Genomic DNA, 57,671 nt, shown 5'->3' with positions numbered 1-57,671 from the left:
GAGATAAAATTGAGCAAATGACCTAATATAGTGATGAACGTTGATGTCGTGTAAGGCTTATTGATATGTTCTATTTCTTTATTAATCCCTTTCATTACATAACTGATCATGGTGGTCAATTGTGCTCGACTAAGCTTAATTTGGTGGCTGTTTTTATTATTTATCTCACGAAGAGCCTGAGCGATATATTTTAATACCTGTCGTTTTAAACGATCAGGATTGAGTGTCTCGTCTTCATTCTTGTTTGCATAAATCCAGGCAATTATCTTTTGACTGACATTATCTCCCAAAATCTGGATATATTGTTTATTGAATTGTTTTTGAGCTTTGAATAACTCAGGATAATAATCATCACTTTTCAAGTGTTCCAGATCAAATAGTCCTTTTTGTTTTCGTCCCAAGCTATGAATGTAAGCTGGTACAATAGTATCATCCAGACCACGATTTCGGCCTATTCCCTGAATTTGTGTCTCCGGACTATTAGTAGGACTTAGTTTATGTTCTGCGATGTTAATTACCGTATGTAAGTTTCTATCGCTAAATCCTTCTGTTTTTTTGTTACTGACATATGCTCCAACAAAACCTAATCTAACATAACCGTCGGCAATGTCTTCTGAAATATTTAAGTACTTGGGAGTAAAAGCAGTTTCAAAAGCAGTGTCATTCAAAATTTCCAAGGAAGTGCGCTTTCGTTTTTTGGCATGGTTAACCAGTAGCCCATTATGGTCATATAACATATATGTATTTTTCGCCAATCCGGAAAATGGACGTGAGTCTTCTACTGGAGTTTCTGCATCAGTCATACCAGTCATCAACCCTATTATTAAATGGGAATTGGCATAATCTTCAAATTTTTGGGACAGGTTCCCATTTCTCCATTTTATTTTATTTACCAATTCATCGTATAAGGGCCAGTTATCAATAAAATCTCCTAAATCCCTATCATTTTCATCCCGAGAATTTTCAAAATTTCCGTTTATCATACTTTGCATGACATTAGATAAATCAGCGAGTAATTCACCTAGAGCATGAGCACCTTCTGCATCAATGTCCTTTGCTAATTTTTGTTGATAATAATCTGCAGTTCTTAATGCAAATTTGCTAATCACCATTTGCTTAAAGGTATTCATATCCTTCTTACGTAAACGGTTATGCTCTATTTCATCAAGGCCAGTAATATCAGTCAGAACATATTCAATCAGATTATGAAATATGTTATCCCGCATTTGTTCAGCTAGGCTTTTACGGGCGAGTCTATCGCCAATTTTTTGCTCATCTTCTTTTAATGAGTTCAAATAATTTGTTCTTTTGTTTTGCTTATCCTGGTGGATCACATCTACTTCAGCGTCTGGTATTCCAAAAAATCGAGCGACATCACCTCTATCAATCACATTTCCATTACGATACACATCACTTCTATATGAGGGGGCATGTTCTAAGGCATAACAAAAGTTAACCAGGTCTTCATTATTATCAATGATACAAAGCATTTTCCTGGCCGAAGGAACCTGTAAACGCCAACGTACGCTCTTTTCACCCTCTTTGCGATAATAATAAAAGGGTAAATTTTCAACCAAAGAAACAGCAGAAGAACTATGCTCTTCCTGAATAGAATTGGTTAAACTCAGTAAAAAACCATTGAATAAAGTTGTCCAAAACTCAATTGTCCAAAAACGGAAATCCTTCAATTTATTTCTATCAGAAACATTTCGGGCATTATGAGTCAACAATCGCGGAAATTGCCCTTGGCCGGCTTGTTGCTTTTGACCACTGGACATAATAGCTACTGGTTTATTTCCAGCTAATTTATAAGTTTCTTCATTAGGTGTGGCCGTTAAAAACATCGATAATTTTTGTTTAGCCAATTCGATTAAGCGAACCCGTCGGCGTTCCTCTTTCATAATCAAATGCTGTTCATCAAATACCAAAAATGTCTGATCAGAATTGGCATTCATCAAATCTTTATAATGTTTATCCAGAAGACGCTCAGAAGAACCTATAATAATATTCTTTTTACTCTCAGGTCGCGCGAAAGATTTAATGGCTTCTTCGATTTGAGGATTGTCCCCTTTTTCCCGCAAGACTAACATTCTGTTGACAAAATCATCGGGTAATAAACGTTTTAAATCTTTGACAAATTGACTGAGCAATTTATCAGGAATTGCAAACACCCCATTATTATCTGAGAGAGATATAATCAACATCCAAAGCGCTTGAACAAAGGTTTTCCCAGTACCAGTGGCTAAAGCAACCAGTAAATTACTGATATCCTCTCCTGACTGAATTTTTTCAATGATATTATGCAGAGTGACGAGGTGAGTACGATACAAATCTACTTTTCCTATCCCACCAATCACATAATGTTCATTAATTCTGTTTGTTACGGCAGGTTTACCACCTACATCGGGAATTTCCAAAGTAAATTCTTGATTGGCTAGCAAATTAAGAGCTTCTTCGTCTTCATAGAGAGCAATTTTTTTAACTACTGGATCGGTAGATCCCCCTATAGGACGAGAGAATTGAACCTTAAAAGTATTATTGTTCCCAGGGGTTAAAACTAATCGATAATGAACATTATTAATTAGTACAATTTGATCATACGTTTTGTTAGTCAGTGCCAGGTTACACAGCTCATAAAGACTCATCTCGCCGGAAGCAGTGTTAAATACTCTTGCTTTGAAAAAATCGAGTGCAGTATAAGCTAAATAAACCGTCTGAGCAGAGGATAATAATTTCTTTCGGCTGTTGTCTGTTAATTTCATAGTGCCTGATAAGTTATTTAAAATAATGCGCCAAATTATAACAGATTAACCTTAATAAAATCTTAAAGTTCATTAAATGATGCCTTAACGCGTATTCCCTCAAATTACCTCAATCTATCTCGCTAGTATCTCGCCTTTTGGCGCCGATTCGACTTCTCATATTTTTATCGCCTACTCTAACAAGAACCAATATTAGCGATCGGAAATATTTTCGATTGTGTTTAAAAATATCAAGGGTCTTAATCTCAAGGTACAAGTATTCTTAATTTACCCTATTGTTTCACTGACGATATTGGTCCAACGGACATAGGTAAGGGCAAGCTTTATTGTTCAAATATTGATCAATATCTGGGTAAATGCTATAATGTGTACAAATTATCACGCGGTTCCAATATGCCTTCAAAAGAAAATCCGACGCAACTTCCAGTGACACAGACAACACAGATGAGAAACCCATCTCTCTCATTCCAACCATCGGTTGATTTAATAACCTGGGGTAGTGTTGAAAATCCTGAACTCTTTGAAAAAGGCACTGTCAAAACAAAATACAGCCACTATATTGCACAACAAATGAAAAACGAGCCTGTTGGCCACACCTCACTTCGGTTTACAATACCGGCCGATCCTCAAGTCATTAAGAGATTAGAATTCTATAAAGATAAAGGGTTAACCTATAGGGAGTCAAAAGCATTTGTTGGCGTTCAAAATCCTGATGGTACTCTGTCCAGGCATACAATCCCTGTGCTAGAAATTTACTTCAGCTGGTGGCCAAAAAAATTCAAAAACAGAACACCAGAATTTGACATGTACAGTGAATTAAGTAATCAACTTAGTGAAAAAGATAAAGATAAGAAAGGGTCTTCGCTAGTCAACTATCAATCACTAATTACTCCCGAACATAAAGAAGTGATTGATGATAAGAATAAATTTGAGAAAAATCTTAGTTTAATTAATGAGTTGCGTAATAAATTGCAATTACGAAAATTTACTCCTTTTGATATTAATAAAATAGAATTCGTTATCCAGTTAATCGACCTATGTGAAGACTATAATCGTGTGGTGAATAGGGCAATAGACCTAAATGGGCTTTTTAAAGAGCTTCATTTTGAATTACCTAATGCCGCTAAAACACCTATGAATCCAAATTTGAGCTATGAAAATGGTGAGTTTGAAAAGGCAATAAAAATACTTGATAAGCTATATGAGCGATATAAAGATACGTATAACGAACAATTAATTAGAGAATTAGATGCTCATCAGCAAGCATTACAGGATAATTATGAATATATGGGACAGCGACCCAGTCATGTCTTAACTTTACCCCTTACATTTGATAGTCATGATGTGACTAAACTCAACGCTATGAAGATGCTCGACACGATTGAAAAGCTTTATACCAACCACGATTATCGTTTCCTCACCACAAATTGTGCAAGAACTGCACGCATGGTATTAGTTTCAGGGGTGAGTGACGAAATGAAAGATGAAATGTGTCGGTCAAACATTACTGGAAGAATGCTAAAAAAACCTAAAATTGAGACGCCAACATCCATTAAGGACTTTGGATTATTACTACAAAAAACTATCGCGAGTTTAAGTGGTGGTGCACCTCTTGAAGGGGCAGGGTATTATCTTAAGTTATTAGGCAATAAAAAAATGACGCCAGAGCATCAAGTATTGATAGCAAAATCCCTTCAATTTCTTAAATTACTTGATGAATTAGCTGCAAATAATCGAATTGCAAAAAAGCAAGCCACGAAACTGGCAAAATTAGCTTACGACCTGACCACAAATCCTGACTACCACATCCAGGCATTTACAAAAGAATGGTCGGCAATTAAATTGACTTATGGTACGCCAAAAGATCAGAGAATCGCGATAAAGTCATTGGGTAAGCAGTTGATATCGTCGGGGGAAGTGTTTGTTAAAGGTAAAACCAGCAGGAAAAATGAAAATTTAGGGACTATTTCCAGATACAGTTTATTTGGATCAAATACCACCAAGCCAAAGGATGTTGGCGATGTACCAGACAAAGTCATCAAGCCATGATTGCATTGACTAGAGAGTTACTTGTTGGACCAAGGCACAATCCCAGGAATGTTATCTGGCTAGGTTAGGAACGAATTATCTTTTCACATTCTATAGCAGTATAGTGACATAATAATGCAATGCGAAAAAATTAATTAATGATGTGCAGAAACAACTTAAAGTGAAGCAGAGACATAACTCTCAACGCCCTCTTTAATATCGATCAGTTCTTGTGATAAACCCTGGCGCTGCCCGGACTTGAGTGTATCAGGACCTGCAAAAAAGGTTAATCCAATCCCTGAAGCAGCAGCTACAGTAGAAGCAACCCCAAAAGCAACCTGAGTTTGGAGTAAACTTAACCCCAAGGCCATACTACAAGCACTTAATACAGAACCTGAACCCAGTGTAGCCACAAAACCAGCGACACTTGCTCCAATAAGTATTACTCCTAAAGCAATCAATAAACCACCCAAAACTTGTTTGCCTATAGAAGCATTTCCCGAAGCATGTTCAGCAATATCTCCTAAACGCTTTGCAGTGTGCATATCGGCAGGATTCGCTAAAGCTTCACCTAAGATACGAACTGTTCTACCATAGAAATGATAATCAATGGGTTCGTCTTTTTGTTTTTTCATGGCCACTTCTGAGTCAATTAAATTGGCCGCATGTACGATATGTCTTTGTAAGCTATTTGGTTGTAAAATGTTAATTTGCTTAAGTGAACTCAATCCATTATTAAAAATTTGTTCTTCTATACTTGGTAATTGAGCCGTTTGAATCTCAAAATATTGTGGATACGTTTGTTTGGATGTCTTAAACAAGACTTCTGCACTAAATCCTGTTCTCCATTGATCAGGCAAGTCCCCATGCTGAAGAACATGAGTACTGTCAATAAGCTCTGCTAAAATTTTTTCAAATGTTCTGTCTTGGTTTTCCAGTTTCACCCTGGAATGCATATCCCATATAAAGCCGCATAAACGTAAATAATTAGCTTTGTGTGTTGGGTGCAATACTTCAGGATTATATCCCCCGTTATAACGAGTTAACTCATTTAATCCGTAACGTGCAGCAATCAAGCTAATACGCACTTGTGGGGAAAGACCTGTAAGATGAGTATCCTCATAATCAGTAAATGTTTTTTGCAGCTTATGAGCTAAGGCATTCACTAATTCTAATGGATTTTCATCTAAAACGCGTAAAAATGATTCAGCAGCAGGTATATGTTGTTTTAAAAAGGACTCTCGAAAACGAAATTGATTCAGTTCGGCGCTAGCTTCATTAATTACTCGTTCATAGGGTTGCATTTGATTTTGGAGTGAAATACGTTCTGCCTGTAAACGCCCTAATTCAATTTGTAATTGACTTCGGTTCCATTCTCTTGCGAAATCATTTATATAATGCAGTACTCCATCTCTATGATGATGGTGGTGGTGGCCATGATAGTGATGATGGTCATGCATATGATGGATCATATCTTGCGTGGCGCTGATATTTGCATTACTCAGCTGACTTTGCGTGATTGAAATGAGTCTGTCTGTACTCTCCAATTGACGCTGGAGGGGACTAAGATGTCGCTTCTGATCTTTAATTAAGAGCACTTTTTCCGATATTTGTAACTGAACTTGGGATAATTCTTGTTGCCAGGATAGAAGATTGGCTTGATTGTAAACTACAGGATTAGGTGAGGGCATAACGATTCTCCAAGTGGATTACATTAGAAGCGCCGAACATTATACACGTTGCAAATAATTAATTCAATAATTGTATTTTATGAGCAAAAGAAGATACTTGGGAGAGTTATGGGACGACACCGCCATAATTTGAGATAAAATCAACTTAAAATTGATACCGCTGGCAAGCAGCGGTACGTCGAATTAAGTCATTTGAAATTCAAATCACTATAACTATGAGCTTTTATAGGATTGCTATTTTTAAATTTCTATCTGTCTTCCTATTTCAAATACTGATTCCGGTGGAAGATGAAAATAGTTACTCATTGGAAGAGCATTGCGATGCATAAAAGCGAAGAACGCTTTTATGTATTTTAACAGAGCATTACTATCATTTCGGATAATTATAGTTTCGTGACCGATATAATATGTAATATCTTTCAGGTTGATGTCATAGCCTTGAGTCTGTAATTTTTTGAACAACTTGGGAATATTGGGATGCTCCATAAAGCCATAATTGGCTACAGCATGCCAAATGCCTGGTGCTACTTCCACAACTTGTAATTGATCACTATGTTTACACCATGGAGTTGACAAGTTATTGATTTTTAAAATAATAATCTTATCTTGCAATACATGATTTTTCTTTACATACCAAACCAGGATTGGCGGAATATCCTGTTCTCTGGATGTAAGAAAAACAGCAGTTTTAGCTACACGTACTACCCCATCTTTTTGAATACTCTCCAGGAAGGAATCGACAGTCATATTTTTTTCTTTTTGTTTGATAGCGATGGCTTGATGGCCTTTATGCCAAATAAACATAATGGAATAGATTATGACTGCCAATGTAATTGGTATATATCCACCATTGGTAAATTTAGTGAGATTGGCCACAAAAAAGGATGCATCCACAACCATGAATAATCCGGCAACAAGCCCTGATTTGATAATATTCCATTTCCATATTTTATGTAGAGCAATAAACAAAAGAACAGTCGTGCAGAGCATAGTGGCTGAAACAGCAATGCCATAGGCAGCAGCTAATTTTTCAGAACTACCAAATCCAATAGTAAGTCCAAGTGTAATCAACATTAAAAGCCAGTTAACAGTTCCAATATAAATCTGTCCATAACCTTCCGAGGAAGTTTGTGTTACTCGTAGCCTGGGTAACCAACCCAATTGCATTGCTTGTCTCGTCATAGAAAATGCTCCGGTAATAATTGATTGGCTGGCAATAATTGTTGCGACAGTGGAAAGAATTATTAACGGTAATAACAAATTACCTGGGCACAGCATATAAAAAATATTATGTTCTGTGGAAGCGCCTTCCAAAACCAAAGCAGCCTGTCCCAGATAATTGAAAATAAGGCTTGGAAAAACCAAGCCAAACCAGGCACAGCGAATTGGAGCAGTGCCGAAATGCCCCAGGTCGGCATATAAAGCTTCTGCACCAGTGACACAAAGAAAGACCCCACATAGAATAAAGAATCCTGTTGCACCATTTGAAAATAAAAAATTTAGACCATAGATTGGGTTAATCGCCACTACTATAGAAGGGTGTTGTATAATTCCTCTTGCCCCTAATACACCAATGGTTAAAAACCAAAATGCCATCACAGGACCAAATGCATTCCCAATTGTGGTCGTACCTTTGGGTTGTATGGCAAAAAGAATAATTAGAATTATTATTGCAGTAGGTAAAACATAATGCTCAAGTGATGGGGAGAGGATCTCTAATCCTTCTATAGCAGATAGCACGGATATGGCTGGTGTAATTGTACCATCTCCATAGATAAGAGCAGCTCCCATAAGTCCAACTGCAATAATGAAGGGTCTTTCTTTTAGCTTTAAATTTAAAAGGGACATCAAAGCGAGAATACCCCCTTCTCCATCGTTGTCAATCCGTAATGCGAAGGAAATGTATTTAACAGAAGCAATTATTATCAAAGTCCATATAATCAATGATACTGAACCTATAATGGTATTTACGTCTGGTGTTCCTCCCCCAGCTAGCAATATCACTGTTTTAAAAGTATAAAGAGGGCTTGTTCCTATATCTCCGTAAACTATGCCTAAGGCTGATAGACTCAATGCTCGCAATGTAGGATTTGAGTCTTTATGATTTTCAATTTTATTTGTTGAGGGCATTTGGCGGACTCTTTATCTTAGCTTGGATGGTTGACAATTATTTAGGTTTGTAATCTTGTTATTTTCATTTGATTTTGAGATTTGTCATTGAGCGTTAGCCTTGCTAATAAAGTTGAATTGAACAAACTAAATTCATATAAATCATAGATAAAAAGACAAATTTCATAGTCATAAATAAATTCGAAGCTGTCAAGTCTTTCTTTAAGAGTTGGTGTAAAAGGTGTAATTATAACGGTGCTTGAGTCCAAACTTTTGGCTAACTTGTCAGGGACTCAACCACAGTTTCAGTTCAATTGATATTAAGGGAAGGAGGATTGCTTTCTTCATTTTTTAAATCATGTAGATTTTCCACTCGTTCGTCATGTTTTTCTTGAACGACATGGTTTCTGGGTTCCCAAAGTACCCAATTCCCAATTTTTAATCTAGTTGGAATTTGTCTGACTAATGAATTGGCATTAAAGACCCTTTCAGGGCCTTTAATGAAATCTTTACCCAGGGTGATACCGCCAAATTTAATTTTGGCATTTTCTATTATGGGCTTTGGCATAGGCCTTAAGTCAGACCCCTTTATTTGATAGACAATCGCTTTTTCAATTTTATCACTTGCAAAACCAAATACTCGAGGAACATAATGCGTCGATGAAAAAAAAGGGAAGCCTGTATTTAAATCTTTATAGGCTGCATGGGAGCCTTTAGCCAGAAAGATAACTGGATGCTTGTTCTCATATTTTAACTGGTCCCCTCGGAACCATTGGCCTTCGATTTCGCCGTGTGCGCCGTAATAAGCCTTGTAAATAGAATCTTCATACCCATTTTCATTATTAGATTTGCGAATATATAAATGAATGTGTTCAAGATCTCCTCGATGATCTCCAGCATTAAAGGCAAAATCAGGATCGTTATCGCGGTATAGAAAAACATAAGTTAAACGATAAAACTCTTCATCGACACCTTCGCTGTTTTTTAATGTAACGTCAGAAACCAGGGCGTGTACCGGAAGTGATTTTATGTTTTTCTTTTCATCAAAGTCCCCTTGCATTTCAGCAGCATCCTGATTGGGCATCAAAATAAGTTGACCGTTTGCAAAGGTTGCACGATTTTCTTCATTAGATTTTAACCAGTCTTCAATTATCTCCTGGGGGGAAGACGTATCGAGTTTTGATATATATTCTTTGGGTAATGTTTCTTGTTTTCCATCGGCACTGATGAGTAACTCACTATTATTTTTAATTGTTTCCCAAGCAATTGGGATAGATGTTTCATCACGATGAAACGCACAATAAGGCGCAAATTGCTCTAATAATTTAACATAATCCATGTTATTCCCCATTTAATAATGTCAATTCATCCCAATTTACTAATTATGAAAAGGAGTTATTTACTCTACTCGAGAATCAGTCGCATTTTTGTCAATGCCAACAACTATTTTAAATATAAAATTTGAATAATAACAAGCATATGGGTTTTGTGGAGAACCCTGAAAGTGCCTAATCCGGGTTAGCTTGACCCCGAGTATTTTTATTTAAAAGAGTCGTGTCGTACATTCCAGATTTTGATCAAGAGAGATCTCTATTTTTATTGGCAATGTGACTTGCTCAGCAAAAGGGTATTGTTGCAAAAGGTCAACTTTTACGAGCTGGAGAGAATTGGTCAGAGCACCATCGATGGCTTTATTATTATTTCCATATTCAAATCCTGCCATAGTGCCTGAACGGGGCATTACCATTGAAAATTTAGAATCTTTAAGGTCATTTCTAAAAAATATCTCTTCATGATTAAAATCTCCTAAAGCAATGACGGGAATATTTGTATCCAAGATCTTAACTTTCTCTAAAATGGATGATAATTCACTTACCCTACCCCCTGGATGATGAATAGAGCCAACAATAAAAGAATTTTGATTATTTAATGAGTGAAATTTAGCCAGGATACAAGGTTTTGTATATTGTTGTGTGGCTGAGTTAAAGGATAAACCAAAATATTCATAATCCTCTAAGAGATACTTATTCTGATCGTAAATGATCACGCAATTATCTTTGCTGTTATTTTCAACGGCATAGGAAATCATCGAAAATTTTTTGTCTAATTGATTTTTTTCAGACCAGTATTGCAATAAGTTCAGCATATCTTTGGGGTTAGTGCATTCTTGAAAACACAATATCTCGTGTGATACTAAGTTAGTAAGTAAACGTTTATTTTCTCTAATTTTATTTAATCTATTTTCCCATCGCACAAAACCATAATGAATAGAATAAGATAGTTCAATAATATGAATGAGTGAGTTTTTGAAATCATCATGTTGTGTATGCTTTGTATCGGTAAGCAATGCAACTAATTCCTCCGCATCCTTTATATTATTAATGGCTTTTTCTATTTTACTTAATGCTTGTTTGATATTATTTTCCCCAGAAATACTGTTTAGATGGTTTTGAAGTTTTTGAGTTCTTTGTCTCTGCGCTTCAACAAACTTGTTCAATAATTCGGATGTTATTTGTATTTGGTAAATATTTTCTTTATCTTTAAAACTATTTTCCAGAATGAAAAGTCCTAATTTTTCTAGAACTGAACCCCAACTGATTTTTTTTCCATCCGTACGCAGCGGGTGTTCAATAAAATGCTTTTTTCGACCAACATCCAAAAAGAAATTTGATGTATGTTCATCGGAAAGTAAATTCCAGCTTGCTAGAGAAGTCCCATCAAAATTTACAGTTATAGGAACATGGTCTGATGGGGCAAGTTTCATAATGCCCTGTATCGCGGGACTTATGCCTTTTCGGAAAGCAGATTGTTCTAATTTTTCTTTTAAAACAGCTTTGTTCTTAAGGAAATACAAACGTCTATCTTTACGACTATCCATATTAAAAATCCATTTTTATTGATTTATGCGAGTCTATTAATCATTGTCAAATAATACAGCAGAATGGGTCAAGTTTTTTGATAACAGTGTTTAATACGAATAACTGATTAAAATCCAATTAGAACCCAAAATAGATAATTATTTGTCTATTTGCTATTATTGAAATCATACATGATCAATTAAAGAAGGTTAACCCTATGGAGTCCAAGGGCTTTTTATATGAGAAAATTGTAGAGGATGAACTCGTCACCCTTCTGGATGTTGATGAAACGTTAATAGATACAGAAGCCAAGTATATTAATCTGGCATTAATTGAAGTTCTTCAGGAAGCCGATATTAAAAACCTGTATTTATTTACCAGTATGTACAGCTGGCAAGTCATCAGTGATCTTGGTCCAGATCATCCACAATATACCCGTCAGAAATTAATATCTGAACTTGAAAACACATACGGCTTTAAAGTCCAAAAAACTATAACTCCTTCTGACGTATTCCTTAAACGTGCAGGAGCCTATTATGAAGAATGCTGGAAGCCGGTTTTTACACGATGGCAAAAAACGCTGCAAGAAGGAGTCGATGTTTTTCATAGCAGTAATAAAAAAATTCTGGAACAAATGGACTCTGAAGTAAAGGGAATTGATGAGGAAGTGAATGAACAAGAATCCTCACTTCATACAATTTATAACAAACTTATGAATGAAGGAAGTAAAAAAGAAGCGAAACAGTTCATGGAACAACATAGAAAAGATAAAGGCTCCATGTTCCGACTCGTAAAAAAGGATATTCCAGCAAAATCATATCTATATTTTGATGATAAGGTTCGTGAAATTCAAAGTGTCGAAGAAGAAAACAATCAAAATCCTGTAGCGCTAACCACTGTTGAAGTGAGAACCAAAGGTCTTGAGAGTTCAGGAGATCTCCCAAAACCTCAAGAGAGTCAATCTGAATACGCTGTGCGAAAAGAAGAAATTAAACAACGATATCGTGCTAAATTAATTGAGCATTTTAAAAAAATGCCCGAACATGAAAAAACTTTAAAAAAACTGCAAAAAAATTATGAGGAATATGAAAAATTATCTCAACTGGTGAATGATATTAGAGGAATACAGTCTTGTTATGAAAAACTTGAAGGAAAATCATTAAAGCATGGACATTCTGAAGACATTCAACAATTACTGAAACAGGTTGATCAAATCCAACAGGATTTTTTATTGTCTACTGAAGCAAAATCGAGACGAATATCTGAACTTTTAATTGGTGAATATTTAACCACAAGAAAAAAATATGAAAACAAATCCGGTTTTTTAGGCAAAAAAAAACCTTTGTTAGAGCGTTTAAATACAGAACAAAAAGACCATCATTATGCGCGTATAATTGGATTAATCATCAATAGCGAAGCCATATCTGAAAAAATTATAAATAAGCATCTTAATATTAGATTAGAAGTTAGCAAAATTATTATACCTGATAAAGAACCCTATACTTGTTTTTCTTTTGCAAGCAGCAGAAAAGAACTAACCCCGGAAAAAAATTATTAAATACTATTTTAATTAGATTTTTTAGATACTGCGTATGCGGAATTTCTACTCACTTTTACCTAAGCCACTGGTTTGTTCTAATCTATATCTCCAGGTAAATACCACATAGTCTTGTTGTGACAATTATTTACACATCAATTATAATTAGTATACGAATCTAATTTAAGATAAAAATATTATGGCGATTACTCTTCAAGATATTGTTGATCCGAAAGCTTATGAGAATAACAGTTCGGGCAATGCCGATCTTACTGACCATTATTTTGATGTAAAACAGAAAGAATTTAAAATTTTTCGGTTCAATCACCATATTTATGCTGTTCGTTATGATTTGCAAAGTGAGCAACCCATCCATTTTATAGCCTTGTGGACCAGTAATAAAAAAACCGGTGAAAAACAATTGGATAGTAAACAATCAGAATCCAAATTACCCCTATTGGGTAAGGGTAATGAGGGATCAGTGTTTCTCGCTTCGCCCGAAAAGGTGATTAAAATGCTCACTATAGGGCACTTTAACAGGAAGATAAAAAATAAAGAAGGCGCAACTAGCACTACTGCAAATACAAAAATATTAAAGCAACTATTTCTTCTGGATGAATACCATATTGACAAGTATTTCGTGATGGGTTTATGGAGAAATCCAGCGAATAAGAATCATACCTATCAACAGAAATTTAACCTGGTGATGCCTCTGGTAAAACAAGTAGATTATGGCTATGAAGATCCAGTTCAAATGGAGAAATATAATAATGATCTTGAAGAATTTATTATGGCTTTAAAAATAATTAATGATCTTGATTATTGTCACCCGGATTATGGAACGCTTGAGTTGGGTTCTTATTATAACGAGATTTATACTCAGGAAGGAATTAAGCTGATCGATTTAGATACAGGATTGCGTGATTTAAAGGAGGCTAATCAGGATTCAAGAGTTGCTGGAAAGGATCAATGGTTATACGTATACAATTATAAAACGCATAATCCAAAGGATAAAGCATGGATAGAAGCGATACAAAATTGGTATAGTGATAATGTCGGGAAATCCTTGTCCGAAAACCTTGAGGCGCTGAAAGAATTGCAAGCCAATGGAAAAATACATCTACCTAAAAAATTAGTAGAGGAATTTCAACTGCAATCAACTAATCCAAATAATCCTGAAGTGTCTTCAGAGGTTACACTGACCGAAGTGTCAGATAGCAAAAAAGAGAGCGACCTGGTATTGTTTAAATAACTGCGTCATCTCTTATAACAAGTTGCTAACCTCTTGTTTCAACATATGATGGAAACAGTCGAGCTAACTTAATTAAAAAAACCTAATCGCTCACAACGTTCATTTAACAATTGGAGATATTTATCTTGCATTTGTTGAGACAAATAGCTGAAACCAATCAGTTGGCGCCATCCAGGTATTACTTGCTGGAATTCTTGCATGATTCCATCAATAACTTTCTGGTTTAATACGAGTTGTTCAACTGCGAAATATGTAAAAAAATCACGTTTCGTTAAAGTATTTTTTTTGCCTCTTAAAGGCAAAGCCATTTCTTCTTTGGTATTTTTTAAAACGATGGTCGAGTTAAGTAAATCATATGCAGGTGATAGAGAAATTTTTTTATCCTTTGTAATTAGGGAAAAATTTTTTAAATGCATATCTTCATTGCCGATTAGGAAGTTAAATAGTGTCAACTTGAATAATTTAACGAATTCAATTTTGGGGAATGTACAAAATTTTTCTATAACAGCGATCACTTTTTCCATAGAGCTCTGATATTTTCTATGGCGATCCTCACCAGATAACTGGGCAAAATCTTCTACTGCTAATTTTTTATTATGCCCTATTCGGTCAAATCGTTTAATGAAGTACGTCATGCTGTTGTCTTTAGAATACACTAAACCATGGACTGGTACTTCAAGGCCATATGAATTCATATATTTAAATTACCTAAAAAAATCAAAAATTACTGCCATGACAGTAATTTTATAATTTAATTCAGAGATTATTGATAAATGTTCCTGTGATATTGATGGTTGTATTCATTAGGGACGACACTAATTATAATTCTTATAAACAAAATTAGAGATCCAGAATGAGGTCAAGCCACTGTTTAGATAGCACAGCTGTTGTGAAGTTATGAAGTATTATTAAGGTGAGGTGTTTATGAAAAATTTTGAAATAAAACCCATTGAGGAAAGTCAACTGGAAGAATTTAATTCTTTAGTAGGTGTTGTTGCCAGAGAGAAAAAATACCTGGCTTTTTTGGATGCTCCACCAATGGAAATGACAAGAGAATTTGTTCAAGAAATTATAGAAGGAGATTGGCCATTGTTTGTTGCAGTGGCCAATAGCCGTTTGATAGGGTGGTGCGACATATCGTCTTTTCACCGAGATGCACTGGCTCATGGAGGATCATTAGGTATAGGGGTCCTATCTGATTGGCGCGGAAAAGGCGTGGGGCAAAGTTTAATGAAAGCTGCATTACAGAAAGCCAGGAAAATGGGGTTAACTCGAGTTCAATTGAATGTGAGGGAGAATAATCATCCGGCAATTTCTTTATATGAAAAACTGGGGTTTAAAATAGAAGGCCTGCATATTAATGCTATTAGGATTGATGGGATTTATGAAAATGAATACACCATGGCTCTTTTATTAGAATGAAAAGTCCGTCTAATTCTACAGATGCTCTATGGGATGTACGAAAATCTACAGCATCTCTTATGGCTTTTATACTAATATCGCCATTAGCGGGCTTACTATTCGGTATGTTTATTGCGTATCTCAATGACATACCAAACATTATTTTTACTCCCAATTTAGTTGCTATTGCATTAGGCATACCTTTGGCAATGCTGATAGGAGCCAGGATACAAGAGATTTCATCTCATTTATTACTAATGAATCGATCTTTGTCCTATTATAACCACTGATTGTCCGTCATTCACCTGTAATATAAAAGACAATAATGCATAATTATTGATCCATATGGTTTTAAACAAGTCTAGGTGATTTGATATGACAAGAAATGTATCCATGCCAATTATTCCTGTGCCAGAACAAGCTCAAAGAGATGCTTTGCCTGAAAAAAGTTCTATTCCTTCGGTGCTTCGTAATGGAGTAACTGGATGGCCTTTATTACAAATTTCTTTATTTGAAAATGCAATAACCCAAAATTTTGAAGTATTAGAAGAGTATTTTGTGCAATCGGTAGCAGGAGGAAAATGTCATGACATTAATTATCCTGTATTTTTTCTTGCCTGTTTGCTGGATAAAATTCCAGGAAAAAAATACGCCGAGACATTTGGGCGAGGTCGTAGGCTCGGCACCATCATGGACGCAACCTGTATCTCTAGTTTTTTTGGTGGATATATATTTTCCCATCAGAAATATGGCATTGATATTAAATTTGAAAAAACTGGATACGGATACAAACATGAGCTGCAAATAGCAGATTACTCCCGCTCAGAAATGGAAAATTTATTATACAGTATAGAGGAAATTGGCCGAGAAGTCACAAAGCCCTCCTCGACCATACTCGATCAGGGATGGAGTACTGAAAGTGCGTTGTACTCAAGCAATGAAATTATTGACAATCTAGCAGAGGGAAAAGCAATTTTTTATGAAGGTCAGATTTTTATTGATTTATTAACCGTTTTTTCTAAATGGGAAAAAGACCACCCGGAAAACAAAACAGTTATCGATTCGATTAAAGAGGTGTTTACAGGGATATTTAAAGTCAATGAATTTCTCGCTCTCCAAACGAATCATCCCGAATTAAAACCGATGGAAACCATCCCGGAAATACTCCTCTTATCAACTAGAAGAAGTGGACTTCCCCCCTCTTTTTTTACTTCCGCTCGTGAAGAAGATATGGATATAGATAATCCAAGAGCGACATGCCGTTAAATTGTTTTTAATACAGATAAAATTTTGGTCAGACCCCTATCACCAATTAAGACTACAGGTCTCAAATGCACAAAACTCTATTAATCAGTGATACCCACAGAAATTTGGATATCATCAATCAAATGGTAACTCAAACTAATACTGATATGGTGTTCATGCCGGAGACTTTGGGTTTTATGATGAGCAAAGCATTTATCGACTAAGCCCAAGAGATATTATCTTGCTGAAGACTTCTGGAACCTTTGAAATAATTTGTCAGCACGTTGCAAAATGATGCTGGTAAATGGGCTAGACGTTATGTTTTTTTGAATTTTGCTAATTAGATTCAAGACTTCTTTACATACTAGGGCACCAGATAAAAGAGCATCCTCTGCCATTTGTATAAAGTGACGTGGAAATAGATCATCAAAATCATATTTACTTCCAACTTTCATCGCCATTTTACTAGCAAGATTAGGATAATATACGGTTGAAATCATATCGTAGAAAGGTGCTAAACGAGTTTTTGATCCATGATAGAGCAAAGAGAAGTTTTTGCTATGTGCATCATTGTTGCCAATAATCACATTAAACAGAATCCCTTGTAATAATTCTTTTATGTCAAAGACAGGGAGACTTGATATCTCTCTTATCAAACTAAAGCACTCACTAATTTGGGGGCCACCTTCTCGCTGATATTTCATCTCAGGGTTAATGCCCATTGCCTGACAAAAATCTTCTTGATGAAGGCGTTGGATTCCTTGCTCTGTCTCAACCCGATCATAACGTTTAACTAACAGATAAGGAATATCATCAGCATAATGGATTGATGCGTCCACAGCATTTAATCCAATTTTTTGTGCCAGATTAAGGCAGAAGCACTCATTTTCAATTAAGGAAGGAAAGTCGCGATTGATTGGTTTTAAAATGTGAGTACTGGGTGCACCGTTCATTGGTATTGCGAGATTTCCTTCAATAAGAGCAACAGGGAGTTTATCCTGAGCTCCTGCAAGGGATAAACGGATTCCATCTTCACCAACTATCATTGGTCTTTGATGCATGGTTTGCAGGATTTCTAATATGTCCTGTTGTTTGATAATTTTATAGTCTGGTTTTAACTGAGCTATGGATATATTTTGAGGTAATATCATCACAGATCCGGCACACTCACCACCAATAGCAGCTAATAAGGCAAAATCATTTTTTTCACTAATACCCAATTGACGAGCAATAGCAGTGCGCATATGAGCTTCAGGCAAAAGTCCACTAAAAAAGGGACGGCATTGCTTCGTTGAGTAGGGGGCTTTTTGAACAGGAAGGGAGTGTGACAGGGGGAGATTTTTTTTGTTTTCCGAGTAGTCGTCATCATACACAAAAGACATATCGCCATGTGTGTCAATACTTAATTGCCCTGCTAGTATTTGGTTAAGATAGACATCCAGTTTATGATTTTTCATTTTCGAAATCAGTATGAGATAAGTTGAGTTGAATCCCAAGTACTTGTAGTACTTGCAGTGTTTTTCCAATTTGGCAAGTAGGCTTTCCATTTTCCAAATCAATAATAAAACGCAATCCTGTGCCAGCAGTTAAAGCCAAATCTCTTTGGGTAACGTCAAGTTCTTTACGAATTTTGCGAATATAACGTCCTATATTTTCTGGAGATTGAATCATAATTTTTATTTATGTGTTCCCGTACGGTAATTTTATACCTTATTTGAAGAAAATTCCATAAAATATTCCCGTTCGGTAATAAATTGATGTTTTTTGCATATTAAACAGAAATATTACCGAGCGGGAACATCGAGTTATGCCCTAAAGCGGCTGCTTAAACACTAAAATGGATAATGGCGTAACAGCAGGAATATAAGTCATGAAAGATGTTGAACGCTTGAGGAAACTCAAGCAACAAGTAACTAATTTTATACTTGAGTATATGATGGAGACGGCTGAGTTATGAAACTCAAAGTGTAATTATATATCAAATGATATTAACTTAAACATGATATCATTTGATATTAACATGGTGTGATATTTTGGTAATGATTTAATTATTAAGGTATTCATTATCATAGTAACGAAGCTTATCATCCAGAACTTTTTGTTCACTATCCAAGTTCGCGAATTGCGAACTTAGATAGTATAAGGGGGATATTTTCCGGTATCAATCAAAGAGTTCCAATGTTACGCTGCGCTAAGACGGGCTTGCTGTTCTTCCCTCTAAAGTAGGGCCACAATTGGGCTTAAGAATACAATCTTCACTCAACCTCGTATCAAAAAATCTTAGCCCAGCTTCCCTGATTTTAGAATTACCAGGTTTGGGAGATTTTTCTGATGTTGGTAATAGAGTATTATTTTGAAGTGCATCTGGAGTATGGTTTTGGCTCATTTTTTCTATCAAGGGCTTCTCCATCTGTGAAGGATCTTGAGTCGATTTTTTGCTATGAAAAACGGTAGGCCAAGTAAAAGCTATTGAGACGAATACTAAAATGACTGGAGACAATATTGCCATGGTAATGGTTAATGCAAGTTTTGCCCCTATTGCTTCTCCCAGCGTTTCACCAACATGAATTCCGCTTCGGATTCCACCGGCAACAGAATAGGCAAGAGAATCACCTATCAAAGCACATAATTTGAGCATATTGATGGCTCCATACTTTATCTTTTGTGCTTTTGTTTGGTGTTCTTCCGGTGGTTGATATATTGATTCAAATTTTTCTTTTAGATCGACATACGTTTTCGGGTTAAAGACTTTATATACTTGTGAAAAAGTATTAACAACCATGGTTGTCGAAGTACATATCATAGCAATAACATGTGCTAGAAGGGTATCAGGAGTCGCACCTAAAGCATTAAAAAGCTTATTAACCCCGGATACAGTAGTAAACCAGGTTAACGTCGCATAAACAGCTAAAAAAACCGTACTTACGATTCCTAATAAGACACATCGCAAAAGACCATAGGGTTTTTTATAATCTTCAATAAAAAGATTTTTAAATTTTGTATAATTTTCACGTATGCCTACGGCTTGAAACGAATAAAAAGAGATAGCTGCAACCAAAGATAACCCAATCGTAACTGCCAAAACCAGAGGGTTAGAGGCGAGCAGACCTGCCCCCAAAAAAGTGAGAAGTCCTACGAGACCAGCATACCCGGAAATACCCGCAGAAATACATGCCAACAATGTCACGATACCAAAAAATAATTTCTCACCTCTATCGAATATCGTTTTTTGTTTTATATTTTCTTCAAGGGTCTGAAATGTTTTTTGTTTTTTAGGATGAAAGCCAGCACTATCAAGCATGGCTTGCCCCCGACTTAATAAACAAACTATTCCGTTACATAAGGAAAGTACTATCGCTAAGCCGAGGCTAACGCCAAAGGGAGCTCCGAAAGTACTTAATAATCCAAGGCAAAATACCATACAAAGCGCCATGGAGGTAACGACTTTGCCAATGACTAATGGCACTCCTTTTATCAGCCTGTTTCTATTTTGAATGGGGGTTCTTGCAAATTCTTGGCCATTGCTAGAGTAGGTAGCAATTTGTAAGACCTCTTGCTTGGATAATCTTTTTCCACCCGAAAGTATCTCTCCCCACTTAAAGGTAAGGAAACTCCAAAAATAGTGGGAAAGCGGACGTTTTAGAAGATCTGTTATTCGAAGATCCCCATTTAGAATGGCTTGTTGGACTTTTTGCGATTCTTCTTCAGTAAATTGATATTGGTTGAAAGAAGCAATAATCCAATCTTTTTGAGTACGAAATTTTCTTCTTAAAACCATTATGATTTCAGGACGTTTATGAATAGCAAAATCAATTTGATCTTGTTCTAATAAACCAACTATTTCTTTCATTCCGATGAATCCTTTTTTAATACAAACTGTGTAGCTTATTTATAATTTCACAAGAATTCCATTTAAATTTTTAATTAATTATCAATAGGTATGATACCGCTATTATTTCATTAGAAAGATTTGACATACTTTGCGAGTTACATTCTAATCTTATTTTTTTATCATGGTGTGGATAATCATGACATTTTTGAGTTTTTTAAAACCTGCTCCTTATCTTGATGAAATTCAGGATAAAACCATTGTTAAACAGCAATATCGTTATTGGCGAATTCGCACTTTTTATGCAATGTATATAGGATATGCTTTGTTTTATTTTACGCGGAAAAGTTTTACCTTCGCGATGCCTGCATTACAAAGCACCTTGGGGATGACTAAAACTGAACTGGGAATGATTGCCAGCATTTTGAGCTTAAGTTATGGCATCAGCAAATTTTTGAGTGGAATTCTTGGCGATAAATCTAATCCTCGTTATTTAATGGCGATTGGGCTAATTTTGACAGGTGTTTTTAATATTTTGTTTGGATTGTCTTCCACCTGGTGGTTATTTGCTATTTTTTGGGGATTGAATGGTTGGTTTCAAGGGTGGGGATGGCCAGGATGTACTAAATTATTAACACATTGGTATTCCCAATCCGAACGTGGTCGTTGGTGGAGTCTTTGGAATACATCACATAACGTTGGTGGCGCATTAATTCCATTGATTGTTGCTGTGTGCGCGCAGTATTTCGGCTGGCGTTCAGCCATGTTTGTGCCTGGGATCATCTGCATTTTAGGAGGTGTTTTTTTAATCAATCGTTTAAGAGATACTCCACAATCGCTTGGTTTACCTGCGATAGAGCAATATCATGAAGATTTTTCCGGTTCAGCAAATCACCACCAAGAAAAAACACAGTTCTCAGTCAAAGAAATTCTTTGGAATTATGTGTTATGTAACCAATATATTTGGATACTGTCCATTTCTTATTTGTTTATTTACATTGTCCGAACGGCTATTAATGATTGGAGCATGCTGTACTTAACGGAAGTGAAGGATTACTCCTTAATCACAGCAGGTAGTTGTGTCATATGGTTTGAGGTTGGTGGTTTTTTTGGAAATCTGGTTGCCGGCTGGTCTTCTGATAAAATATTTCAAGGTAAACGCAACCCAATCAATGTTCTCTTTACTGCAGGTGTTTTTGCCACTTTGTTGCTATTTATGTTGACCAAGGCATATACACCATTCCTCGATTCTTTGTTTCTTTTTTTCTTTGGTTTTTTTATCTTTGGGCCACAAATGATGATTGGTATGGCGTGTGCGGAATTAGCACATAAAAAAGCAGCGGCGACTGCAACTGGCTTTGCCGGTTTTTTTGCTTATTGTTTAGGTGCTGTTCTGGCTGGCGCTCCTTTGGGTGCAATTATCAAAAATTACGGCTGGGATAATTTCTTCCTCACATTGTTTATTTGCTGCCTGATTCCATTATTTTTGATGCTGCCACTCTGGCATGTGAAAGTCAATCCAAAGTATCGTCAATCAGAATTTTCAGGCAAATCTGAGTTTGCTTAGTGATTGACTTCCCTGGGTGATCCAGTACAAATAAAGGGTTGTGCAATTAATGAAGTCGCCAGAATGTGGCGATTTAGCAAGCGTAGGTCGGGTCTTGGCCCGACATTTGTTATTGCTATTCACCCCAATTACTAGATTCAAATGGGTAACTCCAAGTCCAATCTTCAGATATTACTTCCTTTAGAATATAGCTATGGATGCTAGAATATTTCCAGTTAGAGGGTTATTGACATAACCATGTTTCACTGGATTGAAATGTATATAATTGACATGATGCTCGTAATCTTTTTCATCGCGATTATACCAGCGAATTCAAGAGGTGTCGGGCCAAGCCCCGACCTACGCTTGCTGGTAAAGTTAGTTAATAATTACTGTAATTTCAAATAAGGGAGGTGCACCCTTTTTATGCTTTGATTCGAGATCGCTCTCATCCTGCCCGCTGGCCTCGCTGTTCATGTGGGAAACAAAAAATCGATGGATGTTTTCATAATGTGTAGCCGACATGCTTTTTTCCAATTGATTCCCAAAATATGCGCACGAAGGGACGCCTATCAAAACGGGCGTAAAACTCATGGCCAGCATTGTGAGTGGGTTTGGAAAGAAAATTAAGAATGACGCCAGCCCCACAAACAGCCCCAAAGTAACGATAACTGAAACGGCTATCCCTATCTGGTAATAGAGTTGGGCTTTGGTCCGGTCACCTTTTGCCTTGTCTGCCAGTCTGGCAATTTCCTTCAGGTTGGCCTGTTGATTCTCCATGTCTTTCGCAGTAACAGCAGAGGGGGTGCTGATTATTTTGTGCGCCAGGGACAGGGTTTCTTTCAGTAACTTCAATTGTTCGTCTGCCAGGGGCTCGCCTGATAGCTTCTGATAAGAGGCTGTGAGGGTTCGAGCGGCCAGCGAATAGGGGGGATCACGTAACGATTTAATGTCATGATCAAGGACTTCAAGGAGATGATTAATTTCGGACGATAATTCTGGATTATTGGACATCTTTCACTTCCAAAAAAGCTAATTATATATAGGGCTGTCAAAATGAGCCAGAATAACTCAACAATTAAGATAAGAGCACAGAATCTAAATAAATTTGTTAATTGACGCCTATAGCCATATAATGCACTTCGAGTTTCATTTAATTATAAAGGAATAGATAGAATAACGCTATTAACAAAAAAACAAAGAGGTTTTGGATAAAGCAAGAGAAGAATACAAAAAAGGACTTCTGGAGTGGCCAAAAAATCATGCAAACTTTGATAATGTCATGTCATGTCATGTCATATTTATATCAATTGGAAAAAGTAAGCAAGCGTAGCCCGGATGAAGTGGAACGAAATCCGGGATGTTCGAAGCCCAATATCCTGGATTACGACTGCGCCTGAATCCGGACTATGCTAGCTATTCACTGTCAACATATAAAGTCGAACATCGAGTTATAGGTAATCGATATGCAAGACTGTTAAAGTTTTCTTAAGGTAGACTTTATATAATGAAGATTGTTTATATTTATTTCAGACCAGCCAAATGAGCACAGAAACCAAGAGGAACCTACAGAAGAATAATGCAGCCTTTGTCTACTTGCGCAGCATGGGGCTCGCCACAAACTCGCTGTCGAGCATTCTGTATTACATGACACGCATCATTGTACTTACGGAAAGCGCGGGCTTTGCCCTGGGCATCCTGGGAGTGCTTTTTTCAGTCATTGGCTTTGTGAGCAGTACCATTGCAAGAATATTTGATCCAACGGCCTCAAAGTTCAGTCGCGTGATGTCGGCTGGTATTCTCATTGCAGCTGCAGCAGGGGCTATACCACTGATCTATCTGGGAACGTTATTCCCTGCGATGTGGGTATATCTTGGTATCGGCATGATGGGGTATGGCGTACTCGATGCGGCCTACTACCTTTATTCGGACGTGCGTAAGGAAAATACACTCATAAATCAGTATAAAGATAACCCTGAACAATATGTGGAAAGCATTAAAGAAAAGCGACAAGCCAAGTACGAAAAGCTCCTCAACACACCGATCGACGATAAGCAAGCACGTGTGCTGCTGGTTTTTAAGCTTTACCAACTTGACAAGAAATTAGCTTTTGCTAAACAAGAGGGAGCAAGTAGACTTTACCACATCGCATGCGATAGCAAGCGCATCCGCAGTCTGGGGAGTTTTATTGACCTTGGCACTTCTCTTACCAGCCTCATTGTTGGTGCGGGAGGTCTATTTTTGGGAATCGCTGCCTGGCCAATTGGTCCCATATTGATTGGTATATCCTTGGCTGCATTTGCCATAAGCCTATCAAAGTCGGCGATACAGTTTTATAGAAAAGTTAATAAAAACAACGCGCTTTTAAAAGAAGCTCTCTCAGATGATAGATACATATCACTTATTGATGCGAATCTGGATAACCATTATGACATCCAAGAGACGGACACTGTGGAAAAAACACAAGAGAAGGTTTGTGTGCATGAGCTTTCACAAGAGTCTTCGCTCTCGAAAGACCACGAACATAAAGAACATTATACAAAACTCTTTCAACCTGTGAATGAAACCACTCTCAGGCCAAACAACGAAGAGACACAGGAACTATCCTGTAAGTCGCTAAATCATATTCAAGCAGGAATAGGCAGCTGAAATAAACAGGCTCTACCCCAAATGTAGGTATTAAGTAGGTTGATGATATTTGGTTAGTTAGCTTTATGAGATATGATCTCGGTTATTTTGATGAAAAGACATGTAAATTGGAGCCTTTACCCAATCCTTTTGGGGCTAAAGTGTTACCTATGTCTCCTATAATTTGTAACTAATGTCTCCGGAATAGACCCTACAAATGTCGTACAATGTATAACAGTGTCGTACTCAAGTACGCAAATCTCACACAGAATCTTTTAATTATTAAAGAGCAGCATGCGTAGCCTGGTTGCTTGCAGCCAGGATTTCCTGGAGCAATACTTTTTACATTTTTTAAAAAATGTTATGTTAATCTCAGCAAGATTCTATGGAAAAGGACCTCATGGTAAATTACAGGCGAGATAAAACGCGGGGCGGTACTTATTTTTTTACATTGACCTTAAAAGATAGAGCATCAAATTTAATCACGAAGCATATAGCAGCGCTATGGCATTCTTTTCGACAAGCTCAAAAGAACAATCCTTTTACTATACATGCAGTTGTGGTATTACCCGACCATTTACACTTGATAATGGAGTTACCTGAAAAGGATGCAGATTATTCAACCCGATTACGTCAAATAAAGACCTATTTTTTACAAGAAATAAAATCATCTGGAGAGTCATTATTAAAAAATCTACGAGGTGAATACAACTTATGGCAACGTCGATTTTGGGAGCATCGTATTCGAGATGAATCAGATTTTTATTCTCATGTTAACTACATTCATTTCAACCCTGTGAAACATGGGTTGGTAAAAGAAGCTATAGAGTGGCCTTATTCAAGCTTCCATCGATATGTTCGTGAGGGGCGATTGCCAAGAAATTGGGGAGGGCGTTTTTGAGGGGGCGTTTGGGGAATAATGAATCCTGGTTGCAAGCAACCAGGCTACGCTTGCTGGATGAGGTATAAATACAAATTAATTTTTATAACCTACAGCTAATATATGGGCGCTTGCTCCTAATAAGCTCATGTCTTTTTCTATTTTTTCGACAGTCCAATGTAAAAATGCTCTTTTCTTTGAATCATTATAAAGTTGTTCAAAATTGGGCAAGTTCCAAAAAGGACCTTCAACAGCAAGCATTTCTATCTTGTCAAACTTTGCTTCAATTAATTCTTGTTTAAGATCTTCTGGGTGATGAAAATAAGCTTCCGTAAAATATTCAATGTTTGATGGGGAATAGTGTTTACCTGTAGCGATATCCTTTTTAACCATTTCTTGAATTTGAGTATTTTCTATCAAGTTGCTTGCAAAACAATCTAAAGCAGTAGAAAGTCTTGAAATAGCCGCTGCTATAATTAATCCGCCAGCTTTCAATATGCGCCACGCTTCTGTCAGTGCTTTGATACGTTCGTTTCTTTTTGGTAAATGATAAAGTGGTCCCATCAATAATACAACATCAGCAAATTCATTTGGATAAGATAAGTTTCTTGCATCTCCTATGTGTAATCCTGCAAGTTGAATTGATTGTTGTTTAGCTTGCTCAATATGTAGTTTTATTGGATCAATTAAATAAACATTATGTCCTTGCTCAGCTAATGGAAAAGCGTATGCGCCAGCACCTCCTCCAACATCTAAAATAGTGCATGAAACATTGGGAATATATTTTTTTAAAATAATTAAAGAACGTTCTCTTTCAAAATTGCCAAGAGCATTGGAAAATAGTCGAGTATTTTCTTGTCCTTGAGTGTAAAAATTTTCAATATTTTCATTGAACATATTTAATCCTTAGAGGTTAAGTCTTATCCTCGAGATGTAAATTGATACACCAGTAGCCCCTCATGACCTTCGTAAGTTATTTTAGTTGGAATAATTGGTGCGTTTACAAACTTTTGAATGCTCTTATCCCAAAATGCATGGGCAATTTTATTATTATCCCAAACTCTTACTTGCCAAGTTCCTTTTTGTTGCTTCCATAAGTGATGAGCGATTACTTGCCCAATTCCTTTTTTACGAATTTTTCGCATCACGAAAAATTCCGCGACATCCCAAATGTCAGACTCTTTATTTATCGGTGAGCAAAATCGGCTAGATCGGTCATTTCATAGGTATATAATTCGTAAAGCTGAGCAATAATAGAGGATTGCTCTAAATTAGCCGCCATTATTTCAATATTCAGTCCTATCATAATGTGATAACTCTAGTAATCAATTTATTTAAGGCATCTAAATTATCAGTATAGGTCAGAGCTTCATCAAATAATCTGAATGTGTTTTGATCGTGCATTTTTAAATATTGGAATGCTTTTTTAGGTCCCTGATAGCGTAATTCTCTAAAAACAAAATAATCCTCCAAAAGTGTATAGAGTGACCAGATATGACGATATTTTCCTTCCAAATCTCTGATGGATGCTCTGGCTAACATTTTTTGATACCATACTTTACGTACTGTAATTTCATCAGGAGGAATGGATTCAGGGAGTGTTAGGACTGCGTTAAGCTTTTTTAATAACTGAGTACCAAAATGAGCCTCTTCAATAACAATGACCCCATCTGCCATGCATAAATGTTCCTCTGAAATTATCTTAAAAGCATTTTCTGGATAGATAAAAATATCATGATAAACTCGGTGTTTTTTATCAAAACGTGCGATACGCTGTTTTTCTCCTGTTTTAACAATCCCTGCTACATCATAATCACTCGTTGAAGTGAAATCTCCACGAGCACGTGAACCATATAGAATAATCGTATGGCAATGATATTGAGAAATTAATTCATCAGCAATTAATTGAAGAACTGAATCATTTTCTAATAATATGCTTTTTTCACTCATTTGTTCCGCATTATTTTGGGTATTAGGCTTCATTAAGAAATTTTATTATATCAAAAACAGAATGAACAATTACCTCATTGTAAAGTTAATTAATTATATAGGAAAACTAAACTACTTGGACGGAGTTGTCTTAAAATTAAAAACAATCATTGCATAGGGATTGGGTTTTTCTTCTGTTGCAAGTTCTGCGGGTGTTTTAAATACCTCTGTAAATTGACTATTTGAGACTTCGTTAATTATTTGTCGCCAAAATTTAATAGCAGCACTATTTTCTGACATCGCTGTAACTGTCCATCCTCCTAGCAAGCGTAGCCCGGATGAAGTGAAACGAAATCCGGGATGTTCGAAGCCCAATATCCCGGATTACGGCTGCGCCTGCATCCGGGCTACGCTAGCTGGAATTTGATATGTGATTTAAAGATCATTGTGTGCTTAATATTCTAAAACTACTTTATTGTTTTCATTCTTGAAAAATAAAAGATAAAACATCCTTGAACTTATGTGGGCAGTTAAAAGTGGAGGATTATCATATAAGTTACAAATTAAAAAAACGAGCAATTATTAAAAATATGAAGATTGCAAAAAACGGTATAAAAAAACAACCGTTCACAATTTTAAAAAACCAGCTAACTTTTACATCATTATCTGATTTTTCAAGTTTTGCGTTCCAATTTAAAAAAATAATTAACAGTGATAGGGTGATTACAACAAAACAAAGCCATAACTTATAAATATATTCGGGTGGGTTTTGCCATAAATTTGCAAAAGTATAAGTGCTTTTATCGCCTCCATCATAGGAGAAAAATGATGTTAAAAGATAAAAAAACTGGAGCGTGTATATTTGCCATAGTTGATTTGTTCTCATATTCTTAACGAGAATAAATGTTCCTAACAAATAATAACTACTTCTAAAAATATATTCCGGGATACCAAAAATAATCATTCCCCAGCCAAATACAAGAAGGCGAAATAAATATCCTATGAAAAAGGTCACGTCAAAAATTAGAAATAACCAATGTTCTTTTTTAGTCATTATTACAAAACCTTACTTAATACGATTTAAGGAGCCTTATAATTAGTATGCCTATTATTCGACAGGCTCACAATATTAGGCGTATAAGCACCCATGGGGTCAGGCCCTGAACGATCCCGTCAAATATTTGTGCAATCATAATTTTCCCAATCTAAGACATAATTACTGATATAAGAAAAAGCTTGAATCAGTTGTTTTTTGTTCGTTTTATAAGAAATTAAATTTCTTAAAATATGAAGGCCAATGAACATAATACTTAATACTGGAATATTACGAACCGTATTAGCCTGAATTTGATAATGCCATTTATTTGTTATCGCGATCTGGCCTGCTAACCATGCAACTACTGTAGCAATAAGCGTAATGAGGATTAAATTTTCTAACCGTTTGATACTTTTTGTACCCGATTCAGGAAGACGAAATCCATAGCGTTTATTTTTTATATCTTTAAAAGAGCCTTCAATTTGCATGCGTAATTTATATATTTTGATTATCTTTTTAGACGTATTTATGCCTTCTGAAAGAGATGTGATAATGGCCCATGGCTCATTAGCTCCTTTAGCATATTGCTTACTGTTGCTTGATTGGCATTTTTCTCCTTGAATCGTCTTTTTTATACGGCCTTTGCTAGGTTCTTTATAAATATAAAGAGAGGCATCTAATGGATTCCTTCTGGCAATGGTAGCTCCACTTAGATATTTGGGTGTTTTTGTCGCCTTTGGATATAAGCTCTTTACATGGACCCAGTCGTCATCACCAATTTTTATTAAGGTCTGAAACCTTACTCGTCCAATAAAATCCCATCCTAATTGAGTGATAAGCGTAAACCACGTATTTCTAAAACCTGCATCTGTAACAACAATAGGACGACAGTTCGCTGGAAGAATAGAACTTAATTTACTTAAAAATTCACTATGAATGTTGTGATTTGCATAATGCTTCTGAGCATGAACTTCTTCATAGATAGTCATCAAGCGACCTACTCCTGTAACCGATGCCCTTAGAAAATAATGCTTACAATCCGCTGAAACCGGGGACCAATCAACAATCACTATGGGTCGGGTTTTAGTGCCTATCCAAGTCGCTGCTATATATTTATAGATACACTCACGTTCTTCATGTAGTTTTTTGTTACCAATTAAGGAATCTACTTTCTTTATATTATGTTTTGCTGTGGTTTGATTTTTCAGACCTCGACCTAATGCACTAATCCATAACTTTCCGCAGTCTATTAATGAATAGACCACTTCAAATAAGCAATTAGAACGCTTTTTATGAATATTGGGGCATGACTTTTCTATATTCATTTGTAATAATCTTACTGCATGCATGGCTGTTCCTTTATCTAGTCTTTTTTCGCGAATCGAATTAGATCACGAACTGGCATGCATGTCTATTCCTTATAATTTAACCCCTTTGTTTTATATGCCTTTTTTTTAAAAAATTTGACGGGATAGCTCAGGGCCTGACCCCATTGATGTTCAGAGCCAGATCTTTCCCAGCACTTAAAAATACCAGGAAAGTCGAGCAAGAAAAATTACTAAAACAACGAAAAAAAAGAATGGACGATAATGAAGCAGCTTAAGTAAGTGCCATTAGGCTTTTCAGCCCAGCCTACACTTGATCCAAATATTTATTAATGATAAAAGCATTTAATTTAATATACGCCAGTTTCAAAGAGAAGGTCATGTGGGAATTTTTTAAAAAAAATAATAAGCCAGAAGAAAATAATAAGCCAGTAGAGGTACTATTCGACTTAGACTTCCCACTGACTCCTGACATTGACATTGTAGATAGTCAAACAACCGGTACGAGAGGAGTTGTTGCAAAAAAGGTCATGAAGAATTTTTTTGAAGAAAATAATAAGCCAGTAGAGGTACTATTCGACTTAGACTTCCCACTGACTCCTGACATTGACATTGTAGATAGTCAAACAACCGGTACGAGAGGAGTTGTTGCAAAAAAGGTCATGAAGAATTTTTTTGAAGAAAATAATAAGCCAGTAGAGGTACTATTCGACTTAGACTTCCCACTGACTCCTGACATCGACATTGTAGATAGTCATCAAAACGGTATGAGAGGAATTGCTGCAAAAAAAGAAGAATGTACAGGTTGCACAATCGTATAAACCAATTTAAATAAATGGTTCATTTTCTGGATAGTTGAATTATAGAGCTCATGTTAGCAAGTGTAGGCTGGGCTGAAAAGCCCAGCGTTTCATTCACCAAACCTGAGTTGAGTAAAAGTATCAATACAAGCCCAATTTTCACTTAAAATACCTTGCTTAATAAAACGGTGGATGCTTGAGAATTTCCAATCAGAAGGGTTAATGACATAGCCATGCTTAACTGGGTTAAAATGAATATAATTGACGTGGTGTTCATAATCTTTATCGTCAAGGATGATATGTTCCCAGAATCGTCGTTGCCAGATACCCCGCTCGCGCTTTTTTTCCCTGGAACGAGCTCTTGTTTCGATAGGTTCAATTTGCCTGGAGAAATTAGATTTTATCAAGCTGATGCGAGTAGAGTAATTCATATCACCTTGAGGTAAAGTCAACATCAAGTGGCAATGGTCGGGCAAGATGACAATCGCGTTTATGTGGAAAAGATGTCTCTGTTGGACCTTACGAAAAGAAAATCTTAATGCATCGATATGTTGAATGAGCAAGCTACTTTTTCTATTTAGAAGGTTTATTGTAAAAAAATAAGTAGCATTGGGTATCAGTACTCGACGGTAACGCATAAGGTTGGCCTGTATATCAATCCATTTAGGATTGTTGTTATAACTGGTTTTTGAGTGCTATTCAATATCCGATGCTGGGCTTTTCAGCCCAGCCTACTTGCTACCTGAGTCCCGGCTGTATGCCGGGATTTTTTTTAGTAGTTTGATGTAGTACATTGACACGCTAATTTTGTCGCATTAATTATCCGCTTGTTAACGCGCGCGGCTCGGATTTTCTGCTATCAGAGCCGCGCGCGTTAGCAAGCGGATTATCCTAGAAAAGTGCTGTAGCCTGTCTTCCGAAAAAATGCATCATCAATCCCTTGAAAGATCGCACTTTTCTGGCAATTTGTATATCAGTTTTTTAGTTAGCATGCATTAAACATAAACTATTAGATCATAATACATACTTGCTATTAGTTAATTTTTTACCATAATTGCAATATGAGTTATTTTTTATTATTCCATTCGACAGGAATTCAAAATGTCTTTTCCCAATACCGATGCCATTAAAAAATTATTAGAAGAAAAGAGGCAATTAGCACATACCAAGTCTTCAGAACCCCATGATTATGCTAGTGTGAAGCAGCGTGTGCTGCAATTGGAGTTAGGGCAAGAGATAGCTTACTTATCTAAGCTTCTTGAAAACCCGGACACATTCGAAGCCAAATTTAAAGAACGATGTGCCCAACGGGAAGATGGTACAGTCGATGCCATTGGCTTTAACCAACTATCGTCTACTGAAACCAATTACCTTTATTGGGAAATAGCCAGTCTTGTTTTTAAACCCCAAAGCCTGTCCGCCATGCTGGCTATCATAGCACCGCGTGTGAAAAAACAATTTCAAGCATCGATTTCAGAAGACATCGCATTATCAGGTTCATTTAAAGCAGCATTCAAAGGCATAGAGCCGATTTTGGATTTAAAGGAAAATACATCGAAATTAAAAAAAGAGCCGCTTCTGCATGATTTGTCTAATTATGTCATAAGCGGGGAAATGATTTTTGATGTTCGGCCTATAGAAAATTTCCCATTACGCAGCCAGGCCAAATTATATGACTACTTAAAGAAAGGCTATCCCGAGCTTGGCGATGCATTGTATGAACATAACCAAGAACTGAGAACCTTAAAAGATGGCATCGCCCTTTTTCAGAATCAAGGTACGACGCCTAAGGAAGCCCTGGAACTGTTAATCAAGGAATTGACCTTAGGCGGGGAAAGGATGACAGGGAGTACCTATGCAAGCGAATCTGCTGAAGAAGCAATTAAACAGTTTTATTCTTTTATGGAAAGCCTGCCTTCCGAAACGCAAGACCTTTTAAGGAAAGCCCAAGGCAACCATGGCACTTTAGACAGCATCATTGAGAAAGAGCTAACAAAAGGTGAGTGTGTTGAAACAGCAGCCTTGCATTTACGCTCTGTCGTAGAAGCCAACCAAAACACACCCCTATTTAACCAACCCGCCCACATGACTAAAGAAAGCGTGAGGCAATTAGAAAAAAAACACAAACAGGTTTCTCCCCTGCAAGACGATACCGGCTACCGCAAACTGCCTGAAGGGCTCATTAAAGAAGCTATTCAAGACATTGCGCCCAAAAACTCGTCTGAGCTTATCGGCCTGATTATGAATTTCCCGCCTGACTTATATGGGGAATTATTAAACAATATCAATCTCACGGAACCCGATAAGGCGTTAGACGATATAGCCGAGTTAATCAAACAAAAATGGCTGACGGCAGAGCAAGTCAATGCACTGGCCGCTGCAGTCATCAGTTACTATAAGACCCTTAACCCCAATGGCAATGTTTTGCATTGGGCAGTGCTTACCAATAATGCCTTGTATGTGACAAAAGCACTCGAATCCATACCTGAAAAGGAAAGATTGGATAGGCTTAAGGAGAAAGATAAATATGGTAATACAGTATTGCATAAAGCAGCAAACAATCCGGAATTCCTTAAAGCCATTTTTGGGCTTATTCCTGAACAAGATAGATTGGCTGCGGTTAAGGTTATAGATCAATTAGGTGATACAGTGTTGCATAAAGCAGCTGATAACCCCGAATCCCTTAAAATCATTCTTAAACTCTATCCTGAACAAGATAGGTTGGACGCTGTTAAAGTGGAAAATAGTTCTGGTAATACGGTGTTGCATTATGCAGCCAGCAACCCAGAATCTCTTAAAACCATTCTTAAGCTTATTCCTGCAAAAAATATATTGGATGCAGTGAAGGTTACAGATAAATATAGTGAACCAGTATTGCATAAAGCAGCAGACAATTTGGAATCTCTTAAAACCATTCTTGAACTTATTCCTGCAAAAGATATATTGGATGCTGCAAGGATTAAGGATAAATATGGTGATACGGTGTTGCATAATGCAGCATACAACCCGGAATCCCTTAAGGCCATTCTTGGGCTTATTCCTGCAAAAGATAGATTGAATGTGGTTAAGGTGAAAAATAATGATGGTAATACGGTATTGCATAAAGCAGCATACATCCCGGAATGCCTTAAGGCCATTTTTGGGCTTATTCCTGAGCAAGTTAGATTGGAAGCAGTTAAGGTTAAAGATAATTATGGTGATACGGTGTTGCATAATGCAGCTAGCAACCCGAAATACCTTAAAACCATTCTTGAGCTTATTCATGAACGAGATAGAGTGGATGCTGTTAAGGTTCAAGATGAAGCTGGTGATACGGTGTTGCATCAAGCAGCATACAATCCGGAATCCCTTAAGGCTATCCTTGGGCTTATTCCTGATGAAAAAGATAGATTAGATGCGGTTAAGGTTAAAAATAAATTAGGTGATACAGTGTTGCATCAAGCAGCATACAATCCGGAATCCCTTAAGGCTATCCTTGGGCTTATTCCTGATGAAAAAGATAGATTAGATGCGGTTAAGGTTAAAAATAAATTAGGTGATACAGTGTTGCATCAAGCAGCATACAATCCGGAATCCCTTAAGGCTATCCTTGGGCTTATTCCTGAGCAAGTTAGATTGAAAGCAGTTCAGGTTAAAAATAAAAATGGTAATACAGTGTTGGATAATGCAGCCTACAACCCGGAATCCCTAAAAGCCATTCACGAACTTATTCCTGCATTAGGCAAATTGAATACCGCTAAAGAAGAAAGTCCGCCATCTATTAATACTAACTACTTTTTTGCAAACAAAAATCCACAACCTAGTGAACCAAGCAAGGTTAAACCAACAGAAATAACTGAGAAAAAAAATACTGACTTAGAAGAAGGCGAAAAAATCAAACCCGATTTTTGAGAAATAAAAATATTAGGATATGTTGACATTCACAGTCTCAAATGCTGACGTGCCGTGGTTTATCCTAACCCCTCCGATTGGGAGCTCTCAAATATCCACCGGTTTATTAGGGTCTGTTGACAATTCATTTAATAAAATACTATAAAACATCTACGTGCCGCGGCTTGTCCGCCGGCATCCATGAGATCTCTGGATACCGCGGACAAGCCGCGGTACGTGTTGGGGTAAGTTTTGAAGACAGGCAAGATTTGCTCGGACATCGTTCCGGTCGAATCACCACACATTATTCGTCAGCTGAATTGCAGAATCTATATATCACTGCGAGTAAGGTTTGCGAAAAACAGCAAAGTGGGGTGGTGCTCACTTTACTGCGCAATCCAAAAAATAGGAAAGAAAAGATAACTGCACAATGTTCAAAGGTGGTGAGTCTATGACTTTGTGTCGTTTGTGCCCCACAAAGACCCCACTTTTTTCTATTTTCGGCCAATTCTAATTAGAAGTGCGACAGTCACAAAAGCTGATATCATGTTTTTGGGAAACTTGAAAACAGCAAAGGAGACTGCCACATGGGACAGTATACTCAATTATCAGTGACTGATCGACGTCGTTTATATACTTTTATTGATATGGGATTACCTGTATCAGCGATAGCCCTTAAGTTGTCCAGGCATCGTTCAACTATATATAGAGAAATTAGTAGAAATCATGATTCAGGGTTGTATCTGCCAATTATTGCGCAACATAAAGCATTAGAAAGAGCCAGAAATGGACGTACCACTAAATTGAAAAGTAATGGTGTTTTACGAGACTATGTTATTAGATCATTAGAAAAAGGCTGGGGTCCAGAGCAAATTTCTGGACGCATGAAACATCAAGCACTGAGTTTTTATGTTTGTCCGGAAACAATATATCGACACATCTATCAATCCAATAATAAATCACTTTATCATTATTTAACTTACAAGAAGCCTGGAAGGCGTAAACATTTTGGAAGAAAGCATCGACTTTGTCGCTATGGTAACCCCTATCTTATTACTCAAAGACCAGAAGAAGTTAATACAAGAACACGATTTGGCCATTGGGAGGGTGATACCATTGAGTTCAAAGGCAATAAAAGCAAAGTTGTTACCACACTAGTTGAACGTAAAACAAGAATGGTTTTCTTGCTAAAAAATGAGAGCAAGCATTCCAGAGGTGTCATGGAAAAGATACAAACTAAATTTGAAAACCTCCCTAAAAAAATGGTTAAAACCATTACCTTTGATCAAGGGTGTGAGTTCGCAGACCATCAATACATCGAAAAAAACATGAACTGTGATGTCTATTATTGCGAGACACGTTCACCATGGCAGAAAGGAAGTAATGAGAATATGAATGGTCGATTAAGACGCTATTTACCTAAAAATGCTAAAATTGAATTAATAACACAAAAAGAACTTGATTTAATAGCTGATAAAATGAACCGGTGTCCTAGGAAATGTATCGGCTATAAAACACCCAAAGAACTGTTTATACAGCAGTTTAAAAATGATTGTCGCACTTGGAGTTAAAATGCGCCCCCCAGCCTTAAAATTAACTCGTTGATTTTAAAGTAATAATTTGCAACGGGATACCACTACAAATGTCGTACAGAGTATAACAGTGTCGTACTCAAACACGCAAATCTCACGCAAGGATATTTTAGTTACTTAATTGGCATTTACTAGAAAATCCTTTCGGTTTTCATAAAAGTGACTATTTGTGACGTAATGGTAACAAGATAAAATGTAAAGTAATTTTGATACAAATATTCGTTATTTATTTGTAAGTAACGAAATTATGTATCATAATTTAAATATGAAGACAAAGGATAGCTATAAACAAATAGTACTCCAAATGGCTAGAAAAACGGGTGTAATCAAAATGTCCGATCTAACCAAACAGGGGATAACTAGAGCGACCGTTTCAAGACTTGTTAACGAAAACAAACTTGAAAAACTTGCTCCTGGACTATATTGCCTGCCCGAGACTGAGTTTTCTGAAAAGGAAAGCCTGATTATTATAGCAAGCCGAGTACCTCAAGCCGTGTTTTGTCTGCTAACTGCCTTGCAGCTCCATGATCTAACAACGCAGCTACCTCGAAAGGTATGGATCGCTATGCCAAAGGGAAGTCATGTGCCAAAAATGGATTATCCGCCGCTAAAAATGGTGCAATATTCAGATGAAGCCTTTAGTGAAGGAATTGAAATTATAGAATCAGATAATATTAAGCTAAGGGTGTATAACCTTGCCAAGACTATTGCAGATTGTTTCAAACACCGCAATAAAATTGGCCTTGACGTGGCTATTGAAGCACTCAAAGAAGCTTATTCTAAAAATAAAGTAACAGTTGATGAACTATGGCATTATGCGAAAATTTGTCGTGTTGCAAACGTAATGCGTCCTTATATTGAGGCAATTCAATGACAAAAAATATTGGTGAGTCTGTGCGCTCACGTTTGAAGAATATAGCTATAAAAGAAGGTTCTGATTTTAACGCGATATTGACTCGTTACGGACTAGAACGTTTGTTATATCGGATTGGAGAATCAGAATATTCTAATCAGTTCTTGTTGAAGGGTGCTTTACTTTTTAACCTATGGTATGACATGCCCCATCGACCCACTAAAGATATTGATTTATTGGGGTTTGGTGATAATGATCTAGCGTATATTAAACAAACGTTTAGTAAAATCTGCAGCATCTCTGCAGATGATGGAATAAACTTTTTATCTGAATCAGTGACGGTAGACACTATAAAAAAAGATGGAGGGTATACTGGAGCAAGAGTTGAATTATTTGGGGAATTAGCTAAAGCAAAGATTAAAATACAAATTGATATTGGTTATGGTGATGCAGTTACACCTGGTCCAATAGATGCCCATTATCCCGTTCTCCTTAATGATCTTCCTGCTCCTAAGATCCGTACTTATCCAATTTATACGGTAATCGCAGAAAAATTGCATGCTATTGCATTATTGGGCATGGCGAATAGTCGATTAAAAGACTACTTAGATCTTTATGTATTATTAAGTAATGAACAGATAGATAGTAAAGTCTTGGCTAAAGCTATACAGGCTACATTTACTCGTCGAGGTATGTCTCTTCCTGAAGCTTTGCCTATTGGTCTGACCGATGAGTTTGCTAACGACCCAAGTAGGGTGTCAATGTGGATAGCCTTTTTGAGAAAAAATGAACTAGAGCAGAAACCATTAACTGAAGTTATTGCTGTGATTAGAGATTTGATTCAAATGCCATATTCTTTGATAAAATAAAATATTATTTTTGCTGATGAATTTCAGATAATTGCAGCATATGCTGCCATGCCTCAATGATCATTACCATGGCTAAGGTATCTAATTCACAGTATCTCAATAATGCGTTTCTAAGTTCGTCTCGTTCAGAATTGCTCATATTGGTGAACTGTAACTTTGCATAAGCTATTGTTGCGGCACCACCTTCTTTTAAGTCTTCACTATCAAATAGAAGTTGAGCATTTTCATCAGTGATGTCTTTATTAATTGGTGGCAACAAATGATAGGGATCTTTTATTCGATGATTTTCTTTAACTATCCAGCATTGATTTATAAAGTTATGGCTTTGAATTCCATTTACGGATCCATAAATTGGTTGGATATATTTTTCTTGAAGGAAATCTGAACGATTTAAAATAGCAGGAAATACTTGTTTAATTGAGTTAGAACCATTGATAAGGGGATCATAATGAAAACGTTTGACTAACTCCAAGATATCAACCATGCACCGTGGTAGGTACCACCCCAGGAGACAGTTATCCCCTGGATGGTGATTTAGTACTCTGGCTTACAAAAAAATTGAGTTGATACAAAAAGTCATTGGAGTATTTACCAGAGAAACCTATTGCTGTTTCATAAAATACTACAAAAATTATTTGAGCTTTTTATAATATCAAACTCAGCAAATAACTGCTCATATAGGTTTTCATTTGGATGGTCACATCGGTATTCCTTGATAAGATAACCGGATTCCATATAATGTTCTCGAGCTATATATAAGAGATTGTATTCTTTCAACAACTGAAGACCTTTGCGTAAACTTCCTCCCCTCAGCCCATGTCCGAAGAACATCTCATGACCCACTTCATGCAACCATTCACGAAAATCCTCTCCTAATGTTTCTCTAATTAGGGCTAAAACTGAAGAATCAGGGTTTATCAACATAAATCGTAATATACTTATTTTATATTTCTTCTGCTGTTCATCTTCACATTCCAACACTTTTGTCTTAATAAAATTGGATGTTTCATCGCCCCAAAATTTAAAGAAATGGGTTAAAAACTGACTACTACCAAACCTTACCAATAAAAGTAGAAGCAATTTGTGCTGTTGAGTACCCTGAATTAATTCTTTATTATCGAAAAAGGTGAGAACCATTGCGAAATAGTCTACTTTATTATGTTTTATCATTTGAAATAGGCTATTATGAAATACATTATCATCATCACGATGCATAGTGAGCCAATTCATTATGAATTCACATAGCTTTTTTTTGCCAAGAATTTCTTCGAAAATGTTTAAACACTCTTGAAAACGCGCAACTGAAAAATTCACACCTAGAGTATGCCAAAATGATCTTGGTTCGATTAAGCTGGAAAGAAATGCAGCACTGATATACTTTTTTTGATCATTCCCATCTGGTGTGAGTAATTTTTTAAAGAATTTTCGTAATAACTCAGCATCTGCAAAATAAACAATGATTTCGTGTGGGAAAAGACCGGTATCTGAATCAATACCATGAGTATCAAAAGAGTACTCCATTAACTTCATCAATAACGACAAAGGTAAATCAATCCATTGTGATATAAAACAAGTCATATATTTTATAAGATCTTCTGCTGAGGGTGCAAAATGGGTCATCTCTATTTCATGAGACTGACTAGTATGCAGTAATGCATAAATTAATGGGATATTCTTTGTTTGGACTGCTTTGACCAGTTCCTTTGCTTCACATCTTGAGTATTGAGTTCCCTTTTCTTGAGCCATCACTTGAGTAAGCAACAATTGCTTTTGGTAACCGCTGAAAAAGGAAAAAGAATTCACTGGACTATCCCATACATAGGAAGTTGGACTATACGCAAAACGTTTAATAAATAGTGGTTCCCAAGTGGTATTCTTTCTGGAAATATCAAGCCAGCGCCGAGATAAACTCATTATAGTGAGAATATCTTTAGCTATGGAGTAGGTATGACCTCTTCTTGAAGTGATTTCTAGGATGTATTCTTTTACCATCTTTAGTTGTTTTATTGTTAAAGGGAATTGACAATTGAAGTTTTTCTTTTCGTCAAAAGGGATTTTATCTAATATATCGTATATAGAAATATTATCTTCATATAGAACTCCATCAGGGCTCTTAACAGTGTAAGCAAAGGAAACATTTGGATCATCTTGAGATTTTTGATCAAATTTAATATAAAGTATATTTCCTTTAATCTCCTTATGATCTGACATTAACTCGAGGTCATATTCCATGAAATCATCACTGAATAGAATTTTTGAAATTATTTCTTCTGGTAAGGGGTATTCCTGTTTTTCTTTCATAAGCGTTCCTTGAATGTTTAACCCGTATTACAGTTGAGTCTGTCAACTTATGACTTAATCTTTAATCATACCCCCATAATAATTCGTGCATGTTTATATTGAATGATAAACTCAGGTAATTCTGTAAGGTTTTTGTAATCATATCCCCCTTTGTCTATTTAATTTTTACAAAATATATTTAAAATAGACACAATGAATAATTTAAGGTGGTTTTTTTGTGTTGTCAATACCAATTAACACCATGAATTTTAATGAATATCAGCCAATTTTCTTCAAGGAGGTACATTGTGTTGAGTAAATTTTTTCAAAAAAGCAATAGCCAAGAGAAAAAAAGCTTCCTACTTATTTTCAAAACATCGGCCCCACATTCCGCAGTAAAGTTCAGAATTTCATAGGCTTTATAACTCGGCGTAAAGGAGAATCATCAATCCAGCCCCATTCTTTAACAGCAATGGTGAAAGCATGGGAAAGAGCTGCCATATATCGAACTACAGTAGAAGGAGAGCGGAGTTTGTTTCTTGTTGTTATACCCGAAGATAGTTTATCTCTTCGTTCCGCAATTAAAGCAGGTGATATGTCGGCTAAACAATATTGTCCAAGTTCATCTTTCCACCATCTAAGATGCAGAATAGTATTTTTATTGTTTTTGGGTTTAAGCGGTAGGACATCTTTGATGTAGCGGTCGATCATTTCTCCAAGAGTTCTACGTTTGGCCTCTGTAGTTTTAAAATGACGGCCTTCGCGAATAGCCGCTTCAGTTTGTGCTGCCCAATTGCGGGCATCAGTTTTTCTTCTGAAGGTAGCTTGCTGAGTGGGAAATCCTTTAAGTCTTACTTTAACGCGGTAGCTTGGTTTGCCCTCTTTATCGATTCTTTCTTCTATAGTGGCCATAAATAAACATCATTACACACAAGTAGCTACTATAATAAGTCCCAAATGATAGCAACATCAGTTAAGTAATCCGTTGAAAACATATATCAACGAGTTGAAATATATAGATATAAAAATTTAGATTCAGGGGAATGGGGCACTTTAGGGGCACTGAAATAAAAAATTTGCTGAAAAATGTATTTTTAGATGGAGGGTGGCACAATTGTCTTTAGCAAGTATTACATTCTATCAGGATGACATCCCAGCTGGTTGCTATAATATAAGGAGTATGAAAAAGGAATATTTCTATGCAATATCAAATGCTATTGAAAAGGATAAAGGAAGCAATTGCAAATAATAATATGACCCAGTTGCTAGATTTAACTTCTGAAGATTGGGTTATGATTTATCTATACACTGAGAAAATATTTCTTAACTCATTCGCTGTTGAAATGGATTACTATAATTCATATGACGATGAAGAAATTTTAAATCTAAGTTTTCCTATTAAACAATCTTCAGCTTCTTGCGTTGGTCATAATACTGGAGAAAAACTTCGGTGCTCATTGGAAATCACTCATGAGTCAGGTCTGGGCGATAGTCTAATGTGGCCTTTGCATTTTTATCGAACACAATATAAAAACGGAAAGTTATGCGAGCACTATGAGTTACTGCAAAATTTTGTCCATATTAGTGGAATATTCCTAAATGATAAAGATGGTACTTATTCCTTAACAAATGAAGAAGGTGATACAGAAGTAAAGGTGGTAACGGTATTAGATTCAGATATTAAGATGATACTTCTAGAGAGAAGGGCATTGGATTATTACCTTGGTTACTCGAACAATTTTTTGGTGAGGTTTTTTGAACTGAAGAAATTAGGGGAAGAACAAAGTTGGAAAATCGAAAGCTCTGAAACACATCATATAAAACGAAGAATATACCTTGAAGATGAACAAGGATGGTGCAAAGGTGCGGAAACTATTCTACCAATACATACTATTGAACAAATTGAGATGGGGGAGCAAAAAAAATATGAGAGCTTCACTATTTATGATTTTAAACACAAGCAAGTTGTCGAGTGTTCAAGCGATCCTAATGCACTTGATAACTATTTTGAGGACACTGGAAAACCATTTGAAATGAGTCCTGTATTTTTTAAACCGGAAGTTTTATCTGAGTATAAAAGCAATCCTGAGAGATATGAAGTTAATGAGAGGAATATCAAATGCTATGGTGCTTGGAGCCTTAAAACATACTCAATAAATGAGGAAGGGCAAGTACATACCTATATTTATTACTTGGGTCAATTGCCTCACAAAGAGCAACTCCACTGGAAAAAATATAATGAAGATCCAAAGGCTGGAATTTCAGAAGTTGCATATAATACAGACTTTTTAGCGGAGTTTGATGAGGCAGAATGTCCTCTTAAAGAAATCAAAAAGCAGCTACTTAACTTTCCTCCTTATGTTGCCAATGAAAACGAGTATATTATTTGGAAGCCAAAAGGAGGAAATATTGATGCTTTGTTTAATCAAACTCACCCAGTAATCACAGATATAAGCAGAGATTACAAAGACTTTCTTTTAAACCTATGTGTTTTAATGATTGATGGATTACAAGAAAAAACTATTTGTGATTTAGCTCAGGCTGATAAAGGTGCTAAGTCTCTTACTTGTTTAGAGATGCTTTTAAATAAGTGGGGTTCAGGCCATACAAAAACTATTCTAGACGCCATGAGAAAATTGCAAAGAAAACGAAGCAAATTTGTCGGTCACGGGGGTGGGGTGATTGACTTTGATATTAAAGAGTCTGCGCTGAGCTTATCAAAAGAGTTATCTATAGCTTTAAATTTGTTGACCGGTGAAATTATCAAGAACAGTGAGAACAAACTTAGTTGATTCTAGCTCACTAACTTATTGTTGATTGTTGTGATTTGTTATTTCTAAGTGCCCCATCAGTGCCCCGCGGGGCTTTGTTTTTCAAGGGCCAATTCTAATTAGAAGTGCGACAGTCACAAAAGCTGATATCATGTTTTTGGGAAACTTGAAAACAGCAAAGGAGACTGCCACATGGGACAGTATACTCAATTATCAGTGACTGATCGACGTCGTTTATATACTTTTATTGATATGGGATTACCTGTATCAGCGATAGCCCTTAAGTTGTCCAGGCATCGTTCAACTATATATAGAGAAATTAGTAGAAATCATGATTCAGGGTTGTATCTGCCAATTATTGCGCAACATAAAGCATTAGAAAGAGCCAGAAATGGACGTACCACTAAATTGAAAAGTAATGGTGTTTTACGAGACTATGTTATTAGATCATTAGAAAAAGGCTGGAGTCCAGAGCAAATTTCTGGACGCATGAAACATCAAGCACTGAGTTTTTATGTTTGTCCGGAAACAATATATCGACACATCTATCAATCCAATAATAAATCACTTTATCATTATTTAACTTACAAGAAGCCTGGAAGGCGTAAACATTTTGGAAGAAAGCATCGACTTTGTCGCTATGGTAACCCCTATCTTATTACTCAAAGACCAGAAGAAGTTAATACAAGAACACGATTTGGCCATTGGGAGGGTGATACCATTGAGTTCAAAGGCAATAAAAGCAAAGTTGTTACCACACTAGTTGAACGTAAAACAAGAATGGTTTTCTTGCTAAAAAATGAGAGCAAGCATTCCAGAGGTGTCATGGAAAAGATACAAACTAAATTTGAAAACCTCCCTAAAAAAATGGTTAAAACCATTACCTTTGATCAAGGGTGTGAGTTCGCAGACCATCAATACATCGAAAAAAACATGAACTGTGATGTCTATTATTGCGAGACACGTTCACCATGGCAGAAAGGAAGTAATGAGAATATGAATGGTCGATTAAGACGCTATTTACCTAAAAATGCTAAAATTGAATTAATAACACAAAAAGAACTTGATTTAATAGCTGATAAAATGAACCGGTGTCCTAGGAAATGTATCGGCTATAAAACACCCAAAGAACTGTTTATACAGCAGTTTAAAAATGATTGTCGCACTTGGAGTTAAAATGCGCCAAGGGGTGATTTCGTAACTACTTGATTTTATTGGTGGGCCCACTAGGACTTGAACCTAGGACCAACGGATTATGAGCCCGTCAATGCCAAAATAACTAATTGATTTTATTATAATTTTAATCGCAGGAAACCACTACAATTGTCGTACGAAGTATAACAGAGTCGTACTCAAATACGCAAATTCCCCACAATGGGTTTTTACGAAGCTATTTTAATATTGAAACCCATTTGACGTTATTGGGTTTTGATATTAAAATTATAAGTATGAAACTAAATAATGAAATGACATTGAAAGATCTGTTTGCAAGACCAGTCTTTTACGCCGCAGAGGCACGTGAAGCAGGTATCCATCCCAGCCGGCTCAGCTATTATGTAAAAACTAATAGGATTGAACGCATTGGTCACGGTGTTTATCGAGGTGTAGAATCCTCTATTGACGCGGATTTTCAATGGGAAGATCTGATTATCATTGCCAAAAGTATCCCACAAGGTGTGGTCTGTCTAGTCTCCGCTTTGGCTCTGTATGAGTTGACGGATGAAATGCCACGAGAGCATTGGATAGCCGTTCCTCATTCTACTACGGCACCAAAACGAGATCATACTCGTATTGTTAGAATGCGTGATATGGAAACGGGTAAAATCATGTACACAGTAGGGCGGGAAACAGTCGTCATTTTTGACAGAGAAAGAACGATAATAGACGCTTTCCGCTATCTCAGTAAAGAAATTGCCATTAAAGCGCTTAAAGCAGCAGCGAGTGGTAGAGCGTCCCAAAAACTGGATATTAAAAAGCTTCAACAGTATGCGAGACAATTTGGACTTAATCTTGAGCCTTATATTTTGACGGTGACAACATGAATGAACAAGCCTTAAAAGCACGATTAAAACATATTGGCAAAGCAAAAGGTAAGAATTCTAATGAAATCTGGAAGCTATTAGTTTTAGAGCGATTTTTAGCTAGACTTTCTCGTTCTGAATATTCTGATAAATTCATATTCAAAGGCGGGTTGCTATTATCCTATTATCTGACTATTGGCAGAGAAACCATTGATATTGATTTATTAGCTAGACGGCTAAATGCAGAAAAATCCAATGTAGAAATAATCATGCAAGAAATCTGTTTACTAAATCTGGATGATGGGTTTCAGATGCAGTTCATCAATCTTGACGATTTAGATCACCAACATATGAATTACCCTGGGTTTCAAATAGGGATCGCTGTTCAATTTGGAGTGATGAACGATAAATTTTTTGTAGACATAGGTGTGGGTGATGTTGTTGATCCAGTATTACTAGAGTGGCCACCTTTTAATTACAAAGAAAAGCCATTGTTTGAAGATCCTATTTCGTTGGAAGTATATCCCGTTGAAACCATTTTTGCCGAAAAACTAGAAACCCTCATTTCTCGGGGTGCAGCTAATAGTCGCATGAAAGATTATCATGATCTGCTATTGTTATGTCGCAACGAGAGTAAGCTAATTGATAAAATTCGGTTAAAGGATAATATCACCCAAACATTCCAAAATCGGGGAACAGTATTTTCTTTTCCAGTTCAGTTTCAGTCTGATGAACTAGAACGAATGCAGCTGCTTTGGTCAGGGCATTTACGTGTTTTAGGTGTTGATCGAGTTCAGGTGCTTGGTTTGCCAGAAAAGATAGAAACAGTTATTAAAGATCTAAATCAGTGGTTATTAACTATTCAGGCTGATTGAGACAGTTATTAAAATACTATCCTTGAAAATATATGCCATGCTTTAATAATAATCATAAATCATGGCAAAGGAATCGAGTTCGAAGTACCTCAATAGAGTTCTAATCTGCAAATAAATATAGTATTTATTTACAAAAGAGAATCAAACAAGAGCCAGCAAACAATATGGCTGATGACAACAATGCAAATCGACTGAATTTTTGCGTCTTTTGCATTAGGGAGTTAGCCTCAATTAATGAATCCGAGATCAATTTTTTCATAGCTTGAACTGATTCCCTAGTAGATCCTTGCAGTAAGATAGCTATAGCTTCTTTACTACTAGCTAATGCTGCATTAAGAGCTTTTTCAGCTTTTTCTTTGGCATCATTTTTCCATTGTGAGGAAATACCTTCAATTTCCTCTCGGAACTGTACAAGCAAATCCTGTTGGGCTTTTCGATTTTCCTCAATCAGTTGTTCATTCATAGTCTGAAGCATGAGTATGGGATCGTCTTTACCCAAAAGTACACCATGTTTGATGCTGATATCTTGAATAATTTTATCGAGTTTCTCTGACATTAGATCACCCTGGCGTTATCCAGCTGTCCAAACAATTGATCGCGGACGATCTTTAATCGCTGACGGGTCATAATGCTTTTCTCTGGCGTACCCAGTACTTCATCGAAGGTCAGCTTTTGTTGAAGCATTTCGGTTAAATCACGGCCGTAGGTTTCTTTTTTCAGGTCGGGGATTTGAATTATGGCTGATATTCTGTCTTTGTTATCTCGGTAGGCTTTGAGTTGTTCAAATGCTTTGCCTTCATGTTCAATTGCTCCCCAATAGGGATTGAGCCAGACGACAAACTGTGCTTCATTTGCAAACTGGTCAATCAGCTGTGCGAAGCCATTAATGGTATCGAATAAGGCTTGGCCTCCGGTTATGACAGTATGAATCACCATTTCATGGCCTAATTCCTTTAACAAAGCCGGAACTTGATTGCTGATGAGGTAGTGAGATAGCGGTACAAAAGAACTGGCACCGTTGTCAATGACTACATCATTAGTTGTGGAGGCAATTTTTTCAATGAGGGTATCAAAAAGACGGGGGTTAATTTCATCACCACTCATAACTTGAATATGATCGACATTTAGAGCTTTAAAGCCATGAAAGGTCGAATTGATGGGGTCGGTGTCAATACACAGCGGGGTGTGGCCTTTGTGTTGTTTGTATTGAGCTGTGGTTGCTGAAATAAATGATTTGCCGACACCGCCTTTTCCCTGCAGTGTGATATGTATCTTTGCCATTACAAGAGTTCCTCCAAGTTGGGTTTGGGATTAAAAGTAAAGCCGCGAATTTCGGTTTTTGCCTTACTTTTAGCCTTTTCATCATCCTTGGTTTTTTCCTGCATAGATGGCTTTTTTTCTGCAGCAATCAAACGTGCTACATAGCCACAAAAAGTTTTATATGAAAATGAGATTTTGCCTTCTTCAACTAAGGTTTCCCAGACAAGCTTTATAGACCAACCATCAGCTAGGGCTGAAGCGATATCGTTTTTTAAAGCAAGAAATGCCGCTTTATTTACAGATTTAGCAGAGGCTTTTCTTAACATTTGTTTTGCTGCGATTCGTTCGCTGAGGGAGTTTCCCATGTCATACCATCAACTTATTATTGTTCTCTTTCTGATAGTACAAATTATTTTGTTGCTGTGCAATGAGTCGAGTTATTTTATTTCCTTTTGGCGTAATTAAACCTTCTCTAAAGCGCATAAATATGTAATTTATCGTAATTATTGGTAATTATTAGAAATTAATTTGGTTTCAAAACAAATAGCCTTGTAATTACATAAAATTACCTGATAGTATGCTATTAGATGAACTTAAAACGCAGGGCAAGATAGGTGAAGTTAGCTAACCAGCAAGCTGGCTACCAAACCTCACAAGTCTTATTCGCACCTTCGGTGCTCAACGAAAACCCTATGTTCTGAAGTCAAATCAATACCCAAAGGATTGCAAACCACTTAATTAAGAGGTCAGCATCCTTATGGACGATAAACCCAAAACACCCACTAGAAAAAATGGTCGCCATCTTCGCGTACCTGTTTTGCTTTCCGAAGAAATTCAGATTAAATCGAATGCAGCCACAGCTGGGCTTTCAATTGCCGAGTATTTAAGAAGGATTAGTCTCGGTTATCAAATTCAAAGTAATGTTGATAAGGATTATATCATGCAGTTAGCCAAGATTAACGGAGACTTAGGACGACTTGGTGGACTTTTAAAACTATGGCTAACTCAGGATAAACGTGTTGCACACTTTGACCTCCAAACAATAAAAACCTTGTTAGCTCGTATTCAAACTACTCAGGATGCGATGTTTGAAGTAGTGAAAAAACTATGATTATTCGCCATATTCCTATGAAGAAAACAAGGCTTAGTAGTTTTTCAGGCCTTGTTCAATACCTATGTAATCAACAAAACAAACAGGAGCGGGTGGGTAAGATCAGATTATCAAACTGTACTAGTCTTGATCCCATTTGGGCCGTGCAGGAAGTATTGGCAACGCAAGCTAAAAATCAAAGAGCCACTGGAGATAAAACTTACCATATGCTTATTTCCTTTGCTCCAGGAGAAAACCCTTCGGCTCAAGTTTTACAGGAAATTGAAGATACAATGGCATCATCGATTGGATTTAAAGAGCACCAAAGAATCTCCGTTGTTCATCATGATACAGACAATCTTCATATTCATGTTGCGATTAATAAAATACATCCTCAAACCCTTAATATGATTGAACCTTTCAGGGCATATAAGATTTTTGCTGAGGTCGCATCCAAGCTAGAAATTGAATTAGGTCTTCAAATAACCAATCATCAAACCCGTAAAAACCATTCAGAAAATCTTGCTGACGATATGGAGCATCACTCAGGTATTGAAAGCTTAATTAATTGGATGAAACGCTCTTGTAAAGAAAAAATCGAGGCTGCCATTAGTTGGAAGGAGATTCATAGCATTTTGGCAGGACATGGGTTGATGATTTGTATTAAAGCTAATGGTTTTGTGTTCTGCGATGCCCAAGGGCTTACTGTTAAAGCAAGTTCAATTTCCAGAACCTTTTCTAAAAAAAATCTCGAATCTAAGCTAGGTTCATTCCTACTATCCTACCCAGAAGGTGATAGACCTGTATCAAATGTTTATCATTATGAACCATTAAATAAAAAGGTACTAGGCTCTGCGTTCTATGCCAAATATCAGGATGAAAAATCGCACAATAAATGTTTTGTTTCAGACAAACTTAAAAAGTTGCGTGAGGCCAAAACAAAACTTATTGAAAAGGCGAAAAAGCGAGGACGAATTAAACGAGCGACTTTGAAGTTAATGAACTTTTCTAAAGCACAGAAAAAGTACCTCTATCAGCATATAAACAAAACGCTGCTTAATGAGATTGATAACATAAGAAAAAATTATGCAAAAGAACGTAGCCAGTTATTAGATTCTCATACAAATACAACCTGGGCTGATTGGCTGAAACAAAAAGCACAAGGTGGCGACCAGGATGCTTTAATGGTAATGAGGTATCGTAATCGTAAAAATAAGCATGATTACACCATATCAGGATCAGGCTCTTCTTTTTCTTCCTCTTTAAATTTTGGGCAAATCGACTCTGTTACTAAAGAAGGTACTGAGATTTATAAAAAAGATAACAGTGTTATTAGGGACAATGGAAAGGAAATTATCATTTCTAAAGGCGGGTCTATTCCTGCGCTTAAAAGAGTCTTGGAAATGGCAAGACAGCGCTATGGTGATTGTATTTGTGTGAATGGGTCTCCATTATTTAAAAAGATTATCTTGCAGATTGTTATTCAATATCAAATGCCAATCACTTTTGCTGATTTGGATTTGGAAAATCAACGTCAAAAACTAAATTTTGAACAGGAGAAATCCCATGATCAATCAAGAGCAAACCGACAAAGCCATCGAGGAAGAACTTCAGGAGGCCATGAGGCTGCTGGTGCAGCCACTGGAAAGAGAAGGGGAAGTACAAAGCCCAACTCTTTCAGCATTAGACAAGGCTCGCCAGCCAAAGATCACGACAGCTTGCGAAACTTGTCCAAATGCGATCTGGTTCAGCTCACCGGAGGAGGTCAAGTGCTATTGCCGGATAATGCACATGATCACCTGGAGCGGAAAGGATTCAAATCTGATAACCATGTGCGATGGAAAATTTTTGGAATAAATGACAAAAGTAAAAGCCGCAAAAATAAATAAATTGGGGTTAATTTTCCATCTATCCTATAGTTATTAGATGGGGTAATTAAGAAAAAACACACTGATATTAGGAATAACCACGGTTTTAAGTAACTTAGGGAAAACTATGGACGATGATAAATTAATTTTGGATGCGGCTAATAGCTATGGTTTTAATTTAGAATTCCGAGCAAAAAAGATACTGGAAGAAAAGAGTTTTTCTGTTTTAATGAATCAGTTAATAAAGAATGAGGATGAATTTGTAGAGGTCGATATTAAAGCAGCGCAATATCAAGGTAGGGAATGGCTAATTGAGTGTAAAGGGGCCACAAACTCATCATATCTGATTTTGATTAAAGAAGATAATGGCATTGACCCCAAAATGTATAATACAAGGCGACATGCTATTAAGGATTCTAACTATCGAATTGCTCAATTCAAACCAGATGAAAATCAGTATTTTTTTACGTTTACTGGTGATTTTTTTAATAAAACAGGTACTCAACTGAAAAAAGCAGCTAAGAATGACTTTGAAAATAATTTCTTTAAGGCTCAGAATCAAATTTTGTCGGCTATAAAGGCTATATCAGTAACAGATGTAGATAAAAATAAATCAAGAGACTTTCCCATCATCATCCCCATTATTATTACAAATGCTAAGTTATGGGTTATTGATTACAATAATTCCTCAGCCCCACAAGTTAGCCAATATAAATGGGCTTTACATAAAATACCAACTAAAAATAATTTATATATTGCTCCCAAAAATGCAAGAGAATTTGACTCAATTTCAATACTGGTATTAAACATTGAATATCTGGAAGAGTTTCTGAGTAATTATTCATTTTGTGAAGACGGAGAAATAACAGTTAGTAATGGCTCATTGTAATAAGACAGGTAAAGGTTCGAACCTGATTGCTTGAACTTTTACCCATTATGTTGAATCTAGGAAATATGAATTACATTACTGTTCTTTGACAATCGCATACGATTATACCGTTTAGCAATTTTTTCAACCTTTGGTTTGATCTGACGTATAACCCCTTCGAAACCCAATTTGCTATGATTTGCCAAGTCATTAAAATCACTGAATTTTTTAGGGTTTGATGACTGCTCATTCGATGCGAAGGTTGGTAGCACAATAAAACCATTGACAGCATCAGCAGCTTCGCCAGCTTTTTCTTTACCGGGGTTGATACCCTTCGATAACTCCAGATGCTTGTCATCATCCGCGGCCAGGATAACTGGAGTATGTGGATACTTTTCATGCAATGCTTTTGCTACTGCTTTTAGGTTCCCTGAATCAAAGGCAGAAACGACAGCAGGCAGCTCACATGCTTCTTTTATCGTTGCAGCAGTAGCATAACCTTCGGCAATTATAATTACAGGTGTATCAGCAAGCTTTTCCAAACCACCTAGCACGTGGAAACAACCCTCCTTTTTGGAGTCTTTTGCAAAGCGTTTGGTTCCATCTTCGGCAATGTATTGAACAGTCCAAAGTGTACCTTGGCAATCTGTTGCTGGAATACAGGTTAGTTTTCTTTCTTCATCAGTATAGGCGCCAGAATGAACCTGAATACCTTTGGCCTGCATATAAGGCGTGGGTTCCAAAATCTCTGTCATCATCGATAATTTTTCTTTGAGTCTTAATGCAGTACTTTTTTGCTTAGCTTCAAGCTCACGTTGGCGAGTTTGTTGTTGCTCGAGTGCTTCTGCCTTAAGCGTTGTCTTCTGTTCATCAGTTAAAATGTAACCCTTACATTTCCAATTAAGTTCGGCACCAGTTCGATTATTTTTAATATATCCAGCCGGAATACCATCTAAATGGGCTACATAAAATCCTGCCTTTTCACCGTTTTTATCACCCTCTGTAGCTATGCGATGAGGTTTACCATCCATAATTGGATGCCCACCTGAAACAATAGCACCAAGGCTCACCAATGCCGCCTTAAATTCATCTTCTGGTATAAGCGCTTTATCCTGGGTTAGTATTTGATTTTCAGGAAGCCAGGCTTTGATTTTCTCAACAGGAACACCAGGATTTGCATACCAACATTTTTGAACTTTATCCCAGGCAATACCTGGTGTTCCATCAGTGAGTTTTCCTATTGTGGATTTAGCACTCTCTTTTTGTTTGAAGGGGATGCTTAACCAGACCTTTTCAGAAGTGATGTTGTCAGTTGCCATAAAAACTTCCTCTTTTAGTTTATCATCCTTGAGTTCAATAAGTTCTGACAGTTGATGGTTTTGGGTTTGCTCTAAAGCACAGAGGTGATTCACTATTTTCTCTGCATCTGCGGAGGCTCTGAATATTTCTAAGGGCTCATCATCCAAAACACGAATCCATGATTTGATATAAGCAGTGTGTTGAGAAGGGTCATGACCTATACCAAGTTCGGCACTTAACAGCATGCTTGCAATTTCTGCTCTTAATTCTTCTTTGGCATAAGCGTCTGAACCAAAGGGATGGTCTAAATCTCTATCCAACCTTGAGGGATGACCGCTCCAATGCCCTAGTTCATGCAGGGCAGTAGCATAGTAGTTCGCTGCGGATTTAAATTGCTCTTTCGGTGGAAGATGGATGCTATCAGTCGATAACCTGTAAAAAGCTCTGTCTGCTTCAGAATGCTCAATGTTAGCACCTGAGTTATGTAGCAGTTTTTCTGCTCTTTCAATTAAGGACCAGTCTGGCTCTTTTGTAATGAGTTCGGGCATATTATCAATCTGTGAGGCATGAAATACTGTTGCATAAAACACCTTGGGTCGTTCAAGATTCACCTGCACTTTTAATGGATTACCTTGCTCATCAAGCACAGGTTTGCCAGCATCATCTTGTTTGATTTGTTCTTCATGAAATTTCCAGTACTGAATCGTCGCGCCTTTTTCTCCCTTGCGTACTTGAGCATCGATACTTTGTGCTTGTTTGTAGGTTAACCAGCGATTGTCATCACTTTGATTCAGCATTAAATACAATGCATTAATCCCGCGATAACGTTTACCTGTTATTGGATTATAAGGAACTTGACCATTACCTGTGCCTGGTTCCCATGGTTTTAGCCAGGGTGCTGTTCCTGCTTTCAAGCTTTCAATAATTTGATTGGCAACGACTTGATGATAAGGCATTTTAGTCATAAATAGCCTCCATCGCATCTTCTTCATTGAGTGCCTCTTCAAAAAATGCGCCCATGATGTCTGCTTCTATCGGACTGACCTCGACAAGAAAGCCAGGGATTACTAAATCCTCGAACTTTTCTGAAATCACATTCATTAACTCGGTTTCATGACTCATGTGGTTTTCTCCCGTTTATTAATTACCCATATGGGTGTGATCATTCCCTTGATTTGTCTTGTGTGAACAAGACCATAATATCGACCATCGAATGACCATTCGCTTTGACTGGTCATCGTCATGATTTCATCTTCTTGAAGTTGATAATTCATTACCTGCCATTGAGGTAAAGTGCGCTTCATTCCATCCTGTAATTTTGGTTTTGAATAAGGAATTAACATTTGATTCACATAAACCCCTTCATTTGTCACAGAGAGGATATCGCCAGATACAGCCACTACTTTTTTCATTAAATAGCCATATCCATTACAATAAAGACCATGATCTATATAACCTCTGTTCTTGGCTAATCTGAAAGTTTTCCTATCATCTGGGCAAAAAATCACATAAGCATTTTTTAGCGGCTCTGTGCCGGTGATGCGATATAAGCCTATAGGAATGGATTCAGTAAGATTTATCCTAAAGCCCATAGAATGGAATAACATGCCTGCAGCAATAGTGCTTATCAGAAAAATAGTGATTATGACGGATAGTTTTTTCATAATCGGATCATCTCATCTTCACTTAATCGAACACGTAACATATCTGAGTGAGCAGGAGCTTCTACAGAAGCCCTAGCCATGAAGACTGGATCTTTAAAATAAAGCGGTTGTTTGCCATAAATAGCAGGGAAGCCCGCTGCATAAACAACCATGTCGCCTGCTTCAACAATCAAGCCATTAGAATCTTTTTTAGGCCCAGGCATACGCAGGCACTCATCAACGGTTAAAAGAGGTCTCGATATTTCTTGAATGGTTTTTGATATTTGATTTAAGAATGTAGAAAAGCGTTTACCGCTGGTGGTGATGTGTTCTTTAACAATCGTTGTTTGACCTGTTAGTTTGGAAAGATGTTCTGCCGTTTCAACTCGGTTAGGTGGATAAGCATTTTGGATGTGGCAATTAGAGGTGATGGTTTCATCAGGGCCATAACCACGTTCACGGCTTTTAAGCTGATTAATGTCCTGACAAATTAAGTAAAATTTTAAACCATAACCTGCAACAAAGGCTAATGACTCTTGTAGAATATCGAGTTTTCCAAGGCTTGGAAATTCATCTATCATGCAAAGCAGTCGATGTTTATACGTTTTTTTTGCACTCACATAAGATAAACCTTTGTCATCGGATACACGCTCAAATTCCATTTTGTCAGCCAATAGTCTTACTATCATATTAATCATGACTCTAACCAGAGGTTGAAGCCTGGCCTTGTCATTAGGTTGAGTAACAATATAGAGACTCACGGGATTTTCATGATTCATTAAATCGCGAATACAAAAATCAGAGGCAGAGACGTTATGTGCTACCACTGGATCTCGGTATAACGCCAAATAAGATTTTAAAGTAGATAGTACAGATCCTGCTTCTTCTTCGGGTCGGTCGATCATGTCACGCGCAGAGGCAGAAATAACAGGGTGGGTTTTGCCCTCTATATGTGGATATTGCGTCATTTCAATGAGCAGGTCGGCAATATTAATATGGGGATCAACCAGCATGCGGTCAATGTTGGGAAATGTGGCTGGTTCTCCCTGGTTGTTCAGTTTATAAATCGCATGCAGAATAAAACCAACCAAAAGGGCTTGAGAGGTTTTCTGCCAATGCGTTTCCAATCCTTTACCATCGGGATCAACTACAAGTGTTGCCAAATTTTGTACGTCCCCGACCTCTGATTCAGTACCGACTCTGATTTCATTTAGTGGGTTCCAGCGTGCACTTCCTTTTAACGTTGCAGGCTCAAATCGAATGACTTTGTTGTTAGCATGTTTCTGCCGCCATCCAGCAGTCATTGCCCAAAGTTCACCTTTTAAATCGGTAATGACGCAAGATTGTTTCCAGGATAAAAGGGTAGGGATCACTAGACCAACTCCCTTCCCTGAGCGTGTTGGTGCATAGGTTAAAACATGTTCAGGCCCATTGTGGCGCAAATAATGAATCTCACCTTTGTCATCTTCGAATGCTCCAACATAAACTCCTTCATCATGTCCAATGAGGCTCGCACTGTTTAAGTCTTCCCAATTAGCCCATCTGGCTGAACCGTGTAGGTAATCACTCACATTGTTCTTTTTAAAATATTTGGAAGCCAACACGATCATCATTAAAAATAGACTGCCAATCATGACAATCAGACCAAAGGCGGCATTAAAAGAATCCGGGTAATAGGCTTGATATTTAATAGCCCAAATAAAAATCTGCCAAGGCATATAAATATGGGCGAATGAAGTCCCTAAGACATCAGCATAGTGAAATTGATGTGCGAAAAACTGCGTGCCAATTTGCATGCTGATTAAAAAAGAAGAAATCACTAACCAGGTATGCGTTTTATTTGCCTTGCCATGATTTTTTTCTCTGACTTGAGGGCCTATGGCTTTATTCAGTTTGTTTAGGCTCATTTGCTTTCTCCAGATACTTTCTGGTTCACAAACTGACTGACCTCATCTGATGTATCAGTACCTGAACTAAAGCTACCTCCAGGAGTACCCATAGACAGAATATTTTGTGCGTTGGATTCTTGCGATTCAGAAGCAGATGAATCTACCTTGTTCTGAATTGCCTCAGCAATTTTTCCACCTGTTGTGTCAGCAATTTTTTCAGCAATGGCCTCTTTAACCGAGTTTGCTTTTTCACGAGCTACATCCATAGTACCTGATGCTAAATGGGAACCAAAAGAACCTGCAAATTTGGCAGCTGTTCCCATGGCTTCGGCTAAACCACCGGTTTTAGAGCCTTTATCCATTCCTGACAGTGCACTTGTATCGCAAGAGTTGGTTGATTGACTGGCTGCCTTAAACGCAGCATTAAGTGCGGATAATCCACCACCGCTTTGAGCAAGTGTGCTACCTACCGCACCCGCCATGGCAGCCCCAGCTATTCCTGCAGCCCCCATAGCACCGCCCAGGCCGAGCCCACCGCCACCACCAGCACCACCTCCTCCTGATACAATGCCTGCTAAAGCAGGTGGAATTTTATTAATAAGAACCAGTAATAGTACGGCAACTACCAGCATAACAAACATTTCTTTTAACATGATGTTTTCAGACATCGCAGCGTAATATTGATCTACAAAGGATTTACCAATACCAATAATTAAAATCATAGCAAAAGCTTGTAATGCAATCCCCAACACAGTTTTGTAGTAGTTAATAGCAATGTCCTGAGTCCAACGGCCACCGCCAAACCCTAATAAAACAATGCCACCATAAGTTAAAATCCATGCGGTGATTAAGATAATGAGCATATTGATACTGACCAAAGCCAATATAATCAGAATAACGCCTGCAACGAGTAATCCTACTGTGGTTGCTGCAGGAGACCAGATGGATGAGCTGTCTATGGCTTTTGAAACAATATCAAAACCAACATCCACGATATCTGAAGGAGAGACGTGCTCATTAATTCCAGAAGCCTTTGCTGCAAGTTGCCGCATGGAGTCTATTATTGCTTTTGCAATTGCAGGTCCATTGTCCAAAATCCAATAGAAAAAACCGACAACCACAAAAAACCGTACCGTTTCAGCTAAGAATTCTTGTATGTCTGCTTTGCGTAATGCCATCAAGCCGTAAGTCCACACCATACTGATTAATGCCAAAGACCAGAATAGATATCTGGCGTAATTCAACATGGTTTTGCTCCATAGCGCGGATGTGCTGGCAAACCGTTGTAAAATATTATCGAGTAAATCACGACCATCCATGCCATGCCCCTGAGCATGGCAGTAAGTGGAAAATCCAAATAAACTAAGAGCAATTAAATAGGGGATTATTTTTTTATTCATAGCATTACCACTTCTTGCCAGAGCTTTTGGAATAACTACCCCCACGGAAACACGCATCACCAATCACTTGGAGTTCTTCTTTAGTTCGACCCTCTCTTGAGCTGTTACATGTTAGAGAAGCCAAGTGTTCAGCCTTTTTTTGAGCTGTGGTTGCAGCACTGTCGCAACCTGACAGGACACAAGTAAGAACCATAATTGATAAACATAAAACTTTCATTTCCTCTCCTTTTTATGATGGATTACCACTTTTTCCCTGAGCTTTTATGGTATGCCCCTGATCTGAAATGCTCATCTCCTGCAGTCTGTATCGCTTCCTTATTGGCATTCGCTGCATCTTTGACGGCCTGGGCATTCTGTTGCGCCAATA

Annotated in this window: 51 protein-coding genes and 1 pseudogene (2 of these 52 running past the window's edge); 21 read left to right on the top strand and 31 right to left on the bottom strand. The window is 37.0% G+C overall.

The features are described from left to right. Positions 1 to 2,762, bottom strand: partial view of a DEAD/DEAH box helicase family protein gene (locus tag ACZ5EK_RS12460; RefSeq protein ID WP_464429954.1) — the 5' portion only. Its footprint begins 3,214 nt before the window's first position; only the first 2,762 of its 5,976 coding nucleotides appear in the window; the start codon lies at positions 2,760 to 2,762; its stop codon lies beyond the left edge, outside the window. 393 nt (positions 2,763 to 3,155) lie between these two features. Between ACZ5EK_RS12460 and ACZ5EK_RS12455 the strand changes: the two genes are divergently transcribed. Further along, the gene (locus ACZ5EK_RS12455) at positions 3,156 to 4,811 is read left to right on the top strand and encodes a hypothetical protein (protein ID WP_464429953.1); all 1,656 of its coding nucleotides are present in this window, start codon (positions 3,156 to 3,158) and stop codon (positions 4,809 to 4,811) included. A gap of 155 nt (positions 4,812 to 4,966) precedes the next feature. Here ACZ5EK_RS12455 and ACZ5EK_RS12450 read toward each other — a convergent pair whose 3' ends face one another. From ACZ5EK_RS12450 to ACZ5EK_RS12435, 4 genes are all read right to left on the bottom strand, one after another. Beyond that, the gene (locus tag ACZ5EK_RS12450) at positions 4,967 to 6,481 is read right to left on the bottom strand and encodes a hypothetical protein (RefSeq protein WP_464429952.1); all 1,515 of its coding nucleotides are present in this window, start codon (positions 6,479 to 6,481) and stop codon (positions 4,967 to 4,969) included. 240 nt (positions 6,482 to 6,721) lie between these two features. After that, a complete protein-coding gene (locus ACZ5EK_RS12445; RefSeq protein ID WP_464429951.1) occupies positions 6,722 to 8,611 on the bottom strand; it encodes a potassium transporter Kup in 1,890 nt (629 codons plus the stop codon). Between the two features lie 289 nt (positions 8,612 to 8,900). Beyond that, entirely contained in the window at positions 8,901 to 9,929 is a 1,029-nt protein-coding gene (locus tag ACZ5EK_RS12440; RefSeq protein ID WP_464429950.1) for a hypothetical protein, read from the bottom strand. Positions 9,930 to 10,133: 204 nt separating this feature from the next. Further along, positions 10,134 to 11,468 carry an exonuclease/endonuclease/phosphatase family protein gene (locus tag ACZ5EK_RS12435; RefSeq protein WP_464429949.1) on the bottom strand — a complete coding sequence of 445 codons (1,335 nt, stop codon included), beginning with the start codon at positions 11,466 to 11,468 and terminating at the stop codon, positions 10,134 to 10,136. Between the two features lie 197 nt (positions 11,469 to 11,665). On the opposite strand from ACZ5EK_RS12435, the gene ACZ5EK_RS12430 reads away from it, so the two are divergent. Together ACZ5EK_RS12430 and ACZ5EK_RS12425 are read left to right on the top strand one after the other, a co-directional pair. Further along, positions 11,666 to 13,006 carry a hypothetical protein gene (locus ACZ5EK_RS12430; RefSeq protein WP_464429947.1) on the top strand — a complete coding sequence of 447 codons (1,341 nt, stop codon included), beginning with the start codon at positions 11,666 to 11,668 and terminating at the stop codon, positions 13,004 to 13,006. 178 nt (positions 13,007 to 13,184) lie between these two features. Further along, on the top strand, positions 13,185 to 14,237 hold the full coding sequence (locus ACZ5EK_RS12425; protein WP_464429946.1) for a hypothetical protein: 1,053 nt from the start codon (positions 13,185 to 13,187) through the stop codon (positions 14,235 to 14,237). 68 nt (positions 14,238 to 14,305) lie between these two features. On the opposite strand, the gene ACZ5EK_RS12420 is transcribed toward ACZ5EK_RS12425, so the two are convergent. Further along, entirely contained in the window at positions 14,306 to 14,932 is a 627-nt protein-coding gene (locus ACZ5EK_RS12420; protein ID WP_464429945.1) for a HipA domain-containing protein, read from the bottom strand. Positions 14,933 to 15,161: 229 nt separating this feature from the next. On the opposite strand from ACZ5EK_RS12420, the gene ACZ5EK_RS12415 reads away from it, so the two are divergent. The 3 genes from ACZ5EK_RS12415 to ACZ5EK_RS12405 all read left to right on the top strand — a co-directional run bounded on the left by ACZ5EK_RS12415 (position 15,162) and on the right by ACZ5EK_RS12405 (position 16,904). After that, a complete protein-coding gene (locus ACZ5EK_RS12415; RefSeq protein WP_464429944.1) occupies positions 15,162 to 15,659 on the top strand; it encodes an N-acetyltransferase family protein in 498 nt (165 codons plus the stop codon). Between the two features lie 59 nt (positions 15,660 to 15,718). After that, positions 15,719 to 15,928: a hypothetical protein gene (locus ACZ5EK_RS12410; protein WP_464429943.1), complete on the top strand. Its 210-nt coding sequence runs from the start codon at positions 15,719 to 15,721 to the stop codon at positions 15,926 to 15,928. A gap of 85 nt (positions 15,929 to 16,013) precedes the next feature. Beyond that, positions 16,014 to 16,904 carry a hypothetical protein gene (locus ACZ5EK_RS12405; protein ID WP_464429942.1) on the top strand — a complete coding sequence of 297 codons (891 nt, stop codon included), beginning with the start codon at positions 16,014 to 16,016 and terminating at the stop codon, positions 16,902 to 16,904. A gap of 215 nt (positions 16,905 to 17,119) precedes the next feature. Here ACZ5EK_RS12405 and ACZ5EK_RS12400 read toward each other — a convergent pair whose 3' ends face one another. The 3 genes from ACZ5EK_RS12400 to ACZ5EK_RS12390 all read right to left on the bottom strand — a co-directional run bounded on the left by ACZ5EK_RS12400 (position 17,120) and on the right by ACZ5EK_RS12390 (position 20,733). Continuing rightward, the gene (locus tag ACZ5EK_RS12400; protein ID WP_464429940.1) at positions 17,120 to 18,340 is read right to left on the bottom strand and encodes a HipA domain-containing protein; all 1,221 of its coding nucleotides are present in this window, start codon (positions 18,338 to 18,340) and stop codon (positions 17,120 to 17,122) included. Continuing rightward, the gene (locus ACZ5EK_RS12395; RefSeq protein ID WP_464429939.1) at positions 18,327 to 18,554 is read right to left on the bottom strand and encodes a helix-turn-helix transcriptional regulator; all 228 of its coding nucleotides are present in this window, start codon (positions 18,552 to 18,554) and stop codon (positions 18,327 to 18,329) included. Before ACZ5EK_RS12395 ends, ACZ5EK_RS12400 begins: the two co-directional genes overlap by 14 nt. 520 nt (positions 18,555 to 19,074) lie before the next feature. After that, complete coding sequence (locus ACZ5EK_RS12390; RefSeq protein ID WP_464429937.1) at positions 19,075 to 20,733, bottom strand: hypothetical protein; 1,659 nt, start codon at positions 20,731 to 20,733, stop codon at positions 19,075 to 19,077. A gap of 178 nt (positions 20,734 to 20,911) precedes the next feature. Between ACZ5EK_RS12390 and pgtP the strand changes: the two genes are divergently transcribed. Continuing rightward, positions 20,912 to 22,279, top strand: coding sequence for a phosphoglycerate transporter protein PgtP (gene pgtP / locus ACZ5EK_RS12385; RefSeq protein ID WP_464429936.1), 1,368 nt, complete (start codon positions 20,912 to 20,914; stop codon positions 22,277 to 22,279). A gap of 115 nt (positions 22,280 to 22,394) precedes the next feature. Here pgtP and ACZ5EK_RS12380 read toward each other — a convergent pair. Next, positions 22,395 to 22,576, bottom strand: a pseudogene (locus ACZ5EK_RS12380) (REP-associated tyrosine transposase); the annotation flags it as partial. Positions 22,577 to 22,636: 60 nt separating this feature from the next. Next, positions 22,637 to 23,272, bottom strand: a complete 636-nt coding sequence (locus ACZ5EK_RS12375; protein WP_464429935.1) for a hypothetical protein — start codon at positions 23,270 to 23,272, stop codon at positions 22,637 to 22,639. Between the two features lie 528 nt (positions 23,273 to 23,800). On the opposite strand from ACZ5EK_RS12375, the gene ceg2 reads away from it, so the two are divergent. Beyond that, on the top strand, positions 23,801 to 24,907 hold the full coding sequence (gene ceg2 / locus ACZ5EK_RS12370; RefSeq protein ID WP_464429934.1) for a lpg0059 family Dot/Icm T4SS effector: 1,107 nt from the start codon (positions 23,801 to 23,803) through the stop codon (positions 24,905 to 24,907). Between the two features lie 364 nt (positions 24,908 to 25,271). Beyond that, positions 25,272 to 25,787 carry an REP-associated tyrosine transposase gene (locus ACZ5EK_RS12365; protein ID WP_464429932.1) on the top strand — a complete coding sequence of 172 codons (516 nt, stop codon included), beginning with the start codon at positions 25,272 to 25,274 and terminating at the stop codon, positions 25,785 to 25,787. Between the two features lie 75 nt (positions 25,788 to 25,862). On the opposite strand, the gene ACZ5EK_RS12360 is transcribed toward ACZ5EK_RS12365, so the two are convergent. The 6 genes from ACZ5EK_RS12360 to ACZ5EK_RS12335 all read right to left on the bottom strand — a co-directional run bounded on the left by ACZ5EK_RS12360 (position 25,863) and on the right by ACZ5EK_RS12335 (position 30,080). Continuing rightward, positions 25,863 to 26,663, bottom strand: a complete 801-nt coding sequence (locus ACZ5EK_RS12360; RefSeq protein WP_464429931.1) for a class I SAM-dependent methyltransferase — start codon at positions 26,661 to 26,663, stop codon at positions 25,863 to 25,865. Between the two features lie 23 nt (positions 26,664 to 26,686). Continuing rightward, positions 26,687 to 26,914: a hypothetical protein gene (locus tag ACZ5EK_RS12355; RefSeq protein ID WP_464429929.1), complete on the bottom strand. Its 228-nt coding sequence runs from the start codon at positions 26,912 to 26,914 to the stop codon at positions 26,687 to 26,689. 154 nt (positions 26,915 to 27,068) lie between these two features. Further along, entirely contained in the window at positions 27,069 to 27,749 is a 681-nt protein-coding gene (locus ACZ5EK_RS12350) for a nucleotidyltransferase domain-containing protein (RefSeq protein WP_464429928.1), read from the bottom strand. A gap of 78 nt (positions 27,750 to 27,827) precedes the next feature. Beyond that, entirely contained in the window at positions 27,828 to 27,995 is a 168-nt protein-coding gene (locus ACZ5EK_RS12345; RefSeq protein ID WP_464429927.1) for a hypothetical protein, read from the bottom strand. 256 nt (positions 27,996 to 28,251) lie between these two features. Continuing rightward, complete coding sequence (locus tag ACZ5EK_RS12340; RefSeq protein WP_464429926.1) at positions 28,252 to 28,749, bottom strand: hypothetical protein; 498 nt, start codon at positions 28,747 to 28,749, stop codon at positions 28,252 to 28,254. Positions 28,750 to 28,868: 119 nt separating this feature from the next. Further along, complete coding sequence (locus ACZ5EK_RS12335) at positions 28,869 to 30,080, bottom strand: IS4 family transposase (protein WP_464429925.1); 1,212 nt, start codon at positions 30,078 to 30,080, stop codon at positions 28,869 to 28,871. A 308-nt stretch (positions 30,081 to 30,388) separates the two neighbouring features. On the opposite strand from ACZ5EK_RS12335, the gene ACZ5EK_RS12330 reads away from it, so the two are divergent. Beyond that, positions 30,389 to 30,877, top strand: a complete 489-nt coding sequence (locus tag ACZ5EK_RS12330; protein WP_464429924.1) for a hypothetical protein — start codon at positions 30,389 to 30,391, stop codon at positions 30,875 to 30,877. Positions 30,878 to 30,966: 89 nt separating this feature from the next. Here the strand turns inward: ACZ5EK_RS12330 and ACZ5EK_RS12325 are convergent, their stop codons facing one another. Next, positions 30,967 to 31,494, bottom strand: coding sequence for an REP-associated tyrosine transposase (locus ACZ5EK_RS12325; protein ID WP_464429923.1), 528 nt, complete (start codon positions 31,492 to 31,494; stop codon positions 30,967 to 30,969). Positions 31,495 to 31,957: 463 nt separating this feature from the next. Between ACZ5EK_RS12325 and ACZ5EK_RS12320 the strand changes: the two genes are divergently transcribed. The 4 genes from ACZ5EK_RS12320 to ACZ5EK_RS12305 all read left to right on the top strand — a co-directional run bounded on the left by ACZ5EK_RS12320 (position 31,958) and on the right by ACZ5EK_RS12305 (position 38,040). Beyond that, positions 31,958 to 34,747, top strand: a complete 2,790-nt coding sequence (locus ACZ5EK_RS12320; RefSeq protein WP_464429921.1) for a hypothetical protein — start codon at positions 31,958 to 31,960, stop codon at positions 34,745 to 34,747. 566 nt (positions 34,748 to 35,313) lie between these two features. Then, positions 35,314 to 36,297 (top strand): IS30 family transposase, encoded by a 984-nt coding sequence (locus tag ACZ5EK_RS12315; protein WP_464429919.1) that lies wholly within the window; start codon positions 35,314 to 35,316, stop codon positions 36,295 to 36,297. Positions 36,298 to 36,565: 268 nt separating this feature from the next. Further along, positions 36,566 to 37,192: a type IV toxin-antitoxin system AbiEi family antitoxin domain-containing protein gene (locus ACZ5EK_RS12310; protein WP_464429917.1), complete on the top strand. Its 627-nt coding sequence runs from the start codon at positions 36,566 to 36,568 to the stop codon at positions 37,190 to 37,192. Beyond that, the gene (locus tag ACZ5EK_RS12305; protein ID WP_464429915.1) at positions 37,189 to 38,040 is read left to right on the top strand and encodes a nucleotidyl transferase AbiEii/AbiGii toxin family protein; all 852 of its coding nucleotides are present in this window, start codon (positions 37,189 to 37,191) and stop codon (positions 38,038 to 38,040) included. The genes ACZ5EK_RS12310 and ACZ5EK_RS12305 overlap by 4 nt, the downstream gene beginning before the upstream one ends. Before the next feature lie 4 nt (positions 38,041 to 38,044). On the opposite strand, the gene ACZ5EK_RS12300 is transcribed toward ACZ5EK_RS12305, so the two are convergent. From ACZ5EK_RS12300 to ACZ5EK_RS12290, 3 genes are all read right to left on the bottom strand, one after another. Continuing rightward, positions 38,045 to 38,524, bottom strand: coding sequence for a hypothetical protein (locus tag ACZ5EK_RS12300; protein WP_464429914.1), 480 nt, complete (start codon positions 38,522 to 38,524; stop codon positions 38,045 to 38,047). Positions 38,525 to 38,652: 128 nt separating this feature from the next. Further along, a complete protein-coding gene (locus ACZ5EK_RS12295; protein ID WP_464429913.1) occupies positions 38,653 to 40,341 on the bottom strand; it encodes a hypothetical protein in 1,689 nt (562 codons plus the stop codon). A gap of 381 nt (positions 40,342 to 40,722) precedes the next feature. Then, the gene (locus ACZ5EK_RS12290; protein WP_464429912.1) at positions 40,723 to 41,232 is read right to left on the bottom strand and encodes a hypothetical protein; all 510 of its coding nucleotides are present in this window, start codon (positions 41,230 to 41,232) and stop codon (positions 40,723 to 40,725) included. Positions 41,233 to 41,519: 287 nt separating this feature from the next. Between ACZ5EK_RS12290 and ACZ5EK_RS12285 the strand changes: the two genes are divergently transcribed. The 4 genes from ACZ5EK_RS12285 to ACZ5EK_RS12270 all read left to right on the top strand — a co-directional run bounded on the left by ACZ5EK_RS12285 (position 41,520) and on the right by ACZ5EK_RS12270 (position 45,987). Then, positions 41,520 to 43,112 carry a hypothetical protein gene (locus ACZ5EK_RS12285; protein WP_464429911.1) on the top strand — a complete coding sequence of 531 codons (1,593 nt, stop codon included), beginning with the start codon at positions 41,520 to 41,522 and terminating at the stop codon, positions 43,110 to 43,112. Between the two features lie 171 nt (positions 43,113 to 43,283). Then, positions 43,284 to 44,267 (top strand): IS30 family transposase, encoded by a 984-nt coding sequence (locus tag ACZ5EK_RS12280; RefSeq protein WP_464429910.1) that lies wholly within the window; start codon positions 43,284 to 43,286, stop codon positions 44,265 to 44,267. Between the two features lie 272 nt (positions 44,268 to 44,539). Then, positions 44,540 to 45,133: a type IV toxin-antitoxin system AbiEi family antitoxin domain-containing protein gene (locus tag ACZ5EK_RS12275; RefSeq protein WP_464429909.1), complete on the top strand. Its 594-nt coding sequence runs from the start codon at positions 44,540 to 44,542 to the stop codon at positions 45,131 to 45,133. After that, complete coding sequence (locus ACZ5EK_RS12270) at positions 45,130 to 45,987, top strand: nucleotidyl transferase AbiEii/AbiGii toxin family protein (protein WP_464429908.1); 858 nt, start codon at positions 45,130 to 45,132, stop codon at positions 45,985 to 45,987. Before ACZ5EK_RS12275 ends, ACZ5EK_RS12270 begins: the two co-directional genes overlap by 4 nt. Before the next feature lie 124 nt (positions 45,988 to 46,111). Here the strand turns inward: ACZ5EK_RS12270 and ACZ5EK_RS12265 are convergent, their stop codons facing one another. The 3 genes from ACZ5EK_RS12265 to ACZ5EK_RS12255 are packed head-to-tail and all read right to left on the bottom strand — an operon-like array spanning position 46,112 to position 47,612. Continuing rightward, a complete protein-coding gene (locus ACZ5EK_RS12265) occupies positions 46,112 to 46,543 on the bottom strand; it encodes a conjugal transfer protein TraM (protein WP_464429907.1) in 432 nt (143 codons plus the stop codon). Then, complete coding sequence (locus tag ACZ5EK_RS12260; protein WP_464429906.1) at positions 46,543 to 47,268, bottom strand: ArsA-related P-loop ATPase; 726 nt, start codon at positions 47,266 to 47,268, stop codon at positions 46,543 to 46,545. The genes ACZ5EK_RS12265 and ACZ5EK_RS12260 overlap by 1 nt, the downstream gene beginning before the upstream one ends. Continuing rightward, positions 47,268 to 47,612: a TraK family protein gene (locus ACZ5EK_RS12255; RefSeq protein WP_464429904.1), complete on the bottom strand. Its 345-nt coding sequence runs from the start codon at positions 47,610 to 47,612 to the stop codon at positions 47,268 to 47,270. Before ACZ5EK_RS12255 ends, ACZ5EK_RS12260 begins: the two co-directional genes overlap by 1 nt. 392 nt (positions 47,613 to 48,004) lie before the next feature. On the opposite strand from ACZ5EK_RS12255, the gene traJ reads away from it, so the two are divergent. The 3 genes from traJ (at position 48,005) to ACZ5EK_RS12240 (ending at position 51,094) form a co-directional block, all read left to right on the top strand. Continuing rightward, complete coding sequence (gene traJ, locus ACZ5EK_RS12250) at positions 48,005 to 48,358, top strand: conjugal transfer transcriptional regulator TraJ (protein WP_464429903.1); 354 nt, start codon at positions 48,005 to 48,007, stop codon at positions 48,356 to 48,358. Then, a complete protein-coding gene (gene traI / locus ACZ5EK_RS12245; RefSeq protein WP_464429901.1) occupies positions 48,355 to 50,226 on the top strand; it encodes a TraI/MobA(P) family conjugative relaxase in 1,872 nt (623 codons plus the stop codon). The genes traJ and traI overlap by 4 nt, the downstream gene beginning before the upstream one ends. A gap of 106 nt (positions 50,227 to 50,332) precedes the next feature. Then, on the top strand, positions 50,333 to 51,094 hold the full coding sequence (locus ACZ5EK_RS12240) for a hypothetical protein (RefSeq protein ID WP_464429900.1): 762 nt from the start codon (positions 50,333 to 50,335) through the stop codon (positions 51,092 to 51,094). Between the two features lie 56 nt (positions 51,095 to 51,150). Here ACZ5EK_RS12240 and ACZ5EK_RS12235 read toward each other — a convergent pair whose 3' ends face one another. The 7 genes in view from ACZ5EK_RS12235 to trbJ are tightly spaced (at most 22 nt apart) and all read right to left on the bottom strand, a layout consistent with a single transcriptional unit that may run on beyond the window. Further along, entirely contained in the window at positions 51,151 to 53,337 is a 2,187-nt protein-coding gene (locus ACZ5EK_RS12235; protein ID WP_464429899.1) for a zincin-like metallopeptidase domain-containing protein, read from the bottom strand. Further along, positions 53,330 to 53,494: a hypothetical protein gene (locus ACZ5EK_RS12230; RefSeq protein WP_464429898.1), complete on the bottom strand. Its 165-nt coding sequence runs from the start codon at positions 53,492 to 53,494 to the stop codon at positions 53,330 to 53,332. Before ACZ5EK_RS12230 ends, ACZ5EK_RS12235 begins: the two co-directional genes overlap by 8 nt. After that, positions 53,491 to 54,036 carry a conjugative transfer signal peptidase TraF gene (gene traF, locus ACZ5EK_RS12225; RefSeq protein WP_464429896.1) on the bottom strand — a complete coding sequence of 182 codons (546 nt, stop codon included), beginning with the start codon at positions 54,034 to 54,036 and terminating at the stop codon, positions 53,491 to 53,493. Before traF ends, ACZ5EK_RS12230 begins: the two co-directional genes overlap by 4 nt. Next, positions 54,033 to 55,922, bottom strand: a complete 1,890-nt coding sequence (locus ACZ5EK_RS12220) for a type IV secretory system conjugative DNA transfer family protein (RefSeq protein ID WP_464429895.1) — start codon at positions 55,920 to 55,922, stop codon at positions 54,033 to 54,035. The genes traF and ACZ5EK_RS12220 overlap by 4 nt, the downstream gene beginning before the upstream one ends. Beyond that, positions 55,919 to 57,304, bottom strand: coding sequence for a P-type conjugative transfer protein TrbL (gene trbL, locus ACZ5EK_RS12215; RefSeq protein WP_464429894.1), 1,386 nt, complete (start codon positions 57,302 to 57,304; stop codon positions 55,919 to 55,921). The genes ACZ5EK_RS12220 and trbL overlap by 4 nt, the downstream gene beginning before the upstream one ends. Positions 57,305 to 57,308: 4 nt before the next feature. Then, complete coding sequence (locus ACZ5EK_RS12210) at positions 57,309 to 57,521, bottom strand: hypothetical protein (RefSeq protein ID WP_464429893.1); 213 nt, start codon at positions 57,519 to 57,521, stop codon at positions 57,309 to 57,311. Between the two features lie 22 nt (positions 57,522 to 57,543). After that, positions 57,544 to 57,671 carry the final stretch of a P-type conjugative transfer protein TrbJ gene (gene trbJ, locus ACZ5EK_RS12205; protein ID WP_085662608.1) on the bottom strand. It continues 613 nt past the right edge of the window, so 128 of the gene's 741 nt are visible here — the last part of the coding sequence; its start codon lies off the right edge, out of view — the gene reads right to left on this strand; its stop codon occupies positions 57,544 to 57,546.

It is taken from the genome of Legionella sp. JM-2024, from assembly GCF_055389095.1.
Note: the sequence above shows the minus strand (reverse complement) of the source record. Positions and strands in the feature narration are given on the sequence as shown.

What these genes read in the sequence shown, in the direction of transcription:
- ACZ5EK_RS12330 (WP_464429924.1), top strand. Translation starts at nt 30,389, where the DNA reads ATGATAAAAGCATTTAATTTAATATACGCCAGTTTCAAAGAGAAGGTC.
- ACZ5EK_RS12375 (WP_464429935.1), bottom strand. Translation starts at nt 23,272, where the DNA reads ATGTCCAATAATCCAGAATTATCGTCCGAAATTAATCATCTCCTTGAA.
- traF (WP_464429896.1), bottom strand. Translation starts at nt 54,036, where the DNA reads ATGAAAAAACTATCCGTCATAATCACTATTTTTCTGATAAGCACTATT.
- ACZ5EK_RS12220 (WP_464429895.1), bottom strand. Translation starts at nt 55,922, where the DNA reads ATGAGCCTAAACAAACTGAATAAAGCCATAGGCCCTCAAGTCAGAGAA.
- ACZ5EK_RS12455 (WP_464429953.1), top strand. Translation starts at nt 3,156, where the DNA reads ATGCCTTCAAAAGAAAATCCGACGCAACTTCCAGTGACACAGACAACA.
- ACZ5EK_RS12400 (WP_464429940.1), bottom strand. Translation starts at nt 18,340, where the DNA reads ATGAAAAATCATAAACTGGATGTCTATCTTAACCAAATACTAGCAGGG.
- ACZ5EK_RS12300 (WP_464429914.1), bottom strand. Translation starts at nt 38,524, where the DNA reads ATGGTTGATATCTTGGAGTTAGTCAAACGTTTTCATTATGATCCCCTT.
- ACZ5EK_RS12345 (WP_464429927.1), bottom strand. Translation starts at nt 27,995, where the DNA reads ATGTCAGAAAATAGTGCTGCTATTAAATTTTGGCGACAAATAATTAAC.
- ACZ5EK_RS12360 (WP_464429931.1), bottom strand. Translation starts at nt 26,663, where the DNA reads ATGTTCAATGAAAATATTGAAAATTTTTACACTCAAGGACAAGAAAAT.
- ACZ5EK_RS12255 (WP_464429904.1), bottom strand. Translation starts at nt 47,612, where the DNA reads ATGGGAAACTCCCTCAGCGAACGAATCGCAGCAAAACAAATGTTAAGA.
- ACZ5EK_RS12410 (WP_464429943.1), top strand. Translation starts at nt 15,719, where the DNA reads ATGGCTTTTATACTAATATCGCCATTAGCGGGCTTACTATTCGGTATG.
- ACZ5EK_RS12335 (WP_464429925.1), bottom strand. Translation starts at nt 30,080, where the DNA reads ATGCATGCAGTAAGATTATTACAAATGAATATAGAAAAGTCATGCCCC.
- ACZ5EK_RS12210 (WP_464429893.1), bottom strand. Translation starts at nt 57,521, where the DNA reads ATGAAAGTTTTATGTTTATCAATTATGGTTCTTACTTGTGTCCTGTCA.
- ACZ5EK_RS12420 (WP_464429945.1), bottom strand. Translation starts at nt 14,932, where the DNA reads ATGAATTCATATGGCCTTGAAGTACCAGTCCATGGTTTAGTGTATTCT.
- ACZ5EK_RS12295 (WP_464429913.1), bottom strand. Translation starts at nt 40,341, where the DNA reads ATGAAAGAAAAACAGGAATACCCCTTACCAGAAGAAATAATTTCAAAA.
- ACZ5EK_RS12265 (WP_464429907.1), bottom strand. Translation starts at nt 46,543, where the DNA reads ATGTCAGAGAAACTCGATAAAATTATTCAAGATATCAGCATCAAACAT.
- ACZ5EK_RS12390 (WP_464429937.1), bottom strand. Translation starts at nt 20,733, where the DNA reads ATGAAAGAAATAGTTGGTTTATTAGAACAAGATCAAATTGATTTTGCT.
- pgtP (WP_464429936.1), top strand. Translation starts at nt 20,912, where the DNA reads ATGACATTTTTGAGTTTTTTAAAACCTGCTCCTTATCTTGATGAAATT.
- ACZ5EK_RS12365 (WP_464429932.1), top strand. Translation starts at nt 25,272, where the DNA reads ATGGAAAAGGACCTCATGGTAAATTACAGGCGAGATAAAACGCGGGGC.
- ACZ5EK_RS12450 (WP_464429952.1), bottom strand. Translation starts at nt 6,481, where the DNA reads ATGCCCTCACCTAATCCTGTAGTTTACAATCAAGCCAATCTTCTATCC.
- ACZ5EK_RS12230 (WP_464429898.1), bottom strand. Translation starts at nt 53,494, where the DNA reads ATGAGTCATGAAACCGAGTTAATGAATGTGATTTCAGAAAAGTTCGAG.
- ACZ5EK_RS12290 (WP_464429912.1), bottom strand. Translation starts at nt 41,232, where the DNA reads ATGGCCACTATAGAAGAAAGAATCGATAAAGAGGGCAAACCAAGCTAC.
- ACZ5EK_RS12270 (WP_464429908.1), top strand. Translation starts at nt 45,130, where the DNA reads ATGAATGAACAAGCCTTAAAAGCACGATTAAAACATATTGGCAAAGCA.
- ACZ5EK_RS12425 (WP_464429946.1), top strand. Translation starts at nt 13,185, where the DNA reads ATGGCGATTACTCTTCAAGATATTGTTGATCCGAAAGCTTATGAGAAT.
- ACZ5EK_RS12320 (WP_464429921.1), top strand. Translation starts at nt 31,958, where the DNA reads ATGTCTTTTCCCAATACCGATGCCATTAAAAAATTATTAGAAGAAAAG.
- ACZ5EK_RS12350 (WP_464429928.1), bottom strand. Translation starts at nt 27,749, where the DNA reads ATGAAGCCTAATACCCAAAATAATGCGGAACAAATGAGTGAAAAAAGC.
- ACZ5EK_RS12235 (WP_464429899.1), bottom strand. Translation starts at nt 53,337, where the DNA reads ATGACTAAAATGCCTTATCATCAAGTCGTTGCCAATCAAATTATTGAA.
- ACZ5EK_RS12435 (WP_464429949.1), bottom strand. Translation starts at nt 11,468, where the DNA reads ATGGATAGTCGTAAAGATAGACGTTTGTATTTCCTTAAGAACAAAGCT.
- ACZ5EK_RS12445 (WP_464429951.1), bottom strand. Translation starts at nt 8,611, where the DNA reads ATGCCCTCAACAAATAAAATTGAAAATCATAAAGACTCAAATCCTACA.
- ceg2 (WP_464429934.1), top strand. Translation starts at nt 23,801, where the DNA reads ATGAGCACAGAAACCAAGAGGAACCTACAGAAGAATAATGCAGCCTTT.
- ACZ5EK_RS12315 (WP_464429919.1), top strand. Translation starts at nt 35,314, where the DNA reads ATGGGACAGTATACTCAATTATCAGTGACTGATCGACGTCGTTTATAT.
- ACZ5EK_RS12440 (WP_464429950.1), bottom strand. Translation starts at nt 9,929, where the DNA reads ATGGATTATGTTAAATTATTAGAGCAATTTGCGCCTTATTGTGCGTTT.
- ACZ5EK_RS12285 (WP_464429911.1), top strand. Translation starts at nt 41,520, where the DNA reads ATGCAATATCAAATGCTATTGAAAAGGATAAAGGAAGCAATTGCAAAT.
- ACZ5EK_RS12430 (WP_464429947.1), top strand. Translation starts at nt 11,666, where the DNA reads ATGGAGTCCAAGGGCTTTTTATATGAGAAAATTGTAGAGGATGAACTC.
- ACZ5EK_RS12240 (WP_464429900.1), top strand. Translation starts at nt 50,333, where the DNA reads ATGGACGATGATAAATTAATTTTGGATGCGGCTAATAGCTATGGTTTT.
- ACZ5EK_RS12305 (WP_464429915.1), top strand. Translation starts at nt 37,189, where the DNA reads ATGACAAAAAATATTGGTGAGTCTGTGCGCTCACGTTTGAAGAATATA.
- ACZ5EK_RS12395 (WP_464429939.1), bottom strand. Translation starts at nt 18,554, where the DNA reads ATGATTCAATCTCCAGAAAATATAGGACGTTATATTCGCAAAATTCGT.
- ACZ5EK_RS12310 (WP_464429917.1), top strand. Translation starts at nt 36,566, where the DNA reads ATGTATCATAATTTAAATATGAAGACAAAGGATAGCTATAAACAAATA.
- ACZ5EK_RS12260 (WP_464429906.1), bottom strand. Translation starts at nt 47,268, where the DNA reads ATGGCAAAGATACATATCACACTGCAGGGAAAAGGCGGTGTCGGCAAA.
- ACZ5EK_RS12325 (WP_464429923.1), bottom strand. Translation starts at nt 31,494, where the DNA reads ATGCGTTACCGTCGAGTACTGATACCCAATGCTACTTATTTTTTTACA.
- ACZ5EK_RS12280 (WP_464429910.1), top strand. Translation starts at nt 43,284, where the DNA reads ATGGGACAGTATACTCAATTATCAGTGACTGATCGACGTCGTTTATAT.
- ACZ5EK_RS12275 (WP_464429909.1), top strand. Translation starts at nt 44,540, where the DNA reads ATGAAACTAAATAATGAAATGACATTGAAAGATCTGTTTGCAAGACCA.
- traI (WP_464429901.1), top strand. Translation starts at nt 48,355, where the DNA reads ATGATTATTCGCCATATTCCTATGAAGAAAACAAGGCTTAGTAGTTTT.
- ACZ5EK_RS12415 (WP_464429944.1), top strand. Translation starts at nt 15,162, where the DNA reads ATGAAAAATTTTGAAATAAAACCCATTGAGGAAAGTCAACTGGAAGAA.
- trbL (WP_464429894.1), bottom strand. Translation starts at nt 57,304, where the DNA reads ATGAATAAAAAAATAATCCCCTATTTAATTGCTCTTAGTTTATTTGGA.
- traJ (WP_464429903.1), top strand. Translation starts at nt 48,005, where the DNA reads ATGGACGATAAACCCAAAACACCCACTAGAAAAAATGGTCGCCATCTT.
- ACZ5EK_RS12405 (WP_464429942.1), top strand. Translation starts at nt 16,014, where the DNA reads ATGACAAGAAATGTATCCATGCCAATTATTCCTGTGCCAGAACAAGCT.
- ACZ5EK_RS12340 (WP_464429926.1), bottom strand. Translation starts at nt 28,749, where the DNA reads ATGACTAAAAAAGAACATTGGTTATTTCTAATTTTTGACGTGACCTTT.